This is a genomic window from Streptomyces sp. NPDC059003 (assembly GCF_042740445.1).
Classification (GTDB): domain Bacteria; phylum Actinomycetota; class Actinomycetes; order Streptomycetales; family Streptomycetaceae; genus Streptomyces.
Window position 1 is genome coordinate 1 of the sequence record NZ_JBHYJH010000022.1, and the last position, 53,748, is coordinate 53,748.

At 72.2% G+C, this 53,748-nt stretch carries 56 protein-coding genes (1 of these 56 only partly in view); 29 read left to right on the forward strand and 27 right to left on the reverse strand.

All coding sequences use genetic code 11. The annotated features are described in order from the left end of the window. Positions 1 to 76: 76 nt before the first annotated feature. Positions 77 to 373: a PLDc N-terminal domain-containing protein gene (locus ACFWZ5_RS11555; RefSeq protein WP_384795403.1), complete on the reverse strand. Its 297-nt coding sequence runs from the start codon at positions 371 to 373 to the stop codon at positions 77 to 79. 88 nt (positions 374 to 461) lie between these two features. Here ACFWZ5_RS11555 and ACFWZ5_RS11560 point away from each other — a divergent pair, with 88 nt between their 5' ends. The 3 genes from ACFWZ5_RS11560 to ACFWZ5_RS11570 are packed head-to-tail and all read left to right on the forward strand — an operon-like array spanning position 462 to position 3,524. Further along, positions 462 to 1,916, forward strand: coding sequence for a menaquinone biosynthesis decarboxylase (locus tag ACFWZ5_RS11560; protein ID WP_384795401.1), 1,455 nt, complete (start codon positions 462 to 464; stop codon positions 1,914 to 1,916). Then, positions 1,913 to 2,815 carry a menaquinone biosynthesis prenyltransferase MqnP gene (mqnP, locus tag ACFWZ5_RS11565; RefSeq protein WP_384795399.1) on the forward strand — a complete coding sequence of 301 codons (903 nt, stop codon included), beginning with the start codon at positions 1,913 to 1,915 and terminating at the stop codon, positions 2,813 to 2,815. Before ACFWZ5_RS11560 ends, mqnP begins: the two co-directional genes overlap by 4 nt. A gap of 34 nt (positions 2,816 to 2,849) precedes the next feature. Next, on the forward strand, positions 2,850 to 3,524 hold the full coding sequence (locus ACFWZ5_RS11570) for a UbiX family flavin prenyltransferase (protein ID WP_384795397.1): 675 nt from the start codon (positions 2,850 to 2,852) through the stop codon (positions 3,522 to 3,524). 103 nt (positions 3,525 to 3,627) lie between these two features. Here the strand turns inward: ACFWZ5_RS11570 and ACFWZ5_RS11575 are convergent, their stop codons facing one another. Next, positions 3,628 to 3,750 carry a hypothetical protein gene (locus ACFWZ5_RS11575; RefSeq protein ID WP_384795407.1) on the reverse strand — a complete coding sequence of 41 codons (123 nt, stop codon included), beginning with the start codon at positions 3,748 to 3,750 and terminating at the stop codon, positions 3,628 to 3,630. 139 nt (positions 3,751 to 3,889) lie between these two features. Between ACFWZ5_RS11575 and ACFWZ5_RS11580 the strand changes: the two genes are divergently transcribed. The 5 genes from ACFWZ5_RS11580 (at position 3,890) to ACFWZ5_RS11600 (ending at position 8,490) form a co-directional block, all read left to right on the forward strand. Beyond that, positions 3,890 to 4,345, forward strand: coding sequence for an Lrp/AsnC family transcriptional regulator (locus ACFWZ5_RS11580; RefSeq protein WP_384795395.1), 456 nt, complete (start codon positions 3,890 to 3,892; stop codon positions 4,343 to 4,345). Between the two features lie 98 nt (positions 4,346 to 4,443). Further along, positions 4,444 to 5,607 carry an aminofutalosine synthase MqnE gene (mqnE, locus tag ACFWZ5_RS11585; protein WP_384795393.1) on the forward strand — a complete coding sequence of 388 codons (1,164 nt, stop codon included), beginning with the start codon at positions 4,444 to 4,446 and terminating at the stop codon, positions 5,605 to 5,607. Between the two features lie 106 nt (positions 5,608 to 5,713). After that, the gene (locus ACFWZ5_RS11590; protein WP_384795391.1) at positions 5,714 to 6,007 is read left to right on the forward strand and encodes a DUF4229 domain-containing protein; all 294 of its coding nucleotides are present in this window, start codon (positions 5,714 to 5,716) and stop codon (positions 6,005 to 6,007) included. A 351-nt stretch (positions 6,008 to 6,358) separates the two neighbouring features. After that, positions 6,359 to 7,699, forward strand: coding sequence for a dicarboxylate/amino acid:cation symporter (locus ACFWZ5_RS11595; protein ID WP_384795389.1), 1,341 nt, complete (start codon positions 6,359 to 6,361; stop codon positions 7,697 to 7,699). A gap of 173 nt (positions 7,700 to 7,872) precedes the next feature. Beyond that, positions 7,873 to 8,490, forward strand: a complete 618-nt coding sequence (locus ACFWZ5_RS11600; RefSeq protein ID WP_384795405.1) for a TetR/AcrR family transcriptional regulator — start codon at positions 7,873 to 7,875, stop codon at positions 8,488 to 8,490. On the opposite strand, the gene ACFWZ5_RS11605 is transcribed toward ACFWZ5_RS11600, so the two are convergent. Both ACFWZ5_RS11605 and ACFWZ5_RS11610 read right to left on the reverse strand, forming a co-directional pair. Beyond that, positions 8,476 to 9,339, reverse strand: coding sequence for a MaoC family dehydratase (locus ACFWZ5_RS11605; protein WP_384890663.1), 864 nt, complete (start codon positions 9,337 to 9,339; stop codon positions 8,476 to 8,478). The two genes, ACFWZ5_RS11600 and ACFWZ5_RS11605, sit on opposite strands and share 15 nt — an antisense overlap. 144 nt (positions 9,340 to 9,483) lie before the next feature. Beyond that, positions 9,484 to 10,794 carry a 3-oxoacyl-ACP reductase gene (locus ACFWZ5_RS11610; RefSeq protein ID WP_384795385.1) on the reverse strand — a complete coding sequence of 437 codons (1,311 nt, stop codon included), beginning with the start codon at positions 10,792 to 10,794 and terminating at the stop codon, positions 9,484 to 9,486. 223 nt (positions 10,795 to 11,017) lie between these two features. Between ACFWZ5_RS11610 and ACFWZ5_RS11615 the strand changes: the two genes are divergently transcribed. Then, positions 11,018 to 12,544, forward strand: coding sequence for an alpha/beta hydrolase (locus ACFWZ5_RS11615; protein ID WP_384795383.1), 1,527 nt, complete (start codon positions 11,018 to 11,020; stop codon positions 12,542 to 12,544). A gap of 32 nt (positions 12,545 to 12,576) precedes the next feature. Here ACFWZ5_RS11615 and ACFWZ5_RS11620 read toward each other — a convergent pair whose 3' ends face one another. Next, positions 12,577 to 13,434: a helix-turn-helix domain-containing protein gene (locus ACFWZ5_RS11620; RefSeq protein ID WP_384795381.1), complete on the reverse strand. Its 858-nt coding sequence runs from the start codon at positions 13,432 to 13,434 to the stop codon at positions 12,577 to 12,579. Between the two features lie 130 nt (positions 13,435 to 13,564). Here ACFWZ5_RS11620 and ACFWZ5_RS11625 point away from each other — a divergent pair, with 130 nt between their 5' ends. Then, positions 13,565 to 14,977 carry an MFS transporter gene (locus ACFWZ5_RS11625; protein ID WP_384795379.1) on the forward strand — a complete coding sequence of 471 codons (1,413 nt, stop codon included), beginning with the start codon at positions 13,565 to 13,567 and terminating at the stop codon, positions 14,975 to 14,977. A 27-nt stretch (positions 14,978 to 15,004) separates the two neighbouring features. Here ACFWZ5_RS11625 and ACFWZ5_RS11630 read toward each other — a convergent pair whose 3' ends face one another. The 7 genes from ACFWZ5_RS11630 to ACFWZ5_RS11660 form a co-directional block, all read right to left on the reverse strand. Beyond that, on the reverse strand, positions 15,005 to 15,487 hold the full coding sequence (locus tag ACFWZ5_RS11630; RefSeq protein WP_384795377.1) for a cupin domain-containing protein: 483 nt from the start codon (positions 15,485 to 15,487) through the stop codon (positions 15,005 to 15,007). Positions 15,488 to 15,583: 96 nt separating this feature from the next. Then, positions 15,584 to 15,838, reverse strand: a complete 255-nt coding sequence (locus ACFWZ5_RS11635; RefSeq protein ID WP_384795375.1) for a hypothetical protein — start codon at positions 15,836 to 15,838, stop codon at positions 15,584 to 15,586. Positions 15,839 to 15,979: 141 nt separating this feature from the next. Beyond that, entirely contained in the window at positions 15,980 to 16,843 is an 864-nt protein-coding gene (locus ACFWZ5_RS11640; protein WP_384795373.1) for a peptidoglycan-binding protein, read from the reverse strand. 73 nt (positions 16,844 to 16,916) lie between these two features. Next, positions 16,917 to 19,415 (reverse strand): hypothetical protein, encoded by a 2,499-nt coding sequence (locus tag ACFWZ5_RS11645; RefSeq protein WP_384795371.1) that lies wholly within the window; start codon positions 19,413 to 19,415, stop codon positions 16,917 to 16,919. Next, positions 19,402 to 20,229, reverse strand: a complete 828-nt coding sequence (locus tag ACFWZ5_RS11650; protein WP_384795369.1) for a hypothetical protein — start codon at positions 20,227 to 20,229, stop codon at positions 19,402 to 19,404. Before ACFWZ5_RS11650 ends, ACFWZ5_RS11645 begins: the two co-directional genes overlap by 14 nt. A 5-nt stretch (positions 20,230 to 20,234) precedes the next feature. After that, positions 20,235 to 21,473 (reverse strand): hypothetical protein, encoded by a 1,239-nt coding sequence (locus ACFWZ5_RS11655; protein WP_384795367.1) that lies wholly within the window; start codon positions 21,471 to 21,473, stop codon positions 20,235 to 20,237. A gap of 29 nt (positions 21,474 to 21,502) precedes the next feature. Beyond that, a complete protein-coding gene (locus tag ACFWZ5_RS11660; protein ID WP_384795365.1) occupies positions 21,503 to 22,102 on the reverse strand; it encodes a hypothetical protein in 600 nt (199 codons plus the stop codon). Between the two features lie 40 nt (positions 22,103 to 22,142). Here ACFWZ5_RS11660 and ACFWZ5_RS11665 point away from each other — a divergent pair, with 40 nt between their 5' ends. Together ACFWZ5_RS11665 and ACFWZ5_RS11670 are read left to right on the forward strand one after the other, a co-directional pair. After that, a complete protein-coding gene (locus ACFWZ5_RS11665; RefSeq protein ID WP_384795363.1) occupies positions 22,143 to 22,787 on the forward strand; it encodes a hypothetical protein in 645 nt (214 codons plus the stop codon). Continuing rightward, a complete protein-coding gene (locus ACFWZ5_RS11670; RefSeq protein ID WP_384890666.1) occupies positions 22,772 to 23,173 on the forward strand; it encodes a hypothetical protein in 402 nt (133 codons plus the stop codon). Before ACFWZ5_RS11665 ends, ACFWZ5_RS11670 begins: the two co-directional genes overlap by 16 nt. A gap of 36 nt (positions 23,174 to 23,209) precedes the next feature. Here ACFWZ5_RS11670 and ACFWZ5_RS11675 read toward each other — a convergent pair whose 3' ends face one another. The 7 genes from ACFWZ5_RS11675 to ACFWZ5_RS11705 all read right to left on the reverse strand — a co-directional run bounded on the left by ACFWZ5_RS11675 (position 23,210) and on the right by ACFWZ5_RS11705 (position 26,463). Next, entirely contained in the window at positions 23,210 to 23,602 is a 393-nt protein-coding gene (locus ACFWZ5_RS11675) for a hypothetical protein (protein ID WP_384795359.1), read from the reverse strand. Positions 23,603 to 23,637: 35 nt separating this feature from the next. Next, positions 23,638 to 23,931 carry a hypothetical protein gene (locus ACFWZ5_RS11680; RefSeq protein ID WP_384795357.1) on the reverse strand — a complete coding sequence of 98 codons (294 nt, stop codon included), beginning with the start codon at positions 23,929 to 23,931 and terminating at the stop codon, positions 23,638 to 23,640. Between the two features lie 109 nt (positions 23,932 to 24,040). Next, complete coding sequence (locus ACFWZ5_RS11685; protein WP_384795355.1) at positions 24,041 to 24,679, reverse strand: phage tail protein; 639 nt, start codon at positions 24,677 to 24,679, stop codon at positions 24,041 to 24,043. A 53-nt stretch (positions 24,680 to 24,732) separates the two neighbouring features. Then, positions 24,733 to 25,134 (reverse strand): hypothetical protein, encoded by a 402-nt coding sequence (locus ACFWZ5_RS11690; protein ID WP_384795353.1) that lies wholly within the window; start codon positions 25,132 to 25,134, stop codon positions 24,733 to 24,735. Between the two features lie 269 nt (positions 25,135 to 25,403). Then, positions 25,404 to 25,598 carry a hypothetical protein gene (locus tag ACFWZ5_RS11695; protein WP_384795351.1) on the reverse strand — a complete coding sequence of 65 codons (195 nt, stop codon included), beginning with the start codon at positions 25,596 to 25,598 and terminating at the stop codon, positions 25,404 to 25,406. Beyond that, a complete protein-coding gene (locus ACFWZ5_RS11700) occupies positions 25,595 to 26,140 on the reverse strand; it encodes a hypothetical protein (protein ID WP_384795349.1) in 546 nt (181 codons plus the stop codon). The genes ACFWZ5_RS11695 and ACFWZ5_RS11700 overlap by 4 nt, the downstream gene beginning before the upstream one ends. After that, the gene (locus tag ACFWZ5_RS11705; RefSeq protein ID WP_384890669.1) at positions 26,137 to 26,463 is read right to left on the reverse strand and encodes a WhiB family transcriptional regulator; all 327 of its coding nucleotides are present in this window, start codon (positions 26,461 to 26,463) and stop codon (positions 26,137 to 26,139) included. The genes ACFWZ5_RS11700 and ACFWZ5_RS11705 overlap by 4 nt, the downstream gene beginning before the upstream one ends. Positions 26,464 to 26,704: 241 nt before the next feature. On the opposite strand from ACFWZ5_RS11705, the gene ACFWZ5_RS11710 reads away from it, so the two are divergent. Further along, positions 26,705 to 27,139 (forward strand): helix-turn-helix domain-containing protein, encoded by a 435-nt coding sequence (locus ACFWZ5_RS11710; RefSeq protein ID WP_384795345.1) that lies wholly within the window; start codon positions 26,705 to 26,707, stop codon positions 27,137 to 27,139. A gap of 35 nt (positions 27,140 to 27,174) precedes the next feature. Further along, positions 27,175 to 27,663, forward strand: a complete 489-nt coding sequence (locus tag ACFWZ5_RS11715) for a hypothetical protein (protein WP_384795343.1) — start codon at positions 27,175 to 27,177, stop codon at positions 27,661 to 27,663. 43 nt (positions 27,664 to 27,706) lie between these two features. On the opposite strand, the gene ACFWZ5_RS11720 is transcribed toward ACFWZ5_RS11715, so the two are convergent. Together ACFWZ5_RS11720 and ACFWZ5_RS11725 are read right to left on the reverse strand one after the other, a co-directional pair. Further along, positions 27,707 to 28,876: a lipase family protein gene (locus ACFWZ5_RS11720; RefSeq protein ID WP_384795341.1), complete on the reverse strand. Its 1,170-nt coding sequence runs from the start codon at positions 28,874 to 28,876 to the stop codon at positions 27,707 to 27,709. 91 nt (positions 28,877 to 28,967) lie between these two features. Continuing rightward, a complete protein-coding gene (locus tag ACFWZ5_RS11725; protein ID WP_384795339.1) occupies positions 28,968 to 30,038 on the reverse strand; it encodes an AraC family transcriptional regulator in 1,071 nt (356 codons plus the stop codon). 211 nt (positions 30,039 to 30,249) lie between these two features. Between ACFWZ5_RS11725 and ACFWZ5_RS11730 the strand changes: the two genes are divergently transcribed. Continuing rightward, positions 30,250 to 32,022 (forward strand): AMP-dependent synthetase/ligase, encoded by a 1,773-nt coding sequence (locus ACFWZ5_RS11730; protein ID WP_384795337.1) that lies wholly within the window; start codon positions 30,250 to 30,252, stop codon positions 32,020 to 32,022. Positions 32,023 to 32,066: 44 nt separating this feature from the next. On the opposite strand, the gene ACFWZ5_RS11735 is transcribed toward ACFWZ5_RS11730, so the two are convergent. Together ACFWZ5_RS11735 and ACFWZ5_RS11740 are read right to left on the reverse strand one after the other, a co-directional pair. Then, a complete protein-coding gene (locus ACFWZ5_RS11735; protein ID WP_384795335.1) occupies positions 32,067 to 32,381 on the reverse strand; it encodes an AzlD domain-containing protein in 315 nt (104 codons plus the stop codon). After that, on the reverse strand, positions 32,378 to 33,160 hold the full coding sequence (locus tag ACFWZ5_RS11740; RefSeq protein WP_384795333.1) for an AzlC family ABC transporter permease: 783 nt from the start codon (positions 33,158 to 33,160) through the stop codon (positions 32,378 to 32,380). The genes ACFWZ5_RS11735 and ACFWZ5_RS11740 overlap by 4 nt, the downstream gene beginning before the upstream one ends. Positions 33,161 to 33,249: 89 nt before the next feature. On the opposite strand from ACFWZ5_RS11740, the gene ACFWZ5_RS11745 reads away from it, so the two are divergent. Further along, complete coding sequence (locus ACFWZ5_RS11745) at positions 33,250 to 33,816, forward strand: helix-turn-helix domain-containing protein (RefSeq protein WP_384795331.1); 567 nt, start codon at positions 33,250 to 33,252, stop codon at positions 33,814 to 33,816. Positions 33,817 to 34,103: 287 nt separating this feature from the next. Here ACFWZ5_RS11745 and ACFWZ5_RS11750 read toward each other — a convergent pair whose 3' ends face one another. Next, positions 34,104 to 35,153 (reverse strand): MurR/RpiR family transcriptional regulator, encoded by a 1,050-nt coding sequence (locus tag ACFWZ5_RS11750; RefSeq protein WP_384804691.1) that lies wholly within the window; start codon positions 35,151 to 35,153, stop codon positions 34,104 to 34,106. A 92-nt stretch (positions 35,154 to 35,245) separates the two neighbouring features. Between ACFWZ5_RS11750 and ACFWZ5_RS11755 the strand changes: the two genes are divergently transcribed. Genes ACFWZ5_RS11755 through ACFWZ5_RS11780 form a run of 6 tightly spaced genes read left to right on the forward strand, consistent with a single transcriptional unit; the run spans position 35,246 to position 41,684 of the window. Then, positions 35,246 to 36,427 carry a C45 family autoproteolytic acyltransferase/hydolase gene (locus ACFWZ5_RS11755; protein WP_384804692.1) on the forward strand — a complete coding sequence of 394 codons (1,182 nt, stop codon included), beginning with the start codon at positions 35,246 to 35,248 and terminating at the stop codon, positions 36,425 to 36,427. A 5-nt stretch (positions 36,428 to 36,432) separates the two neighbouring features. Further along, positions 36,433 to 38,118, forward strand: a complete 1,686-nt coding sequence (locus ACFWZ5_RS11760) for an ABC transporter substrate-binding protein (RefSeq protein WP_384804703.1) — start codon at positions 36,433 to 36,435, stop codon at positions 38,116 to 38,118. A 5-nt stretch (positions 38,119 to 38,123) separates the two neighbouring features. Beyond that, a complete protein-coding gene (locus ACFWZ5_RS11765) occupies positions 38,124 to 39,095 on the forward strand; it encodes an ABC transporter permease (protein ID WP_384804693.1) in 972 nt (323 codons plus the stop codon). Further along, a complete protein-coding gene (locus ACFWZ5_RS11770) occupies positions 39,092 to 39,934 on the forward strand; it encodes an ABC transporter permease (protein ID WP_384804695.1) in 843 nt (280 codons plus the stop codon). The genes ACFWZ5_RS11765 and ACFWZ5_RS11770 overlap by 4 nt, the downstream gene beginning before the upstream one ends. After that, positions 39,934 to 40,869, forward strand: coding sequence for an ABC transporter ATP-binding protein (locus ACFWZ5_RS11775; protein ID WP_384804697.1), 936 nt, complete (start codon positions 39,934 to 39,936; stop codon positions 40,867 to 40,869). Before ACFWZ5_RS11770 ends, ACFWZ5_RS11775 begins: the two co-directional genes overlap by 1 nt. Beyond that, complete coding sequence (locus tag ACFWZ5_RS11780; protein ID WP_384804699.1) at positions 40,866 to 41,684, forward strand: ABC transporter ATP-binding protein; 819 nt, start codon at positions 40,866 to 40,868, stop codon at positions 41,682 to 41,684. Before ACFWZ5_RS11775 ends, ACFWZ5_RS11780 begins: the two co-directional genes overlap by 4 nt. 140 nt (positions 41,685 to 41,824) lie before the next feature. Here the strand turns inward: ACFWZ5_RS11780 and ACFWZ5_RS11785 are convergent, their stop codons facing one another. Continuing rightward, a complete protein-coding gene (locus ACFWZ5_RS11785) occupies positions 41,825 to 42,028 on the reverse strand; it encodes a cold-shock protein (RefSeq protein WP_016645643.1) in 204 nt (67 codons plus the stop codon). A gap of 325 nt (positions 42,029 to 42,353) precedes the next feature. On the opposite strand from ACFWZ5_RS11785, the gene ACFWZ5_RS11790 reads away from it, so the two are divergent. Then, positions 42,354 to 43,217, forward strand: a complete 864-nt coding sequence (locus tag ACFWZ5_RS11790) for a menaquinone biosynthetic enzyme MqnA/MqnD family protein (RefSeq protein ID WP_384890671.1) — start codon at positions 42,354 to 42,356, stop codon at positions 43,215 to 43,217. A gap of 24 nt (positions 43,218 to 43,241) precedes the next feature. On the opposite strand, the gene ACFWZ5_RS11795 is transcribed toward ACFWZ5_RS11790, so the two are convergent. Next, entirely contained in the window at positions 43,242 to 44,264 is a 1,023-nt protein-coding gene (locus ACFWZ5_RS11795) for an alpha/beta hydrolase (protein ID WP_384890674.1), read from the reverse strand. A gap of 205 nt (positions 44,265 to 44,469) precedes the next feature. Here ACFWZ5_RS11795 and ACFWZ5_RS11800 point away from each other — a divergent pair, with 205 nt between their 5' ends. Further along, entirely contained in the window at positions 44,470 to 46,158 is a 1,689-nt protein-coding gene (locus ACFWZ5_RS11800) for a protein kinase (RefSeq protein ID WP_384795409.1), read from the forward strand. A gap of 247 nt (positions 46,159 to 46,405) precedes the next feature. On the opposite strand, the gene ACFWZ5_RS11805 is transcribed toward ACFWZ5_RS11800, so the two are convergent. Beyond that, on the reverse strand, positions 46,406 to 47,293 hold the full coding sequence (locus tag ACFWZ5_RS11805) for a S1 family peptidase (RefSeq protein ID WP_384795411.1): 888 nt from the start codon (positions 47,291 to 47,293) through the stop codon (positions 46,406 to 46,408). 362 nt (positions 47,294 to 47,655) lie between these two features. Here ACFWZ5_RS11805 and ACFWZ5_RS11810 point away from each other — a divergent pair, with 362 nt between their 5' ends. From ACFWZ5_RS11810 to ACFWZ5_RS11830, 5 genes are all read left to right on the forward strand, one after another. Then, positions 47,656 to 48,378, forward strand: coding sequence for a prepilin peptidase (locus ACFWZ5_RS11810; protein ID WP_384795413.1), 723 nt, complete (start codon positions 47,656 to 47,658; stop codon positions 48,376 to 48,378). 183 nt (positions 48,379 to 48,561) lie between these two features. Next, on the forward strand, positions 48,562 to 49,761 hold the full coding sequence (mqnC, locus tag ACFWZ5_RS11815; protein WP_384795415.1) for a cyclic dehypoxanthinyl futalosine synthase: 1,200 nt from the start codon (positions 48,562 to 48,564) through the stop codon (positions 49,759 to 49,761). A gap of 6 nt (positions 49,762 to 49,767) precedes the next feature. Further along, on the forward strand, positions 49,768 to 50,307 hold the full coding sequence (locus ACFWZ5_RS11820) for a hypothetical protein (RefSeq protein ID WP_384890677.1): 540 nt from the start codon (positions 49,768 to 49,770) through the stop codon (positions 50,305 to 50,307). Positions 50,308 to 50,484: 177 nt separating this feature from the next. Further along, on the forward strand, positions 50,485 to 51,180 hold the full coding sequence (locus tag ACFWZ5_RS11825) for a demethylmenaquinone methyltransferase (protein WP_384795454.1): 696 nt from the start codon (positions 50,485 to 50,487) through the stop codon (positions 51,178 to 51,180). A gap of 151 nt (positions 51,181 to 51,331) precedes the next feature. After that, on the forward strand, positions 51,332 to 53,748 hold the 5' portion of the coding sequence (locus ACFWZ5_RS11830; protein ID WP_384795417.1) for a zinc-ribbon domain-containing protein. Its footprint extends 247 nt past the window's final position; 2,417 of the gene's 2,664 nt are visible here — the first part of the coding sequence; the start codon lies at positions 51,332 to 51,334; the stop codon falls past the right edge of the window.

Consider the following 53,748-nt stretch of genomic DNA (forward strand, 5'->3'; position numbering starts at 1 on the left):
GAGCGGGGGTCTGGGGGCGGAGCCCCCAGTTCGGGAAGGGGCGGGTCTGGGGCGCTCCCCGCGAGGGCCCCGCCCCCTACTTGTCCGTGTCCCGGTCCCGGTCCCGGTCCTTGTCCTTGTCCAGGCCCTTCAGGAACTCCGGGTTGTCGTCGGGGGCCACCCAGCCGCCGCCGCGGGCTCCGGCGGGGCGCCGCTTCTTGCCCGTCACGAACCACGCGATCGGACCGAGGAGAATCTCGCCGAAGAGCAGGACGATGATGATCCACACCACCTTCGGCAGGTGCCGGACCTCTTTTTCGGGGGTGTTCAGTACGTCGATGAACGCGTAGATCCACACGGCCAGGACCAGCAGGAACGGCAGATACCTGAGCATGTGTCGGAGATCCCCCAGGAAGCGGAGTACGGGCGCCGGGCGTACCCGGTGACCTGGCCAGGGTAGCCGGTGACCGATACTTGACCGCATGGCTTACGACGATCTCCGCTCTCTGCTGAGGGCACTGGAGCGCGAAGGCGATCTCAAGCGGATCAAGGCCGAGGTCGACCCCTATCTGGAGGTCGGCGAGATCGTCGACCGCGTGCAGAAGTCCGGCGGCCCGGCGCTCCTCTTCGAGAACGTCAAGGGCAGCGACATGCCGCTCGCGATGAACGTGTTCGGCACCGACCGCCGCCTGCTCAAGGCCCTCGGCCTGAAGTCGTACGGCGAGATCAGCGAGAAGATCGGCGGCCTGCTCAGGCCGGAGCTGCCGCACGGCTTCGTCGGGGTGCGCGAGGCATTCGGGAAGCTCGGCGCGATGGCGCACGTACCGCCGAAGAAGGTCAAGGACGCCCCGGTGCAGGAGGTCGTGCTCACCGGCGACGACGTCGACCTGGACCGGCTGCCCGCGCTGTTCACCTGGCCCAAGGACGGCGGGTCGTTCTTCAACCTGGGCCTGACCCACACCAAGGACCCCGACACCGGCATCCGCAACCTCGGGCTCTACCGCCTCCAGCGCCACGACAAGCGCACCATCGGCATGCACTGGCAGATCCACAAGGACAGCCGCAACCACTACCAAGTGGCGGCGCGCAGGGGCGAGAAGCTGCCGGTCGCCATCGCCTTCGGCTGCCCGCCCGCCGTCACGTACGCCTCGACGGCCCCGCTGCCCGGCGACATCGACGAGTACCTGTTCGCGGGCTTCCTCCAGGGCAAGCGGATCGAGATGGTCGACTGCAAGACGGTGCCGCTTCAGGTGCCCGCGCAGGCCGAGGTCGTCATCGAGGGCTGGCTGGAGCCCGGCGAGATGTTGCCGGAGGGCCCGTTCGGCGACCACACCGGCTTCTACACGCCGCAGGAGCCGTTCCCCGCCCTGACCATCGACTGCGTGACGATGCGGAAGCGGCCGCTGCTCCAGTCGATCGTCGTCGGCCGCCCGCCGACGGAGGACGGCCCCCTCGGCCGCGCGACCGAGCGGTTCTTCCTGCCGCTCCTCAAGATCATCGTGCCGGACATCGTGGACTACCACCTGCCCGAGGCCGGCGGCTTCCACAACTGCGCGATCGTCGCGATCGACAAGAAGTACCCGAAGCACGCCCAGAAGGTGATGCACGCGATCTGGGGCGCGCACATGATGTCCCTGACCAAGCTGATCGTCGTCGTCGACTCCGACTGCGATGTGCACGATCTTCACGAGGTGGCGTGGCGTGCGCTCGGGAACACGGACTACGCCCGTGACCTGACCGTCGTCGAGGGGCCCGTCGACCACCTCGACCATGCCTCGTACCAGCAGTTCTGGGGCGGCAAGGCGGGCATCGACGCGACCAGGAAGTGGCCCGAGGAGGGCTACACGCGCGACGGCGGCTGGCCGGACATGGTCGAGTCCGACCGGGAGACGGCGGCGAAGGTCGACCGCCGTTGGAAGGAGTACGGACTCTCGTGAGCTCTGCCTCAGCAGCACTCCCGCAGCCGGGGCGCACCCGGGCCTTCCTGCGCCTGGTCATGATCGAGCACTCGGTGTTCGCGCTGCCCTTCGCGTACATCGCCGCGCTGACCGCGATGTACGAGTGGGACGAGAACGTCCACTGGGGGCGGCTGCTCCTGGTCACCATCTGCATGGTGGGCCTGCGCACCTTCGCCATGGCCGTGAACCGGATCATCGACCGCGAGATCGACGCCCGCAATCCGCGCACCGCGCAGCGCGAGCTGGTCACCGGCGCCGTGACCGTGAAGTCCGCCTGGACCGGCGCGCTCGTCGCGGTCGTGGTCTTCCTCGGCTCGGCGGCGCTGCTCAATCCGCTGTGCCTGGCGCTCGCGCCGGTCGCCGTGATCCCGATGGTGGTCTATCCGTACGGCAAGCGGTTCACGAACTTCCCGCAGGCGATCCTCGGCGTCGCGCAGGCCATCGGGCCGATCGGCGCCTGGCTCGCGATCACCGGCGAGTGGTCGTGGACGGCGGTGATCCTGGGCCTCGCCGTGGGCGTGTGGATCGGCGGCTTCGACCTGATCTACGCCTGCCAGGACGTGGAGACCGACCGGGAGATCGGCGTCATGTCGGTGCCCGCGCGGTTCGGCATCCCGGCCGCGATCCGGGGCGCGCGCGCCTGCCACGCCGTCACCACGGCCCTGCTCGCCTGGTACGCCGTCGTCATCGGCGCGGGCGCGTTCTTCTGGCTCGGCCTGGTGATCGTCGCGGGTGCCTTCCTGTACGAGCACTCGATCGTCCGGCCGCACGACCTGTCCCGCCTCAACCGGGCGTTCTTCCAGGTCAACAGCTTCATCGGGATCGCCCTCTTCGCCTGCGCGCTGCTCGACCTGCTGGTGCGCGGGCTGACCGTCTGACCCGCCCGGTTTCCGCACGGATAGGCTTCACACTGTGAACGCAGGACATACACAGCGTAGGCCTTGGATCGTGGGGGTGTCGGGCGCGTCCGGCACGCCGTACGCCGCCTCGGTGCTGCGGGCGCTGCTCGACGCCGGGGAGAGCGTGGACCTGGTCGTGTCGCGGGCCTCGCGCCTGACGCTGCTCGACGAGACGGGCATCTCGTTCCGGGACGCGCACTGGCGCGACGACCTGGGGGAGTGGCTGGCGCGCGGGGCGGACGGCAAGCCCGGGACGTTCCGCGTCGACGTGGCCGACGTGCGGTACTGGGCGGCCGGCGACCTGGCCGCGGGGCCGTCGTCGGGCTCGTACGCGACGAAGGGGATGCTGATCGTGCCGGCGTCCACGGCGTGCGTGGCCGGGGTGGCGCTCGGACTCTCGAAGGACCTGCTGCAGCGGGCGGCGAGCGTGACGCTCAAGGAGGGCCGCAGGCTGGTGGTCTGCGTGCGGGAGACACCGCTCGCGGGGCAGACGCTGAAGCACCTGGTGAGCCTGGACGAGGCGGGCGCGATCGTGCTGCCCGCCTCTCCGGCGTTCTACGCGGGGGCGACGCACATCCAGGATCTGGTGGACTTCGTCGCGGGGCGGACGCTGGACGCGGCGGGAGTGCCGCACCGGCTGTACCGCAGGTGGGAAGGGGAGCTGGGAGGCGGCTCCCGTGAGGCTTGAGTGGGCGCGCCCCGACGGTGCGCGCCTCGAAGGGGCGCGGGGAACTGCGCGACCAGCCACGAACCACCCGCAGCCGGAGTCAGAACCGCACCCCCGCGGCGCGCTACCGCTTCTTGGCGACGGTGCGCTTCTTGGCCTTACGCGTCGTCGCAACGTTCGCACGCGAGCGGTTGGCCAGGTCCTGCAGCTCGCGCATACGGGCGTAGGCCATCTCGATCGTGTACACGGGGAACACTCCTGAAGGATTCGTAGGATCGTCGTTGATCGGCCGAGATTCCGAAAGATTCGCAGGGTCTCGACCCTGTTACGCCTTAGATTCTACACGTAGACTCGAGAAAACGCTAAATAATGAAAGGCTTAGACCTATGGACGCCGTGGACAGGCAGCTCATCCAGGCTCTGCGCGAGAACGGACGTGCCTCCTACGCCGAGCTCGGGCGCCTCGTCGGCCTCTCCGGCCCCAGCGTCACCGACCGCATCAACCGCCTGGAGGCGGCCGGCGTCATCACGGGCTACCGCGCGACGGTCGACTCCCCCTCGCTCGGCCTCGGCGTCACCGCGCTGATCGGCATCTCGCTGTCCGACGCCGCCGACCACGAGGACGTGGCGCGGCGCCTGCGCGACCTGCACGAGATCGAGGACTGCTGGTTCATCGCGGGCGACGACTCGTACATGCTCAAGGTGCGCGCCTCCGACGTGGACGGCCTGGAGCGGACCATCCGGCGGCTCAGCGGCACCAAGGGCGTCTCGCGGACGCGTACGACGATCGTGCTCTCCACCAAGTGGGAGAACCGGGTCGGGGAACTGCCTGAGGAGGTGTAGGCGCGGAGCGCCGAAAGGGGGCCCCTCCCGCCCGAAGGGTGGGGGAGTACGGTTGGTCGGGTCTGTCGCAGGTCGTCGGAGAAACAAGAGGTACGGCAATGGACGCAGGGCTCAAGCGCGACCTTGAGGAGAAGGTCCGCTCCGGGGAGCGGCTGTCCCGCGAGGACGGCATCGCCCTGTACGAGTCCGACGACCTGGCCTGGCTCGGCGGTCTCGCCCACGAGGTGCGCACGCGCAAGAACGGCGACGTCGTGCACTTCAACGTCAACCGGCACCTCAACATGACGAACGTGTGCACGGCGTCCTGCGCCTACTGCTCGTTCCAGCGCAAGCCGGGCGAGAAGGACGCGTACACGATGCGCATCGAGGAGGCCGTGAAGCTCGCCAAGGCGATGGAGGGCGAGAACCTCACCGAGCTGCACATCGTCAACGGCCTGCACCCGAACCTGCCGTGGCGCTACTACCCGCGCTCGCTGCGGGAGCTGAAGGCCGCGCTGCCGAACGTCTCCCTGAAGGCCTTCACGGCGACCGAGATCCACCACTTCGAGACCATCTCGGGCCTGTCCGCGTCGGAGATCCTCGACGAGCTGATCGACGCCGGTCTGGAGTCGCTGACCGGCGGCGGCGCCGAGATCTTCGACTGGGAGGTCCGGCAGCACATTGTGGACCACCGCACCCACTGGGAGGACTGGTCCCGCATCCACCGGCTCGCGCACGAGAAGGGTCTGAAGACCCCGTGCACGATGCTGTACGGCCACATCGAGGAGCCGCGCCACCGCGTGGACCACGTGCTGCGGCTGCGTGAGCTCCAGGACGAGACCGGCGGCTTCCAGGTCTTCATCCCGCTGCGCTACCAGCACGACTTCGTGGACATGCAGGACGGCAAGGTCCGCAACCGCCTCCAGGCCCGCACGAAGATGGCCTCCGGCATCGAGGCCCTGAAGACCTTCGCGGTCTCCCGGCTGCTCTTCGACAACGTGCCGCACGTGAAGGTCTTCTGGGTCATGCACGGCGTCGACACCGCGCAGCTCGCCCTCCAGCACGGCGCCGACGACATGGACGGCTCCGTCGTCGAGTACAAGATCACGCACGACGCGGACAACTTCGGCACGCCGAACAAGCTGACCCGGGACGACCTGCTCGACCTCATCCGTGAGGCCGGCTTCCGCCCGGTGGAGCGGAACACGCGCTACGAGATCATCCGCGAATACGAGGGCCCCAACCGCGAGCTGCGGGAGTCGCCGCAGCCGATGCGGCTCTGACCCGCCTCCTGCGTGGGCTCCTCCGCATGCTTCACTGGAGGGGCTCGTCCAGCTCGGGCTGATTCGGGATGCTCGGGCCTATGTCGGAACGGAAGAGTGGATTGACATGCTCCGCTACACGCTGATGCGCCTCGGGGTCTTCGCGGGCTGCTTCTTGGTCGTCTGGGGCCTCGTCTACTCCGGCATCGTGCCGCGCGGCCTCGGCGGCTCCAACCTGCTGTGGGTGGCCCTGCTCTCCCTCGTGGTGTCCGCGCCGATCAGCTTCGTCGTGCTGCGCAAGGAGCGCGACCGGGCGTCGGAGAAGGTCGTCGCCAAGGTCGACAACGTCAAGGCCAGCCTGGAGCGCAACCGCAGCCAGGAGGACGGCGCCGACGACGCCGCCCGCACCGCGCAGTCGTAGGGCGCGCACTCGTAAGGTTCGTCACACACGCAGAGAACCCCGGTACCGGAGCTTGCCGCTCCGCTACCGGGGTTCCGCCGTTTCTGGGACCCTTGGGCCCCTCCTACCTCAAACAAGACCTTTGATGTACTCAAAGTTCAAGTGTTAACGTGTTCGACATGGAGACAGCAGCAGCGCACCGCAACGCCATGAGCGTCCCGCTCGTGGCGCGCCTGCATGTCGACCTCTGCCGCTGCGTGTCCGCGGCCTGTCGCGTCATCTGAACGACTACGGCATCTGCACTGCAGCGGCGCCCGTGACCCCTTCGCGGTCGCCGCTCCTCACGTCCCCGTCATTACCCGGAGTGTGTCCGTGTCCGCGAATTCCGCGACCCCCACCGGTGAGCCGAAGCCCGGCTTCCGGATACCGAAGTTCCTCAAGGTGCCCTTCTGGGCCCAGATCCTCGGCGGTCTCGTCCTCGGCGTCCTGCTCGGCTGGCTCGCCCGCAGCCAGGACATCGGCTGGCTCGTCACCACCCTCTCCAAGGTCGGCGACACCTTCATCGGCCTGCTGAAGCTGGCCGTCGCCCCGCTGGTGTTCTTCGCCATCCTGATCTCGATCACCAACCTGCGGAAGGTCAACAACGCCGCCCGGCTCGCGACCCGCACGCTCCTCTGGTTCATGATCACGTCGCTGATCGCGGTCGTCATCGGCCTCGTCATCGGCCTGGTCACCAACCCCGGCGCGGGCACGGGCCTGACCCCGAAGGACGGCGCGAAGCCGGAGCACGAGGGCTCCTGGATCGACTTCCTGACCGGGATCATCCCGACCGACGTCATCACGCCCTTCACCCAGCTGAACGTCCTCCAGATCGTCTTCATGGCCGCCGTCGCGGGCATCGCCATCCTCAAGATCGGCGACGAGAAGGCCAAGCCCCTCCTGGACCTCAGCGAGTCCGTCCTCGCGCTGCTCCAGAAGGCCCTGTGGTGGGTCATCAAGCTCTCCCCGATCGGCACCATCGGCCTCATCGGCTTCGCCATCGCCGACTACGGCTGGAACCTGATCAGCAAGTACGCGACGTTCACCGCGGACATCTACATCGGCTGCGCCCTGGTGATGTTCGGCGTCTACCCGCTGCTGCTCGCGTTCGTCGCCAAGGTCAACCCGCTCCAGTTCTTCAAGGGCGCCTGGCCCGCCATCCAGCTGGCCTTCGTCTCGCGCTCCTCGGTCGGCACCATGCCGGTCACGCAGAAGGTCACCGAGCGCCTCGGCGTACCGAAGGAGTACACGTCCTTCGCGGTGCCGTTCGGCGCCACCACGAAGATGGACGGCTGCGCCGCGATCTACCCGGCGATCGCCGCGATCTTCGTCGCGCAGATCTTCGACGTGAACATGGGCATCAAGGAGTACCTGCTGATCGCCTTCGTGTCGGTCGTGGGCTCCGCCGCGACGGCCGGTCTCACGGGCGCCACGGTCATGCTGACCCTGACCCTGTCCACCCTCGGCCTCCCCATGGAGGGCGTCGGCCTGCTGCTCGCCATCGACCCGGTGCTCGACATGATGCGCACCGCGACGAACGTCGCAGGCCAGGCCCTGGTCCCGGTCGTGGTCGCGGCCAGGGAGAACATCCTGGACCGGGAGGCGTACGAGAGCGCGTCGGCGTCGCCGCTCGACGAGCCGCTGGACGAGGGTCCGCTGCCCGCCACGGCGTGACGCGGAACTGAGCGCCTGCCCCGCACCGGTTCGCCCGGTGCGGGGCACATGTGTTCCCGGGGCGGGGGGCGTTCGGGGGCGCCGTACGCTGATCTGTGGACGGTTGGTGCCGAAGACGGACGGTCGGGGTGGGACAGGTGAAGACCGGGGGCAAACCGGTGCGGCAGAAGCGGATGCCGCGGGCCGTGCGGGAGCAGCAGATGCTCGACGCGGCGGTGCGGACGTTCGGCCAGCGCGGGTACCGGGCCGCGTCCATGGACGAGATCGCGGAGCTCGCCGGGGTGTCCAAGCCGCTCGTGTACCTGTACCTGAACTCCAAGGAGGAGCTCTTCACCGCCTGCATCCGGCGCGAGGCCGCCGCGCTGACCGCGGCGGTGCGCGGCGCGGTCAGGCTCGCGGACCCCGCCGACCTGCAGCTCTGGGACGGGCTGCGGGCCTTCTTCGAGCACACCGCGCGCCACCCCGACGCGTGGGCGGTCCTGCACAGCCAGGCGCGCACGGTCGGTGAGCCGTTCGCCGCCGAGGTGAACGTGCTGCGCGCGGAGATCGTCGCCTTCGTGACGGCGCTGATAGCGGCCGCGGCGCGGGAGGCGCACCGCAATCCCGCGCTCCCCGACCGGGAGGTCGCGGGTCTCGCGCAGGCCCTGGTCGGCGCCGCCGAGTCGCTTGCGGGCTGGGCCAACGGCGATCCGACGGTGACGGCCCGGGAGGCCGCGGCGACGCTCATGAACTTCGCGTGGGCCGGGCTCGGCGACCTCATGGAGGACCGCCGCTGGTCACCGCCCCGGTAGCCCGGGGCACACCGTTCCCCACAGGTGGCGCCGCCCCTTCTGCCCGCGCAGCTCGAAGGCCCGGCCCTTGGCCGCGTACGTGACGGTGCCGGGCAGCGGTACCGGCGCCCTGAACTCGGCGGACAGGGAGAGGGGTTCGTCCGGCTCGTCCGCGTACGCGTGGCCGCGGCCGTGTTCCGCGACGCAGCGCGCGATCGTCCACATGCCGTGGGCTATCGGTCGGTCGAAGCCGAACACTCGGGCCGTGAGGGGGTGCAGGTGGATGGGGTTCCGGTCGCCGGACGCGGCGGCGTAGCGGCGGCCCAGGTCTTCGGGCAGGTGCCATTCGGCGTGGGTGGGGAGGGGTGCGGCTCCGCTGTCGTGCGGGTGTGTGCTGGGCTCGCGGGTCGCGGGGGCCTTGTGCCGGGCCAGGTACGTGCTGCGTGACTCCCATGTCGTCTCGCCGCCGACCACGGACACGCGGGTCGCGATCGTCACTTCGGTGCCGCGTCGGTGGGGCGCCAACTTCTCCGCGTACGTGGTGAGTTCGAGCTCTTCGGAGGGGCGCAGGGCGCGGTGCTGGACGATGTCGAGGGACGTGTGCACCAGGCCCAGGAGCGGCAGCGGGAAGCCTCGGGCCGCCATGAGGCGCAGGGCGGCGGGGAACGCGAGGACGTGGGGGTAGGTGAGGGGGAGCGGCTCGTCCGGGCCGCGCTCGGTGGCGAAGCCGCAGATGCGTTCGTACGCGACGAGGTGGGGGACGTCGACGCGGGTCCGCGTCGACTGGGGCGTGCCGGGGAGGGGGGCGTCGGGGCGGGGGCGCTTCAGGGGGGAGAGGGCGGCGGCCTTGAGGAGGGTGAGGGTGGACATGGGGGCCTTCCGGGAGGGGGCGGCGCGTCGGGTCCGGGTGCGGGCCGGTGGGTGGTTTTGTTTCCCACCCGCCCGCCCGTTTCCGGTCGGACAGGGGTGGGCGCCCCCGGTGGGGGCTGGCCGCCGTCGGCGGGTGCGGCTCCGTCAGGGGCCCAGGAGGCTTTGGCCGCAGACTCGGATGACCTGGCCGTTCACCGGGCCCGTGGTCAGCCATGACACCGCTTCGGCCACGTCGACGGGGAGGCCTCCCTGGGCCAGGGAGTTCAGGCGGCGGCCGGCCTCGCGGATGAGCAGGGGCACCGCCGCCGTCATCCGGGTCTCGATGAAGCCGGGGGCGACGGCGTTGACGCTCACGCCCTGCTCGGCGAGCGCCCGCGGTGCCAGCGAGCGGACGAGGCCCACGACGCCCGCCTTGCTCGCGGCGTAGTTGGTCTGGCCCGCGTTGCCCGCGAGGCCCGCGACGGACGCGGTGGTCACGATGGCGCCGCCGCGGCGCACGGTGCCGGTCTTCAGGAGGAAGTCGGTGGTGCGCAGGACGCTCGCGAGGTTCACCTCGAGGACCGCACTCCAGCGGTCGGCCGCCATGGTGGCGAACCGTCGGTCACGAGTGACGCCCGCGTTGTGCACGAGTGCGTGCAGGCCGTCGGGCAGCGCGGCCGCGATGCGCTCGCCCGCGTCGTCGGCGGTGATGTCGAGGGGCAGGGCGCTGCCGCCGACGCGCTCGGCGACGCGCAGGAGTTCCGGCTGGGCGGCGGGCACGTCAAGGGCGACGACATGGGCGCCGTCGCGCGCGAGGACGTGCGCGACCGCCTCGCCTATGCCGCGCGCGGCGCCGGTGACGAGCGCCGTGCGGCCCGCCAACGGCCGCTCCAGGTCCGGGAGTTCGCCGGGAACTTCGTCCATGGCCTCGATGACCTGCCCGCTCACGTACGCCGACTTCGGCGAGAGCAAAAAGCGCAGGGTCGGCTCGGCGGCGGTGGCCGAGACCGTGCGGACGAGCGTCGCGGTCCTGCCCCGGCCCAGCTCCTTGGCGAGGGAGCGGGTGAAGCCCTCCAGGGCCTGCTGCGCCGCCGCCTGATGGTGGTCGGAGGGGGACAGCGGCTCGCCGAGGACGACCACGCGGCCGCAGTCCTCGATCGACCGGACCACCGGGTGCAGCGTGGCGTGCACGTCCGCGAGGCCCGTGACCGTCGTGACGCCGGTCGCGTCCAGGACCACGGCGGCCGGGCGCTTCGTGCCGAACGGGCCGGTGTGGGGCGGCAGTCCGGCGCGGGTCAGCGCCTCGTACAGGCCGGGCAGGGGGATGTCGCCCGCCGTCAGGTGCAGCAACGGGCCCGTGAGCGCGGGGTGTTCGGGGGACCAGCGGCGCAGCGGTGCGGGCTGCGGGAGACCGAGTCTGCGGGTGAGGAAGCGGCCGGGCGCCGTGCGGGTGAACGTCAGATAGCGGTCGGCCATGGTGCAGCTCCCGGCTCGGTCTCGAATCCTGAATCCACTGCCTTGAATTTACTTTTCAGTAAGGTTACTGAAGGGTCAGGAGCTGGTCGAGAAACTGGCCGCAAAACCTTCGGCAGTGGTAGCGCGCCGGTTCCGCGTGCGCCCCACGGCCTTGAACGGGCGGGGCGGGGCGGTGGCGCCTAGGGTTGCCGGAGGGGGAACCGCACCTCTGGGAGGTCGCCCCGTGCGCAGCACCACGGCGCTCACCGGCGCCACAGCCCTCGCCCTGGCCCTCACGGCCCTCCCCGCGGCGGCGGCCCCGACGGCGTCCCCGACGGCGGACGCCCAGCCGGACCTCACCCGCTTCTACGCGCAGAAGGCCAGCTGGTCCGCGTGCGATCCGGAGGCGCAGCACCTCCCCGAGACCGTCACCGAGGACAAGGACGTCACCTGCGGCAAGGTCACCGTCCCCCTGACCTACGCCGACCCCGGCCGCGGCACCGTCGACCTCGCCCTGATGCGGATCAAGGCGAGCGGCAAGAAGCGCGGCTCGCTGCTCGTGAACTTCGGCGGCCCCGGCGGCGCCGGTGTCTCCGGCCTCGCCGACGCCAAGAAGGACTTCGGCTACCTGGGCAAGGGCTACGACGTCGTCGGCTTCGACCCGCGCGGCGTCGGCCTGAGCGAGCCCGTCACCTGCGGCGGCGAACCGGAGGAGGACGAGGTGTCCCCGGAGGACGCCGCCGCCGTCCTGAACAGCCTGCGGCAGACCGCCGAGCGGTGCGCCGAGGAGTCCGGCCCCGTCCTGCCGTACATAGGAACCGAGAACGTCTCCCGCGACATGGACGTCATGCGCCAGGTCCTCGGCGACAAGAAGCTCAACTACCTCGGCTTCTCCTACGGCACCCGGCTCGGCGCGGTGTACGCGGCGCAGTTCCCGAAGAAGGTCGGCCGCATGGTCCTCGACGGCGTCGACACGCTGACGGAACCCGTCGACGAACAGGCGCTCGTGGGCGCCGAAGGGCGGCAGACCGCCCTCGACAACTTCCTGCTGTGGTGCACCAAGAACCCCGGCTGCGTCTTCGGCGAGGACTCGCGGAACGCCCGGCACGCCATGGTCCGGCTGATCGACGACCTCGACGCGATGCCGCTCAGGTCCGCGGAGGGCGAGGAGTTCACCGGGCAGGACGTCGTGGGCGTCCTCGGTACCGCCCTCTACAGCAGGCAGGCCTGGCCCGCCCTGTCGCAGGCGCTCGGCGCGCTGCTCGCCGACGGCGACCCGCGGGCGCTGCTGCGCATGGGCGGCGTGGTGGGGCAGGCGCGCGCCGAGATTCCCGAGGACAACGAGGCGGCGGCGCTGATGGCCGTGAACTGCGCCGACGACCCCGACCGGCCCGACGCCAAGGGCGTGGAGAAGGAGATCGGGCGGCTCCAGGCCGAGTTCGACGAGGCCTCGCCCGTCTTCGGCAAGTCGATGCTGATGCCCGTCCTGCTCTGCTTCGGACGGCCCGCCGGCACCTCGTACATCCGCGACGAGGTGCGCGACGTACGCACCCCGAAGCTGCTGCTCGTCGGCACGCGCGGCGACCCCGCGACGCCGTACCGCTGGACCGAGGAGACCGCGAAGCGCCTCGGCTCGTCGGCGGTCGTGCTCGACAACAAGGGCGACGGGCACACCGGCTACTTCGGCTCGAAGTGCGTGCAGGCGAAGGTCGACGCGTTCCTGCTGTACAAGCAGCTGCCGAGCAACGGCAGTTCGTGCGCCGCCGAGTGAGCCCGCCGAGCCCCGGCGCGGGGCCCGGGGCCCTAGCGCGGGGCCGTGCGGGCCGCGTCGTCCAGACCCAGCATCGCCCGCTCGTCGGCGCTGCCCGGCTCCGCCTGGTAGGTGATGAGCCGCTGGCCGCCCGTGCGGGCCAGCTTCATGACCTCGTACGTGAGCGTCATCAGGCCCACCTTGGGGTGGTCGTAGGTCTTCGTGCCGCCGCTGCGCTCGCACACCTCGTACCGGTCCCACAGGCGGGCGAAGTCCGGTGACTTCAGCATCAGCTCGCCCACGAGCGCGCGCAGGCGCGGGGAGTCCGGGTCGCGGCCGCCGACCGCGCGCAGGTGCGCGAGGGACCGCGCGACGGTGTCCTCCCACGGCACGTACAGCTCGCGGCCTATGGGGTGCAGGAAGACATAGCGGGTGATGTTCCGCTCCTCGGCGGGCCAGTCCCACAGGCCCGCCATCAGCTCCCTGGCCGGGACGTTCGCGGCCAGCACGTCGCTGTACGGGCCGACCACGTACGCGGGCAGCGGGCGCAGCGCCTCCATCATGCGCAGGACGGAGTCGCGCACGGTGTCCTCCGTGGTGGGGTGCGGCTCCGTGAGCCGTCCCGACGCGATCTCCGCCAGCTCGCGCACCCGCTCGTGGGCGTCGCCCGACAGGTGCAGGGCGCGCGCGAGGGCGTCGATCACGGCCGGTGACGGGTTGGTCTCGCGGCCGCGCTCCAGGCGCGTGTAGTAGTCCACGCTCACGCCCGCGAGGATCGCCAGTTCCTCGCGGCGCAGGCCCGGTGTGCGGCGCAGTCCGGCCCCGGCGGGCAGGCCCGCGTCCTCGGGGCGGATCTGGGCGCGGCGCGCACGGAGGTAGCGGCCGAGCTCGGTACCGGCGTTCGTCTTCATGCGTCCATTGTCCGTGGTCGGAGGCGTTTCTGGGGGGCTGTGCCACGGCCAGGAACGTCACGGTCTGCCGGGGGCGTGCGGGCCGGGGGAGCGTGGTCGCACCGCAGCTTCCCCACCGGAAAGGGCCACCATGTCCGCCACCCTCGCCCCGTCCCCGCCGGCCACCGCGCAGGCGGGGCACGACCAGGCGCGGCGCCCGGCCCGCGCCGGCCTCGCCCTCCTCGCCTCCCTGCTCGGCTTCACCGTCATCACCATCGACGTGTCCGCCGTGAACATCGCCCTGTCGGACATCCGCGACTCGCTGCACGGGGGCATGACGGGCCTGCAGTGGGTCCTCGACTCGTACACGCTGATGTTCGCCGCGCTGATGATCTCCGCGGGGGCCCTCGCCGACCGGGCGGGCGCGCGCCGCGCCTACGCCTGGGGCGTCGGTCTCTTCACGCTCGCCTCGCTGGCCTGCGCCCTCGCCCCCTCCATCGGCGCGCTGATCGCGGCCCGCGTCGGCCAGGGCGCGGCCGCCGCCGTGGTGATGCCCGCCTCGCTGGCGCTGATCCGCCAGGCGTACGACGACGCCAGGGCCCGCGCCCGGGCCATCGCGCTGTGGACCGTGGGCGGTTCGGCCGCGATGGCGGGCGGCCCGGTGCTCGGCGGCGTCCTGACCCAGACCGTGGGCTGGCGCGCGGTGTTCCTCCTGAACCTGCCGGTGGGCGCCCTGATCCTGGCCCTGCTCGTCCGCGTCGCGCCGTCCCCGCGCCGCCCCGCACCGCTCGACGTCCCCGGCCAGCTCACCGCGGTCCTCGGCCTCGCAGGACTCGCCTACGCCGTCATCGAGGGCGGCCACGCCGGCTGGACCGACCCGCTGGTCCTCGGCTCCATCGCGTTCGCCGTGCTCGCCGGGTTCGGCTTCCGCGCCGCCGAGAAGCGGCACCGCGCGCCGATGGTGCCGCTGCCCCTGCTGCGCCAGCGCGAGGTCGGCGTCTCGCTGGCGGTCGGCTTCGCGGTGAACGCGGGCTTCTACGGCGTGGTGTTCCTGCTCGGCCTGTACCTCCAGCAGATGCTCGGCATGTCGGCCGTGGCCGCGGGCTTCATGTTCGTGCCGCTCGGCATCCTCATCACGACGTCGAACCTCGTCTCGGCCCGCGTCGCCGAGCGCGCGGGGCGCCGCCCGGTGATCGTGACGGGGCAGATCATCCTGGCCGTCGCCATGTTCGCGCTGCTTCCGCTGGGCGCGGGTACGCCGGTGTGGCTGGTGCTCCTGCTGCTCGTACCGACCGGCATCGGCGGCGCGCTCGCCGTCCCCGCGCTCACGGCCCTGCTGATGGACTCCGTCCCCGCCCACCGCGCGGGCACCGCGTCCGGCCTGCTCAACTCCCTGCGCCAGACCGGCGGCGCGCTGTCGGTGGCCCTGTTCGGCTCGCTCATCGGCGCCGACGGCGGCTTCTCGGTGACGGGGATGCGGGAGGGGCTCGTGGTCGTGGGCGCGGTGCTCGTGGTCACGGCGGCGCTGTCGGCGTGGCTGCTGCCGCGGGGCGGCAGGCGCTGAGCACCCGCCGCCCCGGCCTTGCCCGTCCTACTGGTCCACGAAGAAGCTGTCGTGCTCCACGAGGAACTGCCCGAACTCCTCGCCCCCTCGCCGGGCCGCCTCCGCGACGTTCTCGAAGTACGCCTCGCGCGGGGCGCCCGGCGAGAACAGCATCAGCATCGACATGGGCTCGTCGGACACGTTCTTGAAGGCGTGCAGCCCGCCGACCGGCACGTAGAGGAAGTCACCGGGGCCGCCGGTGAACCACTTCTCGCCGTTGTAGAGCTCCAGTTCGCCGGAGAGGATGTAGAAGGACTCCGAGATCCCCCTGTGGAAGTGGGTGCTCGGCCCGCCCGCCCGCGGCCCCATATCGATCTTGTAGAGGCCGAACTCGCCTTGCGTGGACAGGGTGGTGGCGAGGTAGTGGTAGTCCTGCGCCGGAGTGGTGTGGTCGGGCGGGGTGCCGGCAGGGCGGTAGACGGCGTTGATCTCGCCCTCGTCCCCGAAGTAGCGGGGGTCCGGGTACGACATGGTCGGCTCCTCGTGTGGTGGACCGTCGGTGGACCGAGGGCGATATCTTAACGGCGTACGAAAATTGCGCGAGGGTATTTCTGCCCGGGAGTCGGCTCAGCGCCCCGAGCCCTGCCACAGCGTGAGTGCCAGGGCCGTGCAGGACGTCACGGCCGCCAGGGACGGCAGCGGCCAGCGGGTGCGCTCCAGGGCGTCGAGGCGCTCCTCGTGCTCGCCGAGCGCCTTGTCGGTCTGGTCGGCGCGCTGGAGCAGCAGCGCCAAGTCGCCCCGCGTGGTGGCGAATCCCACGTCGACGGAACGGTGCAGACGCTCCAGCTCCAGGGCGATGCCGTCAGTGCCGGGGCTGTTCATGGGCGGCCCCCTCGTCGGTCTCGTCGGTCGTGGGCGGCCTCCCCGCTCGGCTCCGGCCGGTCGTGGCCGCGCGGCGCGCGGCGGTCGGCCTGGGACATGGCGGTGCCTCCTCCGTGTACGCGGTGATATACGGCTGCGCGGTCACGCGCGCGGCACGCGCAGCCGGTCCCAGCTGGTGCGGCCCGGGACGCCGTCGGCGTCGGGGCCCGCATAGCCGAGCTTGTGCTGCCAGGCCGCGTACGACCGCGCGTCGGCCTCGGTCCACTCGGGGCCGGGGCCGACCGCGTACCACCCGCAGCCCTCGGCGACCAGGCGCCGGCCGACCGCGGCGATCAGCGGGCTGCGGCGGCCGGGCACGAAGAACGCGGCGCCGGGGAACGCCGCGTACGGGGAGTCCGGGCCGTCCGGCTTGCCCGGCGGCCGGGTGCCGAGCCGCCGCGCGATCCGCGCCCGCACGGCCGTCATCGAGAACGACGGGTCGATCTTGCGCCGGGTCCACTCCTTGTGCGCGATGACGCTCGCCGCGGACCAGCCGTGCGCACGGCACAGGGCCGCCGCGAGCCGTTCCACCGCGTCGAGTTGGGCGGCCGGGTACGGGTCGCGGCCGTTGCCGAGGTTCTCGATCTCGAAGCCGTAGAACCGGGCGTTGCCGTCCACGGCGTCCGGGCCGGGACGGGCGGGAAGCTCCGCCTCGGCCCGCACGGCCGCGAGCACGGCGGCCGAGCCGGGGCCCGCGTGGTTGGTCCTGCCGTACCCGAGGAGATGGACCGTCCCGTCCTTGGCGATCAGGCCGACGCAGAGGGGCCCCGGCAGATCGGGCAGTCCGTGCCGGCAGGCGGAGAGGCTGTTGGTCCCGGCGGTGTGATGCAGCATCACTCCGTGCACCGGGCCCCAGGGGCCTTTGTGGTTGCGGTTGTGGGTGCGCCAGTCGGGGTGCTCCTGGGTGGGGGCGCCCTCGCGGCGGAGGGCGCGGACGAAGGCGGTGGGGGTGAGGGGTGTGGCCATGGGTCCTCCTTGGCTCACGGGGGTGTGGCGGGGGTGCGCGGGCGGGGGCGCGGGCGGGGCGTGGGGCCGGGGCTCACTCCTCCGAGGGCGGCGGGAGCGTGCGGTCGGGGTCCATGCCGTCGTCTCCGGCGCGCGCGGCGGGGTCGTCGATGGGCACGGGGGTGACGGGGCGGGGGCCGGGCGAGGGCTCCGGTGTCGTGACCCCGGGCGGCGGATCGTGCGGCGCCGGGTCCTGGGGCGGGGTGCCCAGTGGCACGAGGCCCTGCGGCGCCGGGCCCTGGGGCGGGTGCGGCTGTGGCTGTAGCTGTGGCTGCGGCACCGCGCTCGGGTCGATGGGCCCGTCGGGGAAGAGGTACGCGTCGGCGGGGACGCCGTTGTACGCGGTGCCGCGCAGGGTGAGGGTCTGCTGCGGCACGGAACCGGCCGTGTGCGTGGTGCGCAGCCCCACGACCCAGGCCAGCGTGTTGAGTTCGGCGCCCGCGGTGTCCACGACGCGGACGACGTCACCGAGCTGGATGCGCGGGTCGTACAGGACCTCCACCTCGTCGAGCAGGGGCACCGGGTAGCGCCCGGCGTTCAGCAGGGTGTCGGCGAGGGCGCGGGCGGTCGTCGCGTTCTGCACCCAGGGGGACTCCGGGGCGACGTACTGCTGCTTGCCGTAGTGCTGCTGGCTCGGCTTGCTCCACCGTGCCCAGCTGCGCTTCCTCGGCTCGGCGCTGGGCTTGATCGGGACGATGCGCACGGACGGCTTGCCGTCCTTGGTGACCGTCCACACCGGATTCCTGCCGTGGTTGGCGAACCGCACGATGTACGCCGGGCCCTCGCGCCAACTGCTCACGGTCACCTGGCCCTTCACCGACCGGCCACCGGCCCTGTCGTCGCCGAAGCGGACCTGGTGCCCCGTCCTCGGGTCGGCGTCGTCGACGACCATGGGCGGGCCGATGTCGTTCTCCTCCTCGGCCACCGCGTAGCTGACCTGGACGGGGGTGCTCGGCCAGATCTCCCGGATCTCGGTGTCCACCACGGCCTCGCCGGTCGTGAACCGGATGCCGGTCCAGTCCTCGTACGGCTGCTCGCAGTGGTTGCGGCAGGCGTCGATCTCCTCGGTGACGGTGAGCGCGGCGATGCTCCTGCGGGTGGTGACCGTCAGGGCCGGCTGGGCGGGCGCCTTCGCGAACCGGGCGGGCCCGCGCCAGCGGAAGACGCCGCGCTCGTCGAACTCGGCCGTGGACATGCTGACCCGGGCGATCTCCGAGATGACGTCCCACTGCGAGCCCGACACCTTCGGCACGTCGTACAGCGGCAGTTCGGCGTCGTCGAGGACCGCGCCCTTGACCCAGGCGCCGCGCTGCTCCCATGTCTCCCGGGGGAGGGCGGCGGCACTCTCCGCGACGCGGTCGGTGACCTGCACGCACTCGACGGCCATGTCGGTGGTCAAGTCGATCTGGCGGAGTTCGGAGAGCTGCTGGTAGGCGGCCTGGCCGGTGAACTGGTGCGCGGGGCTCTCGTGGTACGAGCCGTCGGGGCCGGTCAGGCGCGCCTGCACGGTGGGGCGCGGCCCCGACGGCGTGGTCTCGACCAGGAGGCCCAGATGCCAGCGCCCCTTGAGCGTCTGCAGGGCGGTGAAGGCCACCGGCTTGCTCTCGGAGGTGCCCGCCACCGTCCCCGACGCCATGGTCACCTGGCCGGTCGCGGTGTCGAAGACGGCCCCGACGGAGCCGAGCTGTCCGCCGACGCGGTCGAAGACGGCCGTCAGCGTGACCTTGGGCCCCTTGGCGGCAGCCGTGTTCACCCAGCACTCCATCAGAAACACGCTGCCGGGCATGACCACGCGCGAGCGCGGCATCCAGGACAGGAGGAGGCCCGGCTCGTTCGGCAGGAGCGCCATCTCGAACGGCGCGCCGTCGCGCGTCCAGGTGTACGTGGTGGACCTGGGCACCTCCTCCGGCTGGCCGTAGGAGGAGTTGAGGCCGCCGTGCAGGGAGGCGTACAGGAGCGTGAAGGGCGCCCGGCCGAGTTCGTCCGCTTCGGGGGCGCGCGGCGGCGGGCAGGTGTGGATGCCGCCCTGGCGCAGGAGTTCGTCGACGCACCAGGTGGCCGTGGCGACCAGCCGCCCCAGGCGGTAGCCCTGGTACGGGCGCGGCAGCGACGCGGGGCCGCGCAGGCGTTCCGCGCCGTCCAGGGCCTGCACGGTGACGGTGTCGCCGCCGGACGCGGCCGAGCGGGAGCGGATGGTGCCGCGGAACGCGGGCAGCGTGCGGCCGCCGGCGCCCGCCGCGTGCACGACGGACTGTCCCGGCCGCGCGACGTCGCCCGTGAGCCGGTCCGCCCACGCCGAGTACAGGCGCGGCGCGGGCACCCCGCCGTGGCCGCCGAGCTGCACCTCCAGCTGGGCCGACGCACTGCCCGAGAAGGCCCGCATGGCCTCCGGCAGGTCGGTGGCGTAGGCCCGCTCGACCTTCCAGGACTGCACGTCGGGGCCGAGCTCCTTGCCGCCGAGGCGGGTGGCGTGGGCCGGGCGGCGCTCGGGGGCCGCGAGCGCCGCGTCGAGCGCCGGGTCAGACGGTTGCACGGGTCACCTCCACGAGGTCGATGCCGACGTTGCGGTACGGGAGCCGGGCCGCCGGCACGTCGGAGTAGCCGGTGACGGACATCGCGGGGCAGCCGTCGCCGACGGCGAAGGCCACCGGCGGCTCGCCGATGGACAGGCAGGCGCCGCCGAGCGGGATGATGCCGGGGCTGTTCAGCTGGCCCTGCGGGGTGACGAAGGCGGCGTCCCTGGGGGCGGTGCCGGTGACGGAGACGGCGGAGCCGCTCGTCTCGCGCAGGGGTTCGCCGTCGGCGTCCTTCCAGGCGAGGCGCGCGACGGCGTCCGTGCCCCACGAGGGCGGAAGGAGCCAGGACACGCGCATGCCGGGCGCCACGGGCCAGCCCGGCCAGGTGCCGTGCACCCAGCCGACGACCGCGGGCGTCTTCCCGCCCACCGTCCACCCCTCGCGGACGAACCGGCTGAAGGTCGGCTCGCCGCTCACCGCGAACCACTGGTCGAGGCCGTCCTCACGGCCGCTCTGGCCCGCGGCCTGCGAGGGGCCGAGCAGGTTGACGGACACCGGGTCGAGTACCGCCACCGGGCCGGCCGCCCGCGCCGTCACCCCGTCGGACGCGCGCCGTGCGAGGCGCACCAAGTGCTGGGCGTCGTCGGGCTCCAGGCCCTCGAAGGAGAACTTCAGCCTGCGTACGGTGTGGAACGGCGCGAAGGTCGTGACCTGGCCTTCGAGTGCCTTGAACTCGCTGACGTTCAGATCGGCGCTGCGGTCCCAGCTCTTGGCGGCCTGGGGTATCTCCCGGAGCAGTCCGGGGGTGCCGATCCACAGGTTCCTGGCCATGCGGCTCACCTCCGTGCGAGCTTGCGCTGTCCGGCGAAGACGGCGCGGGCGATGGTCTGGGCGTCGACGTCCACGTGCACGGGGCGGTCGGCGAGGCGCTCGATGGCGGCGGCGAGGCGGTGCAGGGCGGCGGTTCCGGCCGGCCTTTCGCCGAGCATCCGCTCCAGCCTGCCGAGCGGGATCACGGCCTCGCTCTCGCCGCGCTCCGCGACGAGGGCGAGCGTGCCGCCCGGGCGGGCCCGCACCACGCCGCCTTCGGCGAGGTGCGGCACCGGAATCCGTGGCAGGTCGAACCCGAACCCCTTGCCGCCGAGCCCCGGCACCCAGCCCGGCACCTTGAACTTGATCCGGTTCATCGCCCCGATGAGGACGTTGAGGCCGCGCACCAGCTGTACGACGGGTGACCGGAAGGCGCTGACGACGCCCTGGAGCAGGGGCTTCAGGAACCGCGATGCGGACGACGAGGCACCGCGGATGCCCTCCCAGGCGGCGCTGACGCCGCGGCGCAGCAGCTTGGCGACCTTGTCCATGTTCACGAACTGGGTGATGAGCGGCGTCAGAAGCGTCATCACCAGGCCGAACGGGTTGGCGCGCATGGCGACGTTCAGCCCCCGCTGCGCGAGCGACGCCCCCTTGAGCCCCTTGCCGAGGTTCCCCATGGACTTCCCGCCCCGGTCGGCGTTCTTCCCCGCCTTCCCCACGGACCGCTCGACGGCGTCGGCCTGCCGCCGCACGTCCCGCAGCGCACCCTCGGCCTTGTTCGCGGCCCCGCGCAGCCGGTCGAGCGACGACTTGAACGTGTCGGAGCCGCCCTTGGCCCGGTCGAGCGCACCATCCGCCCCCCGAAGCCCGGACCGCAGCTTGCGCACGGCACCGTCCCCGCGGTCCGCGGCCGAGCGGAGCTTGCCGAGGGAGGTGTGGGCGCGGTCGGTGCTGCCGCGGAGCTTTCCCATCGACGTATGAGCACGGTCGGAGCCCTCACGGAGCTTGCCGAGGGCGGACCTCAGCCTGTCACTCGCCCCTTTGGCGGTGCCGAACTCGCCGTGGGAGGACGTGAGGGCGCGGCGCAGGCGACCGACGGCGGAGGCCGAGTCGCCCGCATGGGACTTGAAGCGTGACAGGGGCGTCGTGGCCTCGCGTGCGCCTCTTTGGAGGCTGTCCATACCGCGCGCGGTGGAGCGGAGCCCTCCGCGCAGCCCGCCGAGGCCCGAGGCGACCTGGCCCACTGCCTGTTTGAGGTTCATGACCTTTTCTCCCTTTCTCCTTACGAAGGTCAGGCGAAGGCGTCGGTCAGCGCGGTGACCGCGCTGCGCAGGACCCTGACGTCACTCGTCACGCCCCGGACGATCGGGCGGGTGGCGTCTATGCCGCGATCGGTGCGGTTCCTGGGGTCGGCCTGCAACCGGTCCCGCTCCCGCTCGGCGGCCAGCGCCGCGCGGCGGAGCCCGTCCTTGATACGCCGGACGTCGGCTTCCGTCTCATTGAGGCGCTCTATGTGGCTCTCTCTCCGTTTGAGAAGGCTCTTGTAGCGCTCGTCCTGCTCCCGTGATTGCCGCTGCTCCCTCGATTCGATTTTCTCCTGGAGTTTGTCGATCTTCTTCTTCCAGGGGAACTCTCGTGTGGCACCGAGAATGGTGATGCCTTTCTCGTCCACCTTGAAAAGAGAAAGGCCGACGGTGAGGGCGGCCACGCTGGCACTCGCGGCAGTTGCTGTGTGGCTCGACCAGGCCAGGGTGTTCGAGATCCCGCTCTGTGTCGTGCGCAGCCCCTTGAAGCTCTGCTTCAGCTTCTTGACGTCGTCCGACGTGTCCTGGATCTGGTCTTTCAGGTCGGCCGCTGAAGGGCCGATGAACGGTGGGACGGGTGTTCCCATCTCCCCCTCCTCGCAGGTGTGTTGATGCTACGGTGGCGCCATGACTCCGACTGGCGTGCGGGTTTTCCTTGTGGTTCCTGTTACCTGGCACTGGTATTTCGAAGCGCGCAGGAAATACTCCATCGCCTGGTATGCGAAGCGCGCCTTGGATGTTGCCGATGCGTTTTCGCCCGGAGCTGGCGTGGACGTCTTTCTGTACGGGAAGAAGGACGGCGAGGACCACACCTCGGTGCTTCGTACGGAATTGAAGCCCGCCGGGTTGGAATCATGGGTCAAGGACTGGGCTGTGCGCCCCAACGGGGATCCGGGTCCCCTTGACGATCTGAGGCCGACGAACCCGCAGGAGGACTTCTTCGGAACGAAGAAGGAGCGCTCCTACCCGGGACCGGTCGCCGCGGTGGAAGAGGTGCTCAAATGGACCGAGCAACTAACCGGAGACAAACTCATCATCTTCTGGCTGGACTCGAACATCGAGAAAGAGGAGTTGGTGCGAACCATTGCGCGTGCGGACAGGTCCGACATCTTCTGGCAGTTCTTCGGAGACGGTGATAAATTGTCCTACTCGTTCTGGCGCAAGGACGGCCTCGAACGGGGAGGTCTGGTGCCCAACATATGGACGAGGCGGGACAGAAGCTGGAGCCGTCGGTCCATAACCCGCGGATTCAGGAAATGGAGAAATCGGTGATCGGCCCTGCATTCGTTATATCCGTGTTCGCCGCCATCGCTCTTTTTCTCTCTGGAAAGATATATGCCAGAGGAAAGGCGTTAAGAGTGCGCGGTGTGCGCGCCTCCGTCTTGTGCGTCAATGAGTCCAGAAATGGAAACGGCCAGGTATTCCTCCTGGCTCGCCATGTTCTTGATGGAGGGGCGGAACTGCAGCTGGATGTCGGCCCCTTCAGGTATCCGCCCGCGAGAATCGGCGGAACGTTCGATGTCGTATACGACCCCAATGACCCGCGGACCGTGGAGACTCCGGAAAAGGTGCCGGACGGGCGTGCCGCGCTGATCTCCATCGGCGTGTGCGCACTTGTTCTCCTGTTGGGCCTCGTGCTTATTGCGCTCAGTGTGTGAAGCCCTTTTCTTCGCCCGGTGAAGCCCGCTGCTAGGTCAGCCGAAGAACAGCGCGAGCCGGGCCGCGTCCGGGCCCTCGGGCGGCGGTGCCTCGGGCGGCGGTGCCTCGGACGGGGGTGCTTCGGATGGCTCCGGCGGGCTGGGTGGGGTGTCCGGGCGGGGGATCGGCTCCGGGTGGGGGAGCGGATCCGCCTCCTCGTCGCGGTTGACCGCGGCGAACATCCAATTGGACTCGGCCAGTTGGTCCACCGCGTGGGCCAGCAAGTAGTCCGTGACCGACCACTGGGCCGCCTCGCCGTGCAGTTCGCGGTGGAGGGCGCTGTCGCGGGGCAGATGCCGGATCAGGACCGCGAGGCGGCGGGAGGAGAGGCGGCCGCGGTGCCAGTCCAGGAGGTCGACTCCGTAGTGCCGGAGCAGATCCGCTTCCAAGGCCTCGGCGTGTTCGTCGACGAGCTCGCCGAGGCTCAGTCTTCCCCCAGGCCGAGCCCCGTCTCCTTGCCGTAGGCGTCGAGGATCGCGGCGACGTCCTGCATCGTCGTCTCGTGCCGGGTGAAGCGTGCGAACTGGCCCTCCCCGAGAAGGAGTGCGAGCAGGCCGTCGACGTCGTTGTCGTCGAGGGCACGGAGTTGGCGCGCGGTCGCTCGGGTCAGCTCCGTGGGGAGCTCGAAGGTGTCGCCGTCGAGCTCGAACGACCACGTGCGGCCCAGCGCTTCGAGGCGCTGGGCGCGGGCGGCGTTGACGTTGAAGGCGGAAGGCATGGGGGCTCCAAGGGGTCGGGAGGGAGCAAGGGGGAGGGGGAGGGGGCGCGGTGGCCGCCGACCGGGGTGTCGGGGGCGGCCACCGGCCGTCGTGCGGACCGCGTCAGCGCTACGCGTACGCCTTGTCCTTCGTGATCCACTTGGCCAGCTCGCCGCTCGGTCCCTCGAGGGCCGTGAAGGTCACGCCGAGCTTCACCGCCCCGGTCCGGGTGAGCCCCAGCTCCTCCGTCTCGGTGACCTGGCCGCGCGGGATGATGAAGCGGTACGTGATGTCCGCGCCGTCCTTGAACTCGATGCCGAGGGCCCGCTCGTCCTTCTGCGGATTGCTCGGCAGCTGGAACTCGTACGTCCCGTCGACATCCTTGGGCGGGCTGTCCGCGGTCGTCGTCTGCTTGATCGCCGACGTCGGAATGCCCATGAAGAACGCGAGCGTCTGCTTGTTCATCTGGAGCAGCTGGAACTTCACCGTGAGGTCGCGGTCGGAGTAGATGAACCGGGCCGGGGTCGCCGACTGCCAGGTGTCGACCGGGTCGATCTTCTCCTTTTTGTTGAACTTGATCCCGTCCGTCGTGGTGAAGCCCAGGTCCTGCCAGTGCGCCGTCGGCCAGTCGTCGGCGGTCGTACGGGGGACCGGAACCGGAAGCGGGTCGCCGGCCCCGGCGGGCGGGACGGTGACCGGCGCGACCAGGATGCGGCCGGTACCGGCGACGCGGATCTGGCCGCCGTTGTTCGGGTTGACAGCAGGCATGGGTGAACTCCTCGCGTGATTAGGGGAAAGGAAGGTGGGGAGGAATGAGGCGCTCAGGCCAGACGCAGGCTCAGGCGGACCGTCGCCAGGTAGCGGTTGCCGTTCGGGCGGTTGAAGTCCGGGAGCCAGCGGGGTCCGTCCGCCTCCGTGACGTCCGTGACGACGGCGGCGCCGTACGCCGTGCCGGGCAGTTCGAGGATGCAGGCCCGCGCGGCGAGGGCCACGCCGTGGGCGGTCGTCTTGTCGGGGCCGTACGCCTCCAGGTCGAGCAGCGCCTGGTCCAGGTGCTGGTCGTCGGCCCACGCGCCACCGACGCGGGAGACGAGGACGGCCTTCTGGGTGCCGTCGAAGCCGGCGGGCGGGCGGTTGTCGACCGTGGTGCCGGTCAGTTCGGGGCGGTTCTTGAGGAAGTCGACGATCAGCCGCTCCGCGTCGGGGAAATTCAGGACGCTCACATGGACGCTCCCTTCAGCCTGTTTCCGGTCAGCCTTTTGTCCGGGCAGCAAAAAGCGGCAGGTCCGCCGCCCCGGCCGGGGGCGCAGCTCTGCCGCTGCTTCAAGTGTGAGCGAGGGGTCCAGATCTCGCAACTCGCGCTTGACGGAGGTGAATTGGGGTCATGGGGGATACGGCAAAGGGCGGCCCCTATCGGTACTCGTACGCGGACCCGCGCTCATGCGCGTACGCGTACTCGTACCGATAAGGACCGCCCCGGATTCGCGTACCGCTATGCGGCTCGCCGCCCCCGCACCGCCCGCTCCGCCGCGAACACGTCCTCCAAGCGGTACAGATGCCGCCGCCCCTGCCGCCCCGCCGCCGTCAGATGCCCGAGCTGGACCCACTTGCGGATGGTCGCGGGCGCCACCCCCGCCTCGGCCGCGGCCAGCTCCCCCGTGATGAGCGCGCCACCGCGAGCCGTCATTCGGGAACCACCTCCTCGCCTTCGAGCACGTGCCCGCACGCCGGATTCACGCACCGCACCACCGCCCGCTCCGGGAACGCCCGCAGCGACACGGAGTCGCAGGCGGGGCAGCGGCCCGCGACGCGGACGAGCTGCTCGGGATCGCCGAGGGCCCGCGCGCAGCGGTGCGTCATGCGGCGCGCCTCGTCGGCCACGTGCGCGGCCAGGTCGGGGTGGTCCGCGACCCGGTCGAGCAGGCCCGCGATGCGCCGCAGGCGTACGGGTACGGGCGCGGGTGCCACCCGGCGCAGGCCGAGCCGTTCGCGTACCGCCTCCTCCAACTCCACGACGCCGTCGGTGATGTCGCGGATCGCGTCGGAGACATAGAGCCGCACGGGGGCGGAGGTGCCGCCGACGCGGGGGGCGCCGGGGCGTTCGCGCAGGGCGCCGCCCGGGGAGGGAGTGAGCTCGTCGACGAGGTCGGGGAAGCGGCGGGCGAGGGCGCCGAGCCACACGGCCGGGCCGTCGCTCGGTGCGGTGGACGCGGGCAGGTGAGGGCTCATGCGGTCGCCGCCGCACGGTCCGCCCCTGCCGTGCGACCGGCCGCCACCTCACGGCCGTTGCGCCATAACCGGCCGCCGCTCACGCCGTCGAACCACGTGTGCGCGGGGTCCACCACGGCTTCGCACTCTTTGCGAATGGGGCAGTGATTGCAGGCGCGCAATACCTCGGCCGCTTCGGAGGGGACGCGCGTGAACACGGAGCGTTGGGGGAGGTGGGCGCAGGCGGCGGACCTGCGCCAGTCGGGCCGCTCGTCCATGGGTGCCGAGTTGGGGGAGTCGTGCCAGGTCAGGGTGGGTTGCTGAGGCCTCGTCCGAGCAGGCATGTGTAAGCCCTCCCAAGATGTGGGAACATTCGTTCGAGTGTGGCGAACGAGCTCTCAGAGTTGCATGGTGCGTGTGCGCACGCAAGCGGCCACGGTTCGGGCGGAAGAGGCAAGGCCGTCCGTCAACTCGCAGCTGAGGGGTGGGCGTTGACAGAATCTCCACGAATGCGTGCGAGCGCGCACACACTACGGTGCGTGCGCGCTCGGTACGCTGCCCCCGCGACGAGGGGAGAGCGATCACATGCGTTCGAGCGTGGGGGAACGGGCCGATGGGCTCGACGAGTTCGCCGGCTGGATCGAGGGCCTGATGCGCCACCGCGGTTACGACATCGAGAGGCCGCGCGGCGGCGGCAGGTCGAAGCTCGCGGACGACGCCGGGGTGCACCGCGCCGCCGTCAGCCGCCTGTTGCAGCGGCAGAGCATGCCGGATCTGGAGACCATGCGCCGCCTCGCCGCCGTCCTCGGCGTGCCGCTGCGGGACATGCTCATCCGGTCGGGGCGGCTCACGGAGGACGACCTGCCCCTGTCCGGAAACCGCCGGGCCGAGGGCGTCGGGGCCGCGGCCCGGATGACCCCCGAGGAGGCGGCCCGGAGAATGGAAGTCCCGCTGGAGTTGCGGGAGTTGTTCGTGCGAGTGGTGGAGCAGTTCCTGCCGGGGGATGACGGTGGTACGTAGGGCCGGATGCCCTCGGGGGCGTTGAGGAGGGGTGGATGGGGAACGCGGGGGAGGGCCCGGCGGGACCGGGCGGCGCGTCGCGGGAGCACGGGCAGCGGCTCGTGGTCGATCTGCTTGCCGAGCTCAGCCGCAAGGTGTCCGAGGCGGGCGCTGAGCACGTGCGCGTCGTCACCGACGAGGAGGTCGAGCGCGAGCGCCTGCGCTGGTTCCGGGCGGGCTGGCTGGAGCGCGCCCGGGAGCGGCCGGAGGACACGGGCCCCGCCCGGATCGAGCCGACCGGGCCCGCCAGGGGCTCCGGGCACGTCGATGCGGCCGGGCGCTCCGATACGAGGACGGCCGGTCACCGCGACACCAGAGACACCGGTCACCGCGACACCGGCCACCCCGACAGCAGAGGCACCGGCCACCCCGACACCGAAGGGACGCTCGGGCCGCCCGTCCGCGTCCCGGGGATTCCGGGCGGACCGCCCGAACGAGGCCGCCCGGCCCGGGTGTTGCGCTTTCCGGACGCGGGCCGCGACTGACCACGGGCGGGGGCCCGGCCCGTGGTCGGTCGGGATCCGGGGTTCAGCAATTGCTCCGCGCCGGCTTGCCCTCGAAGCGGTCCGCGAGCCACTGGGCCGCGAGGGGGGACTGCGTGATGACGCCGCTGACGTGTTCGCCGAGCGGGACCGTGTGCCACTCCACGTTCGCGTCCCGCGCGCACCAGTCCGCGCGGACCTGCTTGCCGACGCCGTACGGGATGAGCTCGTCGGCGAGCGCGTGGTAGAGGTACACCGGCGCGTCGGGGGCGCGCGTGCCGACCCGGGACTCGCGCAGGCGCTGCTGCCAGTCCGCCTGGTCCAGGGGGTTCTTCGTGGTCACGTCGTCGATCCGCTTGAAGGCGCCGAGGGCCGCGCCGTCCGCCACGCAGCTGTTGCGCACCGCGCCGATCAGGGACTTCCCCACCGGGTTCAGATACGACTCCAGGTTCAGCTCCGGGTACGCCGCGTTCTGGCCGATCGCGGCCATGAAGATCAGGCCCGCGCCGTACGAGCCGTCGTTGAACGCGGCCACCTTCATCAGGTCGCCCGGCACACCGCCCGTCGCCGTGCCCTTCACGCGCAGCTCCGGCGCGTACGAGCCGTGCAGTTCGGCGGCCCACGACGAGGCCTGGCCGCCCTGCGAGTAGCCCATGATGCCCACCGGCGACTCCTTCGACAGGCCCGCCTCGGGCAGCCGGATCGCGGCGCGCGCGGCGTCGAGGACCGCGTGGCCCTCGGCCCGGCCCACGGTGTACGTGTGGTCGCCGGGGGTGCCGAGGCCCTCGTAGTCCGTGACGACGACCGCCCAGCCGCGCAGCGTGAGCTGCTGGATGAGGTTGGCTTCGAGGGTGGTGCCCTTGGGGAAGCCCGCGCTGGGCGCGCAGTGGTCGCCGACGCCGACCGTGCCGACGGCGTAGGTGATCAGCGGCCGCGGGCCCGTGCGCCCGTCCTGCGGGACGATGACGGTGCCGGAGACCGTGTTCGGCGCGCCCTTCGCCGTCGTCGAGCGGTAGTGGATCTTCCAGGCCTTGGTGCCGGTGGGCTGGCCGGGCAGCGGGTGGAAGGCGCTCGGCTCGGAGCTGACGACGTCCCCGGGGGCGGCGGCCGCCTTCGGGGCGTCCTGTGCCTGCGTGGTCGTGGTGGTGAGGGTCGCGGCCGACAGACCCGCGGCGGCCGTCACCGCCAGCCGTCTGACGTACGTCCGTAGGTGCATGGGGGCTCTCCCAACTGCTCGTGGGGGCTGGGGTGTCCAGGCCTGGTCGACCGTAGTGACTCACGAGTAAGAAACGGTCTGACGGGAACGCTCAGCTTCGTTGACCGCGCGGGCCAACGGGGGCGGCGCCCCGCCGGACGACGGCACCCTCGTCAGCCGGGTACGGGCCTTGCGCCCGGTACGCGCCGGGCGTCGTCCCCGTCCACCGCCGGAACGCCCGGTGGAACGCCGTGTCCTCCGAGAACCCGAGCCGCGCCGCGAGCTCCGCGATCGCCTCGCGCCCCTCGGCGAGCCCCGCGATCGCCGCGTCCCGCCGCACCGCGTCCTTCAGCTCCTGGTACGACGTGGACTCCCGCGCGAGCCTGCGGCGCAGCGTCGACGGGCTGAGCGCGAGGCGTGCCGCCACCTCGCCGAGCGAGGGGAGCCGGGGCGAGGTCCGCAGGGCCGTGGCGAGCGCCCGCCGCACCTGCTCGGCGACCGTCGTCCCGTACTCGCGCCGCGAGAGCAGGTCGAACGGCGCGCGGCGCAGCATCGCCGCCAGGGCGCTCTCGTCGCGGATGAGCGGCGCGTCGAGCCAGCGCGGGTCGAGCCCGGCGCCGGTGCGCTCGGCGCCGAAGCGGACCGGGCAGCCGAAGAGCCGCTCGTAGTCGTCCTTGTGCGGGGGCGGCGGATGGCCGAAGTCCGCCCAGTGCAGCGGGATGTGGTGGCCGATCAGCCAGCTGCACAGCCGGTGCCAGATCATGACGAGGCACTCGGCTAGGAAGAAGTCCTGGTCGAGGTCGTTGCGTACGGTGAAGACGGCGGTGTCGTCCGTGCGCGTGAGCGCCAGGTCGGGGCCGCAGGGGAACAGGCCGTAGAAGGTGACGCCGCGCTCCATCGCCGCGCCCAGGTCGCGGCAGCCGAGCGCCGCGTAGCACATCATCGCGAACGTGCCGGGCCTGCTCGGCGATGAGCCGAGGCCGAGGAACTCGTCCTGCGTGGCCCGGTACAACTCCCGGAACAGGCGGGCGAACTGGGCCGCCGTGACGCGCGCCCGGTCGTCGCCGAGGAGCAGCGGCGGTATCTGCGCGGCCTGGAGCAGCGGCACGGTGTCGATGCCGTGCCGCTCGGCGCCGCGCAGCACGGCCCGCACATGGTGCACCGTGATCGTCGGCCTGGCCATGACCATGACGTTAGCCGCGGCGTCGCTGCTCAAGAAGGCGCCGGGCGCGGGCGGTTGTGGTGTTGGCCGAGAATGCGCCGGTGAACGCGCCGGTGAACGCGCTGGTGCCGCGCGCCCCCTTCGTCGTATACGGGATGTGAGCGCGCGGGTCAGCCTCGGTGACGTTTCGCGTCATGCCGCCCGGCCGGTGCGCGTCCCTAGCGTCGTACGCATGACGCAACCGCCTCCGGTCGCACGGCCGCGCACCCTGTCCGTCCTCGCCGAGTGGGCGGCGGACCGCCACGGCGAGCTGCCCGCGCTGCGGTGCCTGCGCGACGACGCCCCGGGTGCGGTGTCGTACGAGGAACTGCGGGCCGCGGCACGGGAGGTGGGCCGGGCCCTGCTGGCCCTCGGTGTCGCGCCCGGCGACCGCGTGGCGATCCTCGCCGAGACCCGCCCGGAGTGGACCTGCGCCCACCTCGGCGCGCTCGCGGCGGGCGCGGTCGTGGTGCCCGTGTACCCGACGGCGGGCGACGACGAGGTGGCGTGGGTGCTCGGCGACTCGGGCGCGTCCGTGGCGCTCTGCGAGGACGCGGCGCAGGCGGCCAAGGTGGAGCGGCTGCGCGGCAAGCTGCCGGGGCTTCGGCGGCTCGTCATGATGACCGGGGCGGACGCGTACGCCGACGCGTACGCCGATGGGGCGCGCGCCACCGTCGACGAGCTGCGCGCACGCGCCGGCGCCCGCACCCCCGATGACCTCGCGACCATCATCTACACCTCGGGCACCACGGGCCCGCCCAAGGGCTGCCGCCTCACGCACGGCAACCTCGGCGCCGTGCAGGACGCGTCGCTGCCGCTCATCGAGGGCGGCCCCGGCGACGCGACGTACCTCTACCTCCCACTGGCGCATCTGCTCGCGCAGCTCATCCAGTTCACGACGCTCATCGAGGGCGGCACGCTCGTGTACTTCGGCGGCCGCGTCGAGAACGTCGTCGCCGAGCTCGCCGCGGCCGCGCCGACGCATCTGCCGTCCGTGCCCCGGCTCTTCGAGAAGGTGCACTCGGTGGTCCTCTCGCTCGCGGAGTCCGAGGAGGGCGGGCGCGAGCGGTTCGACGAGGCGGTGCGCATCGGGGTGCTCGCGGCGGACGGGGCACTCCCGCCCGAGCTGCGGGACGCGCACGCGGCCGCCGACAAGGCGCTGTACGGGCCCGTACGGCAGGCGCTCGGCGGCCGCGTGCGGTGGGCGCTCACCGGTGGCGCGCCGATCGCCCCGCACGTCCTGGACTTCCTGCGGGCCTGCGGCATCCGCGTCTTCGAGGGGTACGGGATGACCGAGTCCGGCGGCCTGATCAGCCTCAACCATCCCGGCGCCGTCAAGTACGGGACGGTGGGGCGGCCCGTGCGCGGCTGCGAGGTGCGCGTCGCGGACGACGGCGAGGTGCTCGCGCGCGGGGCCAACGTCTTTCCCGGGTACTGGGGCGACGAGGCCGCGACGCGCGCCGTGCTCGACGCCGACGGCTGGCTGCACACCGGCGACCTGGGCGTCCTGGACGACGACGGCTATCTGACCATCACCGGCCGCAAGAAGGACCTCATCATCACGTCCGGCGGCAAGAACCTGACCCCCTCGCTCACCGAACTCGCCATCCAGGCATCGCGGTTCGTGTCCCGTGCCGTGATGCTCGGCGACCGGCGGCCCTACCCGGTGGCGCTGATCACGCTCGACGCGGAGGAGGTCAGGGGGTGGGCCGCGCGGGCGGAGCTCACCCTGACCGAGCCGCTCTCCGCCGACCCGCGGGTCCGCGCGCTCGTCCAGGAGGCGGTCGACGCGGCGAACGCCCAGGTGTCACGGCCCGCCCGCATCCGCGCCTTCGCCGTCCTCGACGAGGACTTCACGGTGGAGTCGGGCCTCCTCACGCCGAGCCTGAAGGTGCGGAGGCGGGCGGTGGGGGAGCGGTACGGGGTGGTGGTGGAGGGGTTGTACGCGAGCCCGGACGCGACCTAGGGCAGCCGTGACCTAGGACAGCCACAACCTAGGACAACCACGACCTAAGACAGCCCGGCGAGGCGCAGCAGGGCGGTGGCCCCGGCCGCCCCCATCACCACCATCACGAACGGCGCGCGCCGCCAGGCGAGCACCCCGCCGACGAGCACCCCGGCCGGGCGCGACAAGCCCGCGAACTCCTGGCCCTCGGCGACCGCGCCGGTCACCAGGAGCGCCACGAGGATCACGGTGGCGCCGGTGGTGAGCAACTCCTGGAAGCGGGCGGGCAGTTCCACGCGGCCGTGCAGCAGCGGCCCGGCGAGCCGGAAGGCGTAGGTCCCGGCGGCGAGGACCAGGACGCAGACGAGCTGGGCGTTCACGAGGGGCTCCCGGCGGACGTGGACGTGGGCGGGGACGGGGACGGGGACGCGGACTCGGCGTCGGGGCGGCGGCCCGCGGCGAGCAGGCCGAGGAGCGCGAGCAGGACCGGGAGTCCTGCGGGCAGCACCGGCGTCGCGGCCACCGCGACCACCGCACCGAGCGCGGCGGCGCGCCGCGCGCCCCCGTCGGCGTCCCGCAGCACCGGCAGGACCAGGGCGACGAGCATCGCGGGGAACGTGGCGTCGAGCCCGAACCGCCCGGTGTCGCCGAGCGCGGACCCGGCGAGGGCGCCCACGAACACGCTGACGTTCCACGCGGCGAACAGGCCGAGCCCCGATATCCAGAACGCGGCCCTGCGCCGCGCCGGGTCCGGCTGGGCCAGGACGAACGCCGCCGTCTCGTCGGTGACCAGGTGCGCGCCGACGAGCCGCGCGGGCCAGGACCGGCCGAGGCTGTCGGCGATGGCGAGGCTGAAGGCGGCGGTGCGGGTGTTGAGGACCAGGCCGGTCGCGGCGGCGGCCGCCGCGCCGCCCCCGGAGGCGAGGATGGCGACCGCGCTGAACTGGGCGGAGCCCGCGTACACGAGCAGCGACATGACGACCGGCACCCACACCGGCAGCCCGCCGGCGACGGCGATCGCGCCGAAGGAGATCCCGACCACGGTGTCGGCGAGCAGGACGAGGCCGATGTCGCGCAGGACGCCGGAGGGCAGGTCGGAGAGGCGGACGAGCCCGCGTGTTCGCTCTACGGGGTCATCCGTTCGGTGTGGCGAACGCATGCGTCGTAGAATGGGCAGATCGTGTCCCGTTCGTCAAGCCGAACGAGTGACCCGACGTACCGAACGATGAGCGCCAGGGAGCGCATGACATGACGACGACCGACGGCGCAGGCGCGCCCCGCGAATGGATTGCGGCCGCCCTGCGGCGGGAGCGCGCGCGGGCCGGGCTCTCCCTCTCCGAGCTGGCCAAACGCGCCGGAATCGCCAAGTCCACGCTGTCCCAGCTGGAGGCGGCGACCGGGAACCCGGGGATCGAGACGGTGTGGGCGCTCGCCGTGGCGCTCGGCGTGCCGTTCAGCGCGCTCGCCGAGTCGCCCGCGCCTGCGGTGACCGTGATCCGGGCGGGGGAGGGGCCGACGTTGCGCGCCGAGCGTGCGTCGTACGCGGGGACGCTGCTGTCCGCGTGTCCGTCCGGGGTGCGGCGCGACATCTACCACGGGGCCATGGAGCCGGGGGCCGCGCGGGAGTCCGACGCGCACAATCCGGGGACGGTGGAGCATCTGGTGGTCAGTACGGGGCGGTTGCTCGCGGGGCCGCGGGGGGAGGCGGTGGAGCTGTTGCCCGGGGACTACATGTCGTACCGGGGGGACGTCCCCCACGCGTACGAGGCGTTGGCGGCGGGGACGACGTTCGTGCTGGTGATGCAGCACGTGTAAGGGGCCTTCGCGGGGCGCCCCAGTCCCGCCCCTTTCCCGAAACCAGGGGCTGCCGCCCCTGGCACCCCGCTCAATCGGCGCTGCGCGCCTCGCCCTCAAACGCCGGGCGGGCTGAATTTTCTCGCCGGTGCAGCAAGGTTTCCGCCCGCCCGCCTTTCTCTCCCCGCCCTGTTTCTTCGCAGTCTCAGCCGCTTCTTCCCCCACCCGCCCCGCGGCTATTCAGCCCGTCCGGCGTTTGAGGACGAGGCGCGCAGCGCCGGATAGAAGGGGTCCTAGGGGCGGAGCCCCTAGTTTCGGGAAGGGGTGGGCCTGGGGCGCCCCGCGACGGCCCCACCCTTCAGCAACTGCTCCCGCAGCGCAGTCAGTTGGTGGGACGTGTCCACGGCGCGGGCCTCGTCGAGGGTGGTGAGGGCCAGGAGGAGGGCGTCGGCCACGACGAGGGCCGTGAGGGCCTCCGTCGTGATCCCCGTAGGCGTATGCGGCGCCGTCAACACCGCGTCGACCCGCCCCCCGTACAGCTCGGCCAGCTCATCCGTCACCAGAAGAACCCGCGCCCCGACCGCCCGCGCCCGCTCGATGAGCACCGCGAGCTCGGGCAGCGCCCGCCCCGGCTGGAAGATGACGACGGCGTCGCCCTGCCGCAGGGCGAGCAGATCGTCGGCGAGCGCGAACCCCGTGGCGCCCACATACCGCGCACGCCGCCCGATCCGCCCGAGCGTCAACGCCAGGTGCCGCGCCGCCAGTTCGGACGCCGCGACCCCGTAGGCGTGGATCTCGCCCGCGTCCGCGAGGACGCCGACCGCCGTGCGCAGCGCGTCGTCGGGGGTGAGGCGGCGCGCGTGCTCGATGCGCTCCGACGCCTCGTCGAAGACCTCGTCCCAGATGCCGCCGAGGTCCCGGCCGACGTGCGCGATGCGCTTGGCGAGCCGCACCTCGGGCGCGACCGACGACGTGAAGTCCGTGGCGAGGTCGCGCTTGAGGGCGGGCAGGCCCGCGTAGCCGAGGCGCTGGAGGGCGCGGACGACCGTGGCGTTGCTGGTGCCGCTGGCCGTGCCGAGCTCCTGCGCGGAGGCGAAGAGCAGCGATTCGGCGGGCGCGCTCGCCATGTACTGGGCGACGGCGCGCTCGGACGCGGACAGCGTCTCCCACTGGTCGCGCACGGTGGCGCGCAGCCGGGCCAGGCCCCCCTCGGCGCCGTCCGCCTCGCCGGGCGACGGGTCGGCCTTGCCGGCCTTGCCGGACGGGTCAGGCAGGCCGGACGGGTCAGTCGGGTCAGACGGGTCAGTCGGGTCAGAAGGATCAGCGGCGGGGCCAGGCGGCGGCTCTGAAATCTTCATTACAGGTGTTGACTCCCGTGTGACGGACGTTACTCTCCTGAGAAGCGCGTTCCAGTCGGAGCGCGTTTCGTAATCGACGTTACAGGAGAAGAATGGCGCCGCGCACCACCTCAGAACGATCCGTTTCGGCCCTCCCTGTCGTCGAGATCTCCGGTACGCCGACGGAGCGCGGCCGCCAGTACGGCGAGGCGGTCCGCCCCCAACTGCGCGCCGCGCTCGCGTACTACGAGGCCGCGTTCGGCCAGTCGGCGGGCCTGACCTGGGACCAGGTGACGGCGCGCGCCGCCCGCTGGCTGACCCCCGTGCGCGACTACGCGCCCCATCTCGTGGAGGAGATGGAGGGCATCGCGCAGGGCGCGGGCGTCACCCTCCTCGACGTCCTCGCCCTGAACGCCCGCGGCGAGGTGATCTACGACCGCTCCTTCAAGGACCTGACCCCGGACGACCAGGGCGAGGGCGAGGCCTCCGACGGCTGCACCTCCTTCGCCGCGTACGGCCCCGCGAGCGGCGACGGCCACGTCTACGCCGGGCAGAACTGGGACTGGCGCGCCGGGGTCGCCGACACGGTCGTGATGCTGCGGATCGTGCAGCCCCCGAAGCCGACCCTGATCATGCAGGTCGAGGCGGGCCAGGTCGGCCGCCAGGGTGCCAACTCCGCGGGCATCGCGCTGAACGCGAACGGGCTCGGCGGCCGGTTCAGCGACACCGTGGGCCTGCCGCAGACAGTCGTGCGCCGCAGCGTGCTCGACCAGCACGCCATCACCGACGCCGTGCACGTGCTGTGCCGCACCCGCGCCCACATCGCGTCGAACGCGCTGCTCACCTGCCGCGAGGGCTTCGCCGTCGACCTGGAGACCACCCCCGCCGGACACGGCTGGATGTACCCGACCGACGGGCTGCTCGTGCACGGCAACCACTACCAGGCCGGGGTCCCCGCCGCCCTCGCCCCCGACTACCGCCCCCTGTCCCCGGACTCCCTGGTCCGCGTCCCGCGCGCGGAGGAGGGGCTGCGGGCCCTGCGCGCCTCCACCGGACCCGACGAGTCCGTAAAGATCATCAAGCAGGCCCTCTCCGACCACCTGGGCCACCCCGAGTCCCTGTGCACCCACCCCGACCCGCGCCGCCCCGAAATCAGGCGCTGGGCCACGCTCGTCTCCTCCTGCGTGGACCTGACGACCGGCGACTACCGCGTCACCGCGGGCACCCCCTGCGACCACGACTACCAGCACCTGCCCTGGAACCTCTACGACGGCCCGTACGGAGACGCCGGATGACCCCGATGAAGCGCAGGGCCGACACGGGCTGGGGCCGCAGGTCCGGCACGGCCCGGAGCCGGGCCGCCGCGGCCGGGCTCGTCACCGTCTGCCTGCTCGCCGCCGGGGGCTGCGCGGGCGCCGACATGAACGCCCTGGGCGGCTCGCCCGCCGACGCCGCCAAGCTGAAGCTGCGCCCCACGACGCCGCCCGCGCGCGGCGACCTCGACCGGGCGGACTGGCTCCTGGAGGACGAGCCCGACTCGCTCGACCTGGACCGGCAGGGCAGCAGCGCGGGCCGCGTCGTCCTCACCAACGTGTGCGAGCGCCTCTACCAGCTGCAGCCCGACATGAGCGTCGAGCCGTTCCTCGCCACCAAGGCCCGCACCCCCGACGACCGGACGCTCGTCCTGACCGTCCGCGACGGCGTCACGTTCCACGACGGCTCGAAGCTCACCGCCGACGACGTCCTGTGGAGCCTCAAGCGCCACGCCCAGAAGGACATGGAGCAGTCCGACGAGTTCGAGAACGTCGCCTCCCTGCGCAAGACCGGCGCCCGCGAGATCACCATCCGCTTCAAGGAGCCCGACGCGCTGTTCACCAAGGCCCTCGCCGGGGACGCGGGCATCGTCTGGAATCCCCGCCAAGTGAGCAAGGCGGGCAAGGAGTTCGGCACCCCGGGGCAGGGTGACGCGTGCTCGGGCCCGTACCGCCTGGGGGGCTGGAAGTCCGGCGACTCCCTCACCATCGAGGCGTACGACGACTACTGGGGCAAGCAGCCGCTGACCCGGCGCGTCACCTTCCGCTGGGCCTCCGACAGCGCCCTGGTCAACGCCCTGAAGACGGGCGCGGCCGACGGCGCGTACGCCGAGTCGCCCAACACGGCGGCCGCGCTGCGCCGCGCCAAGGGCCTCAAGCAGTACTACGGCCCGTCCACCGCGTCCCTCGTCCTCATCCCCACCGCGCGCGGCGGCCTGAAGGACCCGGCGATCCGCCGCGCCCTGTCCCTCGCCCTCGACCGCAAGGGCATCGCCAACTCCGGCTACGGCGGCCTCGTCCAGCCGTGGGCGGCACCCGTCGGCGCCGGATCGTGGGGGTACGAGAGGTCCCGCTTCGCCGCCGCGCAGCGGAAGCTGGCGGCCACCGCCCCCGTGACGCCGGACGCCGACGACCTCGCCGAGGCGAAGCGGCTCGTCAAGGAGGCGGGCGCCCCCGACGACCCCGTGGTCATCGGCACCGACAGCAGCCAGGGCCGCACCGTCGTCGCCAACGCCACCCGCGCCGCGCTCCAGCGCATCGGCGTCAAGGCGCAGATCAAGACGGTGCCGCCCGCGCAGTTCGAGGAGTTCTACAGCGACCCCGGCGCCCGCGCCGACATCGACGTCCTCGTGGCCGACTGGTACATCTCCAAGTCCGACCCCCTGGGCGTCTACGACAACGGCCTGTCCGGCTCGTCCAACAACTGGGTCGGCTTCAAGGACCCCGCGTACGACCGCCTGGTGCGCCGCGCCCTCGCGACGCTCGACGACAGGAAGCGGGCGCGCCTCGTCACCGACGTGCAGCGGCGGTTCGTGACCGCAGCGGTGTGGATCCCCGTGGCGCAGGTGCCGACGGCCCTCGTCCTCAGCGACCGCCTGACGGGACCGCCCTCCTCGCAGTCGTACCTCTACTACCCCTGGGCCGCGCGGCTCGGGCTCAGAAAGGCCGGGTGAGGGCGGTGGCAGTACGAGTGCTGCGGCCGGTGGCCGTACGCGCACTGCGGCGCCTCGCGGGCGTGCTCGCGACGCTCTTCGCCGCGTCGTTCGTCATCTTCGCCGCCGTGTACGCCGCTCCGGGCGACCCCGCGGTGTTCCTCGCGGGCGGCCGCGACAAGCTGACCCCGGAGCGCCTCGCCCAGGTGCGGGCCGAGTACCACCTGGACGAGCCGCTGTTCGCCCAGTACGGGCGCTGGCTGTGGGACTGCCTCCACCTCGACCTCGGCCGGTCCTTCAAGTACAGCGACCAGGTGTCCGACCTGGTGGCCGCCCGCTTCCCGACCACCCTCCAACTCGTCCTGTACGCCACGGTCCTGTTCGTCGTCCTCGGCGTCGGCGCCGGGGTCCTGGCCGCCGTGAAGCGGTCCACGTGGGTCGACTCGGCGGTGGTGGGCGCGACGACGCTCGCCGCGTCGGTGCCGTCGTTCGTCGCGGCCATCGCGCTCGTGTCGTTCTTCGGGGTGCGGCTCGGCTGGTTCCCCGTGACCGGCAGCGGATCCGGGTTCCTCGGCACCGTGCGCCATCTGACGCTGCCCGCCCTGTCGCTGGCGCTCGGCGCGCTCGCCCTGGTCAGCCGGGTGACCCGGCAGGCGATGGTGGACGCGGCGGCCGCCGACCACGTGGAGGCGGCCCGCGCGTCCGGCGTCCCGGAGCGGGAGATCGTCCGCCGCCACGTCCTGCGCAACGCGCTCGGCCCCATCGTCACCATGTGCGGCCTGGTCATGGCCGGGATGCTCGCCGGGACCGTCGTCGTCGAGACCGCCTTCGGCCTCAGCGGCATCGGCTCCCTGCTCGTCGGCGCCATCAACACCCATGACTTCCCGGTCGCGCAGGCCGTCCTGCTGCTCATGGTGACCGGATACATCGCGGTGACGACGCTCGTCGACGCCGTCCACCCGCTGCTCGACCCCCGCGTCAAGGAGGTGCGCCCATGACGGCGACCGCTGTCGGCCCGCTCGTGCCGGTACGGGGACGGCGCCCCGTCGGCGTCACCATCGCCGCCGGCGTCCTCGCCCTGGTGGTCGCCGCCGCCGTGCTCGCGCCGCTCCTCGCCCCCTACGCCCCCGACCGGATCGACCTCTCCGCGTCCCTCGTCGGCACGGGCCGCGACCACCTCCTCGGCACCGACTCCTCGGGCCAGGACCTCCTGTCCCGAGCCCTGTACGGCGCCCGGAGCAGCCTCATCGCACCCCTTCTCCTCCTCGCCGTCGCGGGTGCGCTCGGCGTCACGCTCGGCGTGCTCGCGGCCTGGCGCGGCGGCTGGGTGGACGGCCTGGTCTCCCGGCTCACGGACGTGATGTACGCCTTCCCCGGCCTGCTCTTCACCGTCCTGATCATCGCGGTGTTCGGCACCGGCATGACGACGTCGGTCCTCGCCCTCGGCCTCGCCTTCACGCCGACCATCGCCAAGTACACCCGCTCCCTCGCCCTCGCCGAGGCCCGCAAGCCGTACGTGGACGCCTACCGCGTCCAGGGCATGGGCGGCCTGCGCATCTGCGCCCGCCACCTCGTGCCGAACCTGGGCCGGGCCGTCATCGGCTACCTGGTCGTGCTCTTCGGCGAGGCCCTGATGTCCCTCGCCACCCTGTCCTACCTGGGCTTCGGCGCACAGCCGCCCGCGTCCGACTGGGGCCTGATGGTGCAGGAGGGCCAGGCCGCGATCGTGCAGGGCGCGATGCTTCCCGCCCTCGTGCCCGGCACCGCCATCGCCCTGGTGGTGGTCTGTTTCAACGTCGTCGGCGTCTGGGCCGCCGACCGCCTGGGGAGGCAGTGATGGCCCTGTTGGAGATGGAAGACCTGACCCTGCGCGTGCCGGGCGCCGCCCGCCCGCTGCTCGCGTCCGTGTCCCTGACCGTCGCGCCCGGCGAAGTCGTGGCGCTCGTGGGCGAGTCGGGCTCGGGCAAGTCGACGACGGCGAAGGCCGCGCTCGGCCTGCTCCCGGCCGGGTCCGAGGTCTCGGGCTCGGTACGGTTCGACGGCACCGACGTGTTGTCCCTCACCGGCGAACGCCTGCGCGCCCACCGCGCCGGGTCGGTCGCGATGGTCCACCAGGACCCGCGCGCCGCCCTCAACCCGGTGCGCCGCGTCGGCGACTTCCTCACCGAACGCGGCGCGAGCCGCGCCGAGGCCGTCGAACTCCTCGCCGCCGTCGGCCTGTCAGAACCGGCCCGGCGCGTGCGCCAGCGCCCGCACGAGATGTCCGGCGGCATGCTCCAGCGCGTCGTCATCGCCGGCGCGCTCGCCGCCCGCCCCCGCCTCCTGCTCGCCGACGAGGCCACCAGCGCCCTGGACGTCACCACCCAGGCCGACATCCTCGCCCTCCTCCGCACCCTGCGCGCCGAGCACGACCTGGGCCTGCTCTTCATCACGCACGACCTGCACCTGGCGGCGGCGTACTGCGACCGCGTGTACGTGATGTACGCGGGCCACGTCGTCGAACAGCGCACGGCCGACGCCCTGTTCAAGACCCCCGCCCACCCCTACACCCGAGGCCTCCTGTCCTGCTCCCCGGCCCTGGACACCACCCCCCTCACCCTCACCCCGATCCCCGGCCGCCCCCCGTCCCTGTCGGACACGTTCGAGGGCTGCCCGTTCGTGGAGAGGTGCACGGAGGCGGAGGAGGCGTGCGGGACGTGGCTGCCGGTGCCCGGGCCCGTCCCGGGCGGAGGCACGGCGGCCTGCCTGAAGGAGAGCGTGACTCAGCCATGACGACGCACCTGCTGGAGGCGACGGGCCTCACGAAGACGTACCCGTTGCCGGGCGGCGGCACCCACAAGGCCGCGGCCGACGTGACCTTCACGGTCCCCCAGGGCGGAGCCCTCGGCATCGTCGGCGAATCGGGCTCGGGCAAGACGACGGTGGCCAGAATGCTGGTGGGCCTGGTCCCCCCGGACCAGGGCAGCATCACCGTCGAGGGCCGCCCCCGCGCACCCCGCACGCCCCGCGGGAAGACGGCCCGCCTGGCCAGGGCGAGGGAGATCCAGATGGTCTTCCAGGACCCGTACGTCTCCCTGGACCCCCGCCTCACGGCGACCCAGTGTCTGCGTACGGCGCTGCGCCTGCACGGCAGGGACGAGGCACTGTCCCGGGACCTCCTGGACCAGGTGGGGCTCGGCGCGCGGGAGGCGGACGCCCGGCCGCGGGACCTGTCCGGCGGCCAGCGCCAGCGCCTGGCGATCGCGCGCGCCCTCGCCGTCGACCCGAGGATCCTGGTCCTGGACGAGGCGGTCGCCGCGCTCGACGTGTCGATCCAGGCCCAGATTCTCCAACTGCTCGCAGAGATCCGCCGGGAGACGGGCGTGGCCCTGGTCTTCGTCAGCCACGACCTGGCGGTGGTCCAACACGTCACGGACGAGGTCCTGGTGATGCGCGGAGGCACGGTGGTCGAACAGGGCCCGACGCCCAGCGTCCTGACATCCCCGGACCACCCGTACACCCGCCTGCTCCTGGCCTCGGTCCCCAGAGAGGGCTGGGACCCGGGAAAAGCCCGTCCGGCGCTTGAGGACGAGCGCGCAGCGCGATAACCCCCCCCGCCCAAGGCCCAGGGGCCAGAAAAAGGCAGGAGCCCCGTAGCCTCCACTCAAGTGGAAGCTCGGGGCTCCTTGGGTACTGCTTCAGTTCCGGATCAGACGGCCCTGGATGGGACCGACTGGATCAAGCCGCCTTAGGCAGGGGTGACGTTCTCCGCCTGCGGGCCCTTCGGGCCCTGCGTGACGTCGAAGGTGACCGCCTGGTTCTCCTCGAGGGAGCGGAACCCGGAGGCGTTGATCGCGGAGTAGTGAACGAAGACGTCGGGGCCGCCGCCTTCCTGGGCGATGAAGCCAAAGCCCTTTTCGGCGTTGAACCACTTCACGGTTCCGGTAGCCATAAGCCCTCCTTGGGCCAAAGGGTTGCCCTGCTCCAGAACCTGCGATTGTTTAAACAACTGCAAAAGTCTGAAAACGACGAGAGCCCGCGGGTCACATGCTCCGCAGGCTCTGTACTGCAAGGGAAACCAAACTGCAACTTGCGGCGAGCTTAGCACGCAGGCACCCGGAAGCAATAGGGATCAAGATCACGTCACCCAGAGGTTTGACGCGACCTTAAGGGGGGTTGACGCGACCCCCGCTGCGACCCCTGCTGCGCCCCCGCCGAGGGCCCCGCCCCGGGCCCCGGCGCCCGCACCGTACCCCACGAGGGCTAGCCTCACCGATGTGGACAATTCTCCCAGCTCCCACCGCACCGCACGGCCGCGCGTCGGTCACATCCAGTTCCTGAACTGCCTGCCCTTGTACTGGGGCCTCGCGCGGACCGGCACGCTCCTCGACTTCGAGCTCACCAAGGACACCCCGGAGAAGCTCAGCGAGCAGCTGGTGCGCGGCGAGCTCGACGTCGCGCCCGTGACCCTGGTCGAGTTCCTGCGGAACGCCGACGAGCTCGTCGCCTTCCCCGACCTGGCCGTGGGCTGCGACGGCCCGGTCATGTCCTGCGTCATCGTGTCGCAGGTGCCCCTCGACCGGCTCGACGGGGCGCGCGTGGCGCTCGGGTCGACCTCGCGCACCTCCGTGCGCCTCGCGCAGCTGCTGCTCGCCGAGCGCCACGGCGTGCGGCCCGACTACTACACGTGTCCGCCCGACCTCGGACTGATGATGCAGGAGGCGGACGCCGCCGTGCTCATCGGGGACGCGGCGCTGCGCGCGAACCTGATCGACGCGCCCCGGCTCGGCCTGGAGGTCCACGACCTCGGCCAGATGTGGAAGGACTGGACGGGCCTGCCGTTCGTCTTCGCGGTGTGGGCGGCCCGGCGCGAGTACCTGGCGCGCGAGCCGGAGGTCGTGCGCGAGGTGCACAAGGCGTTCCTGGCCTCGCGCGACCTGTCCCTGGAGGAGGTCACGAAGGTCTCCGAGCAGGCGGCGCGCTGGGAGACCTTCGACGCCGGCGTCCTGGAGCGGTACTTCACGACGCTCGACTTCCGCTTCGGCGGCCCGCAGCTTAAGGGCGTCGCGGAGTTCGCGCGCCGGGTCGGGCCGACCACCGGCTTCCCCGCCGACGTACGGGTGGAGCTGCTCCCGTCGTGAGGCGCGGCGCCGGTGCCGCGCCGCTCAGGCGCCCGGCACCGGCGCCTTCATGTGCTTGCTGATCCACTGGATGGGGCCTTCGGCCATGGCGGGCACGTACGAGCGCGCGTTGTGCCCGCCGCCCGGGATGACGTGGAGCCGGGTCTTGACCGGCCCCTTGCCGTACTTCTTCATGAACGCCCGCAGATTCGGCTGACCGGACTCCTTCGTTCCGATCTGGAAGGCGATATCGACCTCCGGGCCCTTCCGGTCGATCAGGCGCTGCGCGAGCCGTCCCGGGTCGTTGGCGAGCCGCTCGGTCTCGTGGCCGCGCCACAGTGGTGAGTCGGGGACGGTGTCAGGCCCGGACGCGATGACCGCCCGGAACTTCTCCGGGTGCTTCAGGACCGACTTCAGGCCCACGAATCCGCCCGACGACGACCCCATGAACGCCCACCCGTCGCGGGACGTGAACGTCCGGAAATTCGCCTTGACGAAATCCGGCACGTCGTCGGTCATCCACGTGCCCATTTTCGGCTGTCCCGGTATGTCACTGCCGTCGTAATAGAACTTGTCGTCCGGGTTGAGCACCGGCATCACGACAATGAACGGCAGGCTCTTTCCCTGCTTCGACCACCGGGCGATGGAGCTCTCCAGCTTCAGGTCGGTGCCCATCCAGTAGTTATTGGGATAGCCGGGTCCGCCGGGCAGGGCGATAAGCACGGGGAAGCCGCTGTGCGCGTACTTCGGGTCGAAGTACTGCTTCGGCGCCCAGACCCAGACTTTCCCGGTGAACCCCGACTTCTTGCCGCGCAGCGTCGTCACGCCGATCCTGGTGCCGTCGTCGAGGGTGCTCTCGGTGGTGAAGGCGGCCTTCGGCCCGGTCGGCATCCGTGACCCGGAGTCCTTGCTCTCCTTGCTTTCCTTGCCCCGGTCCTGCCGGGTCGGCGCCTTCGGATCGTCGAAGCTCATGGGCTTGCCGTGGTCGGAGGAGCAGCCGGCGAGAGCGAGGGTCGCGGCGAGCGCGGCCGCGAAGCTGCTGATGAGGGTGGCAGAGCGGCGTTTCATGGGAACCTCGATGGACAAGGCGAACAAGGCGAACAAGGCGAACAAGGCGAACAAGGCGAACAAGACGGGCAATACGGCCTATTACTCCTCTCTAGAGGGAGAAACCGGGCCGCGGGTTCCCGGAGCCGTACGCTGACTCGTGCACCGGTCCGCGCAGGGCAGCCGGACCGGTCCGCGTCGGGCACTCCTGGGGGAGGCTTTCGCCATGCACCCGCTCGCACCGGACGAGCCCACGGCCATCGGGCCCTACCGGCTGCTCGGCCGCCTCGGCGCCGGCGGCATGGGCCGGGTCTACGTCGGCCGCAGCGCGGGCGGCCGCACCGTCGCCGTCAAGATCGTCCACCCGCACTTCGCGCTCGACGACGAGTTCCGCGCCCGCTTCCGGCGCGAGGTCGACGCGGCCCGGCGGGTCGGCGGCGACTGGACCGCGCCGGTCCTCGACGCCGACCCGGAGGCGGCCGTGCCCTGGGTGGCGACGGGCTACGCGGCGGGCCCCTCGCTCGCCGACGCGGTGCGGGACACCGGGCCCCTGCCCGAGCACTCGGTCCGGGTCCTCGCCGCCGGACTCGCGGAGGCCCTCGCCCACGTGGGCGGCCTCGGCCTGGTCCACCGCGACGTGAAGCCGTCCAACGTCATGCTGACCATGGACGGCCCCCGCCTCATCGACTTCGGCATCGCGCGGGCCACGGACGGCACCGCGTCCCTCACCTCCTCCGGCGTCTCCATCGGCTCGCCCGGCTACATGGCGCCGGAGCAGATCCTCGGCAAGGACGTCACGGCCGCCGCCGACGTCTTCTCCCTCGGTGCGGTCCTTGTGTACGCGGCCACCGGCGCCACCCCCTTCCCCGGCGACTCGTCCGCCGCCCTGCTCTACAAGGTCGTCCACGAGGACCCCGAACTCGGCTCCCTGACCGGCGAGTTGCGCGACATCGCGGCGGCCTGCCTGGCCAAGGAGGCGAAGGCGCGCCCCACTCCCCAGGAGCTCGCCCACCGCCTCGCCCCCGACGGCGCCGCCCCGCTCGTGGCCGCGGGCTGGCTCCCGGGCCCCGTGGTGGAACGGGTGAGCCGCAGCGCGGTCCGGCTCCTCGACCTGGACACGGGCGCGGGCCCCGAGCCGGTGCCCGCGTCGGGCCCGGTGCCGTTCACGGGGGCCGCGGCCGGGGTGTTCGGGCCGCCGGACACCTCGTACGCGGCGCAGGCCCCCGAGTCCGCGCACGCGGAGAAGTACTCGTACGCGGAGAAGTCCTCGTACGCGTCCGGGGCGGCGGCCCGCGTGCCCGAGCCGCGGGACGCGCCCACCGCACCGCCGCCCGGCAAGGTCTCGCTCTCCGTCGCCGCGGACACCGCCCCGGCCGGGCCCGAAGGGCGTGGCCGCAGGGTCAGTTGCACTGTCGCGCTCGCGGTGGCCGGAGCCCTCGCCGCGGTCACCGTGGGGTCGGTGTTCGTCTTCAACCTGCTGCCGGGCGACGACGACGGCTCCAAGGACTCCGCGAACCGTCCGCCGAGCGCGACGGGCGACGGGTCGGAGCGCGTGGGCCTCGTACCCGTCGGCTATCTCGGCAAGTGGAGCGGCGAGGCCCACCAGGCGAGCCGGGTCCCCATCGGCACGTTCGACGTCATCGTCCGCCAGGCCAAGAAGCCCGGCGACCATGTCGGCACGGTGACGCAGACGGACCTCGTCGGGGGCAAGTGCGTGGACGTCCTCACGCTCAAGTCGGTCACGAAGAAGGGAATCGTCGCGACCGGCGTGGGCGCCGAGTCCAACCCCGGCACGTGCTCCCAGGCCTCCCACACGGTCCGCCTGCTCATGGTCACCCGGGATCAGCTTCAGTACACGTCACAGGACCCGGGGGCGGGGAACCCGGAGGCACTCATGGGGCGTGTCGAGGGCTAGGGCCCTTCTGATGGATCTCCGCGGCGTCGCGACGCCCGGCACGCACTCTCGCCGCACCGCGTGAAAGCCCAAGTAGCTCCGCTACGAGGACTTCCGCGCGGCACGCCGAGAGCACGCACCGAACGCCGCTCCTTCTCCCACGGAGATCCATCAGAAGGGCCCTAGTGGACATACCGAACGCGTAGGGGCGCGTCGCCCGGGGTGGGGAGCGCGTGGCCCGCGCGGCGTCACGCGGGCCACGCCGCCGTCACCGGCGCAGGGCCCGCTTCACCCGCTTCGCCTGTGCCGTGTCGCCCAGCGTGTTCCACAGCTTCGCCGAGCTCACCGACGTGTAGACGCCGGGCGCGCCCTGGTCGCCGCAGCCGTCGCCGTAGCTGACCACGCCGATCTGGATGGGGGCCTCGCGGCCGGGCACCGTGCGGAAGATGGGGCCGCCGCTGTCGCCCTGGCAGGAGTCCTTGCCCTCGACGCCCGCGCAGAAGTTGACCTTCGCGTCGTACTCGCCGTAGGTCGTCCTGCACTCGGCGTGGGACAGGATCGGGACGCGCACCTTGCGGAGGCGGTCGGGGGTGTGGGTCAGCTCCGTGTCCGTGTTGCCCCAGCCCGTCACCGTGGCCTTCTGGCCGGGGCGGAGCAGGGAGTCGGTGCCCTGCGTGGGGAGCTTGATGGGGCTGATGCCCGTCACCGGCTTGCTGAGGTTGATGAACGCCACGTCGTACGCTTCCTGGCCCTTGAGGTAGCGCGGGTGGACCAGGATGCCGCCCTTGGCGACATTGCGTATCTTGCCCTGCTTGGTGTTGGAAAGGACGGTACGGCCCACGGCCGTCTGGACGTCCTTCGGCTTCAGCGGCTTGCCCGCGTCGTCGACCAGGCAGTGCGCCGCCGTCATCACCGTGTCCGGGGTGACGAGGCTGCCGCCACAGAACTGGCGGTCCTTGACGCTGCCGGGGCCCTTCTCCAGGACGGCCACCATGAACGGATGGGCGTCGTTGGGGACTTCGGTGCCGCCGATGATGGCGTTGGCGGCGGGGGCGCCGGTGGCCACCAGGGCGAGCGCGGTCACGGCCGTGGCGGACGCGAGCGCGACGCGGCGGGAGGCGCGGCGGGACGTGCGGGAGGGAAAGGAAAGTCTCATGGGGGTCGATTTTCTCTTTCGATGTACGAATTGCTCTGCTTTATGCGGTGAGTTGTGACGCGCGCCCGGTGATCGCTGCGCGCGTCGGCCTGTCAGAGGGCCGCAGGTGGGGGCGGGTTCACTCCCGGGAATCACTTCCGGCCCTGGAGCAACGGCCGTTCCGACAAACCGGATCGAACCGGCACCGGTCGAACTGGTCGAGGCCGCGGTGCGCCGGAGTTATCCACAGGCTCTGCGTGATCTGTCGCACCTTCCGTACGATCGTCTGAGCAGCAGCCACAGGCCGTCGACGCACCCCCGCATCCCCGCATCCAGCAACTTCACGCACCCGAACCACAGGACCAGGAACCAGGAATCCCGCCATGCTCTTGATCCTGATCATCGTGGGCGCCCTCTGGGGCGCCGCCGCGGGCCTGCTCCTGCCCCGCGCCGCGTACCGCCTGTCCGTACCGCCCGAGGAGCCCTGGGCCACCCGCTGCCCGGGCGGCGACCACGAGGTCAGGGGCTGGCTCGGCCGCACCGAGTGCGCGGACGGCGAGCGCTACGGCCCCCGGCCCGTCACCCTCGCCCTCGTGACGGCCGCGGCCTGCGCGGCGCTCGCGGCGGCCACGGGAGCTCGGCCCGAGCTCGCCGCGTGGCTGGTCCTCGCGCCGCCCGGCATCCTGCTCGCCGTCGTCGACTTCGCCGTGATGCGGCTTCCGGACGTGGTGACGCTGCCGCTCGCGGCGGTCGCGCTCGCGCTGCTCGGGGTGGCCGCGGCGCTGCCGGAGCACGGCGGCACGTGGCCGGGGGCAATCCTCGGCGCGATCACGCTGAGCGCCGGGTTCTTCGTGCTCTTCCTGATCAATCCGAACGGGATGGCGTTCGGCGACGTCAAGCTGGCGCTCGCGCTCGGCGCGGCGATGGGCTGGTACGGCTGGGGGGTGGTGCTGCTCGGCACGTTCGCCGGTTTCGTGTTCGCCGCGCTGTACGGCGGCTGGCTGGTGGTGGTCCGCAGAGCGGGCCGCAGGACGGCGATCGCGTTCGGTCCGTTCCTGCTGGGAGGGGCGCTGGCCGGGGTGCTCCTCGGGGCGTACACCGCTTGAGGGTCGCCGCAGGGCGAGCCGCCGGGGACGACGGATACGGGTGGGCGGGTGGCAGCAGCCCGCCGCGCGGCGGCGGCGACCGGCCGCCGCCCACCCGCAGTGGGCCCAGGGGCCTGACGTAGGCTGGCGCGGTACGTCGAAAAGTGGGTCAGTACGTCCACACCCCTTACGAAAGGGACCCCGGTGACCGAGAAGGCCGACCTGCAGTCCGTGCTCGACCGAGCCGCCGAGGGCGGGCGGATCACCGCTGAGGAAGCCCTCGACCTGTACCGCGACGCGCCGCTGCACGCGCTCGGCCGGGCCGCCGACGCCATCCGCCGCCGCCGGTACGCGGGCGTCGAGCACATCGCGACGTACATCATCGAGCGGAACATCAACTACACGAACGTCTGTGTGACGGCGTGCAAGTTCTGTGCCTTCTACGCGGCCCCGAAGGACACCAAGAAGGGCTGGACCCGCGACCTCGACGACATCCTGCGCCGCTGCGCGGAGACGGTCGAGCTCGGCGGCACGCAGATCATGTTCCAGGGCGGGCACCACCCGGACTTCGGCGTGGAGTACTACGAGAAGCACTTCGCGGCCATCAAGAAGGACTTCCCGCAGCTGGTCATCCACTCCCTCGGCGCGTCCGAGGTCGAGCACATGGCCCGCATCTCCAAGGTGTCCGTGGAGGAGGCCATCCAGCGGATCAACGCCGCGGGCCTCGACTCCTTCGCGGGCGCGGGCGCTGAGCTGCTCCCCGAGCGCCCCCGCAAGGCGATCGCCCCCCTCAAGGAGTCCGGCGAGCGCTGGCTGGAGATCATGGAGACCGCCCACAACCTGGGCGTGGAGTCCACCTCCACGATGCTCATGGGCACGGGCGAGACGAACGCCGAGCGCATCGAGCACCTGCGGATGATCCGCGACGTACAGGACCGGACGGGCGGCTTCCGGGCCTTCATCCCGTACACGTACCAGCCCGAGAACAACCACCTCAAGGGCCGCACGCAGGCCTCCCTCTTCGAGTACCTGCGGATGATCGCGATCGCGCGGATCTTCCTGGACAACGTCGCCCACATCCAGGGCTCCTGGCTGACCACCGGCAAGGAGGCGGGCCAGATGACGCTGCACTACGGCGCGGACGACCTGGGCTCGGTGATGCTGGAGGAGAACGTGGTCTCGTCGGCGGGAGCCAAGCACCGCTCCAACCTGCGCGAGATGATCGACATGATCCGCACCGCGGACCGCGTCCCGGCCCAGCGCGCCACGACGTACGAGCACCTCGTCGTGCACGACGACCCGGCGAACGACCCGGTCGACGAGCGCGTCGCCTCGCACATCTCGTCCACGGCGATCGAGGGCGGCACGGCCCACCCGGAGCTGAAGCTCCTCGCCTCCAACTGAGCCCCCGTGCTGACGCTGCACCGGGTGAGCGGGGTCACGGCCCCCGACGGCCGGACCGTCCCCGGCCACGCCGTGGTCGTGGACGGCACGCGTTTCGCGGCGGTCGGCCCGTACGAGGAGCTGCTCGCGGAGTACGGCGGCAGGGCCCGGGTCCGCGAGTGGGCCGGCGTCCTGACTCCGGGCCGGTACGAGCCCGACGCCGTGGCCCTCCTGGAGTCCACGTACTGGCCCGACCCGCGCGAGGCCGACGACCTGGGCACGGCTCCACTGACCGGCGCCGACCTCGACCGGCTGGCCATGACGGACACCCGCTGGGCCGCCAGCGCCAGACGCGGCGTACAGCGCCTCCTGTCAACCGGCACGACGGCCCTGGCGGGCCCCTTCACCCGCCCACCGGTCCGCACGGCCGTAGCCCGCTCGGGCCTGCGCGTCTCTCCGGTGGCACCCCCGGCGACGGGAGCGGACGCCGACTTCGCCGTCCTCACACCCGACGGCACCTGCCTGACGACGGTGATCGCAGGCCGCCTCCTCTTCCGCCGCAGATAGCCGACGACGAGGGGGGGAGGGGTCGCGCCCCGAAGGGGCGCGGGGAACTGCGCGAGCAACCACATCCCAGCCGCACCCGCCAAGAAAGCGAAGAGGGCAGACGCCCCCGCGGGAATGCCCGCCGCAGGCGAAAGGCCCACCGCCGAGGTAGAAGACCGGCCTGACACAATAGGCCGGGTGACCCGCGCATCTCTGGACAAGCAGCCGCACGAAGTCGCCTCGATGTTCGACGACGTCGCGGAACGGTACGACCTGACCAACGACGTGATCTCGCTCGGCCAGGCCCGCCGGTGGCGCAAGGAGGTCGCGCGGGCCGTGGACGCCCGCCCCGCGCAGAAGATCCTCGACCTCGCCGCCGGCACGGCGACCTCGTCCCAACCGTTCGCCCAAGCGGGAGCGTACGTCGTGCCGTGCGACTTCTCGCTCGGCATGCTGCGGGTCGGCAAGGCGCGGCACCCCTGGATGCCGTTCACGGCCGGCGACGCGATGAAGCTGCCGTTCAAGGACGACACGTTCGACGCCGTCACGATCTCCTTCGGCCTGCGCAACGTCCAGGACACCGACGCCGCGCTCCGCGAGATGCTGCGCGTGACCCGGCCCGGCGGCCGCGTCGTGATCTGCGAGTTCTCGCAGCCGACCTGGGGCCCGTTCCGCACGGTGTACGTGGAGTACCTGATGCGCGCGCTGCCGCCGGTGGCCCGCACGGTCTGCACGAACCCGGACGCGTACGTCTATCTCGCCGAGTCCATCACCACCTGGCCGACCCAGCCGCAGCTCGCGGCCCGGCTGCAGGACGCGGGCTGGTCGCAGGTCGCGTACCGGAACCTGACGGGCGGCGTCGTGGCGCTGCACCGGGGGTTCAAGAAGGCCTGAACGGTCTTCTCGGACGCACCGGTTGACGGGAACCGCACGCCAGGGAAGATGTGTCAGTTGATACATCCCGGCCACCGTGCGTGGCCGGGGTGCAACGGTCGGCGCTCACCGACCCGTCCCCTGACGTTCTCCCCGAAGACGGAGCGTTTCGATGGCTTCCTACTGCCCGCACTGCGGGGCCCCATCGCCGGACGAGGCCCGTTTCTGCATGAAGTGCGGGCGCGAACGGCTCCCGGAGCCGGGCACCGCCGACGCGCCGGCGGCCGGCCCCGCGGAAGCGGAAGACGCCTCAACTCCCCATGAGGCCACGGTCGTCGACGACAACCCGGCACCGCCCGCGAGCCCACCCGCTCCACCCGCACCACCCACCCCGGCGAGCCCACCCGCTCCGACGGGCCCGCCCGCGGCTCCGGCAAGCCCGCCCCCGCCCCTCCGCACTCCCCCTCCCGCCCCCACCGCCCCCTCTCCCGCAGGCGCCTTCCTCGGCCGCACGGTGCGCGGCGACTGGGCCGGGTCCGTGCAGGCGGCCCTGTGGCCGCTGGTGACGCTGCTCGCCGTGGCGGTGGCGTGCGCGATCCCGTCGTACGGCCAGGACGACGTGGACGTCGTCGGCTTCGGCGACCGGCTGCGGCTCGCGTTCGCCGTCGTGCTGCAAGCGGTCGGCGGAAGCCTGGAGTTCACGGGCCAGGACGAGCGCGACAGCCTCGGCTCGTCGTCGTCGGACCCGGCGATCGAGGGCAGCGCGTCGCTGCACCTGATCCCGCTGACCGTGACGGCGCTGTTCATCGGGGCGCTCGTCATCGGCGCCCGCGTCCTCAGGAACCGGCAGCGGGCGCGCGCCGCCGCGGTGCCCGGCGCCGCCGGGACGACCGCAGGGCTCGAAGCGGCCGTCCGCGTCGGCGTCCTGACCGCCGCGGGCGTGCTGGTGCTCGCCCTGTTCGGGCAGCCGGAGATCGAGGACGTCGAGCTGTCGTCGGGGCCGTTCCTGGCCATGCTCGGCGCGTTCGTGCTCGCCCTCGCCGTCTCGGCCGCCGTGCTCCAGCGCGACGAACTGGCGCACCGCCTGGCCACGCGCCCCGGCGCGCAGGCATTCGTACGCGCCACCGGCACCGCGATGCGCGCCCTCGTCATCGTGCTCGCGCTGTGCTCCGTGACCGCGTATCTGAGCCTCACCCAGATCGACGACCTCGCCGAGACCGCCGACCTGCGCGACTCCGGCGTCTCGCCGTACGTCGTCGCGCTGCTGCTGCTCCCGAACCTGGGCGTGGCGGCGCTCGGCCTCGGCTGGGGCGCGCCCCTGGAGGCGGAGGCGAGCAGGGACGCTCCGGCGTACGGCGGCCAGGACGAGACCGGGACCTTCGACCTGTCCAAGCTCGGTGACGTGCTGAACTCGGGCGCGGTCGTCGGGGCGTTGGCGCTCGGCCTGGTCGCGGCGCTCGTGGTCGGCGTCCTGGCCGCGCGCCGGTGCGCGGGCCGCGGCGAGCAGATCCTCTCCGCGGGCGTCTTCTTCGCGGTGTATCTGCTGCTCGCGGCGTTCGGCGGCCTCACCTTCGAGACGACGGCGAGCGAGGCCGGGTTCGGCGGGCGCACGGCGAGCAGTTCGATCGAGGCGGGCGTGAGCGTGCCGGACGTGCTGCTCTTCGGGCTGCTGTGGGTGGCCGGTGCGGTGGTCGTCGCGCCGTTCCTGGTGCGGATGGCGGGGCAGGGGGCGTTCGTGGGCGCGCCGCCGCTGCCGCCGACGGCATCGGGCGCGACCGCTGCGGCGTATGCGGCTGCTACGTCCCCGACGTTCGCGGCACCGACGGTGTCCCCGACGCCAGGGTCACCCGCGGCGTCCCCCACACCCGGGGCGTCCCCGGCGCCCCCCACGGCCCCGGCGTCCCCCGCACTCCCGGCATCCCCCACGGCGTCGGCAGCCGCCCCGACCCAGACCGCGACCCCCACACCCGCCGCCACGCCGACACCCCCGCCCGCCCCCACGCCCACACCCCCGCCCGCCCTCGCGCCCACCCCAACCCCAGCCCCGACTCCCGCCCCCACCCCGTACGCCGCCTACCCGCCAGGCCCCCCGCAGCCCGCCACCGCGAACTCGCGCGGCCGGACCGGGATCTGGGCGGCCACCCTCGCCGGCGCCCTGGTCATCGGCGGCGGCACCGCGGCGGGCGTCCTGCTCTGGCAGGAGAACGGCGACGACACGTCGGACGAGGCGGGCAAGAACGGTTCCCCGTCCGTCAGCCGCTCCGACCAGCCGCGTCGGGACCCCAAGGGCACGCAGGACCCGACGGACCCGGCCACGCCGGACGACACCACGGGAGCCGGGGACGGCGGCACCGAGGGCGGCGTCGACGACGCGTCCGTGCCCGCCGGTTCGCAGCGCGTGACCGACGACAAGGGCTTCTCCTTCGCCGTGCCCGACGGCTGGCGGCGGCAGACCAGCGACAACCCGACACAGATCACGTACGCGGGACCGCAAGGGCCGGAGAACTTCCAGGTCGGCGTCATCCGGAACGCCGACTACACCTCGTACGAGAACCTCGACAACATGGAGGTCCACGCCAAGAAGGACCC

Excerpts from the sequence above, each read along its gene's own strand:
- ACFWZ5_RS11760 (WP_384804703.1), top strand. The coding sequence starts at position 36,433 with ATGAAGCGCAGGGCCGACACGGGCTGGGGCCGCAGGTCCGGCACGGCC.
- ACFWZ5_RS11640 (WP_384795373.1), bottom strand. The coding sequence starts at position 16,843 with ATGGCCACACCCCTCACCCCCACCGCCTTCGTCCGCGCCCTCCGCCGC.
- ACFWZ5_RS11665 (WP_384795363.1), top strand. The coding sequence starts at position 22,143 with ATGACTCCGACTGGCGTGCGGGTTTTCCTTGTGGTTCCTGTTACCTGG.
- ACFWZ5_RS11625 (WP_384795379.1), top strand. The coding sequence starts at position 13,565 with ATGTCCGCCACCCTCGCCCCGTCCCCGCCGGCCACCGCGCAGGCGGGG.
- ACFWZ5_RS11605 (WP_384890663.1), bottom strand. The coding sequence starts at position 9,339 with ATGTCCACCCTCACCCTCCTCAAGGCCGCCGCCCTCTCCCCCCTGAAG.
- ACFWZ5_RS11750 (WP_384804691.1), bottom strand. The coding sequence starts at position 35,153 with ATGAAGATTTCAGAGCCGCCGCCTGGCCCCGCCGCTGATCCTTCTGAC.
- ACFWZ5_RS11740 (WP_384795333.1), bottom strand. The coding sequence starts at position 33,160 with ATGCGTTCGCCACACCGAACGGATGACCCCGTAGAGCGAACACGCGGG.
- ACFWZ5_RS11680 (WP_384795357.1), bottom strand. The coding sequence starts at position 23,931 with ATGCCTTCCGCCTTCAACGTCAACGCCGCCCGCGCCCAGCGCCTCGAA.
- ACFWZ5_RS11725 (WP_384795339.1), bottom strand. The coding sequence starts at position 30,038 with ATGGCCAGGCCGACGATCACGGTGCACCATGTGCGGGCCGTGCTGCGC.
- ACFWZ5_RS11785 (WP_016645643.1), bottom strand. The coding sequence starts at position 42,028 with ATGGCTACCGGAACCGTGAAGTGGTTCAACGCCGAAAAGGGCTTTGGC.
- ACFWZ5_RS11730 (WP_384795337.1), top strand. The coding sequence starts at position 30,250 with ATGACGCAACCGCCTCCGGTCGCACGGCCGCGCACCCTGTCCGTCCTC.
- ACFWZ5_RS11805 (WP_384795411.1), bottom strand. The coding sequence starts at position 47,293 with ATGAGACTTTCCTTTCCCTCCCGCACGTCCCGCCGCGCCTCCCGCCGC.
- mqnE (WP_384795393.1), top strand. The coding sequence starts at position 4,444 with ATGGACGCAGGGCTCAAGCGCGACCTTGAGGAGAAGGTCCGCTCCGGG.
- ACFWZ5_RS11600 (WP_384795405.1), top strand. The coding sequence starts at position 7,873 with ATGCCGCGGGCCGTGCGGGAGCAGCAGATGCTCGACGCGGCGGTGCGG.
- ACFWZ5_RS11745 (WP_384795331.1), top strand. The coding sequence starts at position 33,250 with ATGACGACGACCGACGGCGCAGGCGCGCCCCGCGAATGGATTGCGGCC.
- ACFWZ5_RS11650 (WP_384795369.1), bottom strand. The coding sequence starts at position 20,229 with ATGGCCAGGAACCTGTGGATCGGCACCCCCGGACTGCTCCGGGAGATA.
- ACFWZ5_RS11555 (WP_384795403.1), bottom strand. The coding sequence starts at position 373 with ATGCTCAGGTATCTGCCGTTCCTGCTGGTCCTGGCCGTGTGGATCTAC.
- ACFWZ5_RS11630 (WP_384795377.1), bottom strand. The coding sequence starts at position 15,487 with ATGTCGTACCCGGACCCCCGCTACTTCGGGGACGAGGGCGAGATCAAC.
- ACFWZ5_RS11720 (WP_384795341.1), bottom strand. The coding sequence starts at position 28,876 with ATGCACCTACGGACGTACGTCAGACGGCTGGCGGTGACGGCCGCCGCG.
- ACFWZ5_RS11635 (WP_384795375.1), bottom strand. The coding sequence starts at position 15,838 with ATGAACAGCCCCGGCACTGACGGCATCGCCCTGGAGCTGGAGCGTCTG.
- ACFWZ5_RS11590 (WP_384795391.1), top strand. The coding sequence starts at position 5,714 with ATGCTCCGCTACACGCTGATGCGCCTCGGGGTCTTCGCGGGCTGCTTC.
- ACFWZ5_RS11705 (WP_384890669.1), bottom strand. The coding sequence starts at position 26,463 with ATGCCTGCTCGGACGAGGCCTCAGCAACCCACCCTGACCTGGCACGAC.
- ACFWZ5_RS11715 (WP_384795343.1), top strand. The coding sequence starts at position 27,175 with ATGGGGAACGCGGGGGAGGGCCCGGCGGGACCGGGCGGCGCGTCGCGG.
- ACFWZ5_RS11775 (WP_384804697.1), top strand. The coding sequence starts at position 39,934 with ATGGCCCTGTTGGAGATGGAAGACCTGACCCTGCGCGTGCCGGGCGCC.
- ACFWZ5_RS11610 (WP_384795385.1), bottom strand. The coding sequence starts at position 10,794 with ATGGCCGACCGCTATCTGACGTTCACCCGCACGGCGCCCGGCCGCTTC.
- ACFWZ5_RS11670 (WP_384890666.1), top strand. The coding sequence starts at position 22,772 with ATGGAGAAATCGGTGATCGGCCCTGCATTCGTTATATCCGTGTTCGCC.
- ACFWZ5_RS11580 (WP_384795395.1), top strand. The coding sequence starts at position 3,890 with ATGGACGCCGTGGACAGGCAGCTCATCCAGGCTCTGCGCGAGAACGGA.
- ACFWZ5_RS11620 (WP_384795381.1), bottom strand. The coding sequence starts at position 13,434 with ATGAAGACGAACGCCGGTACCGAGCTCGGCCGCTACCTCCGTGCGCGC.
- ACFWZ5_RS11655 (WP_384795367.1), bottom strand. The coding sequence starts at position 21,473 with ATGAACCTCAAACAGGCAGTGGGCCAGGTCGCCTCGGGCCTCGGCGGG.
- ACFWZ5_RS11755 (WP_384804692.1), top strand. The coding sequence starts at position 35,246 with ATGGCGCCGCGCACCACCTCAGAACGATCCGTTTCGGCCCTCCCTGTC.
- ACFWZ5_RS11780 (WP_384804699.1), top strand. The coding sequence starts at position 40,866 with ATGACGACGCACCTGCTGGAGGCGACGGGCCTCACGAAGACGTACCCG.
- ACFWZ5_RS11660 (WP_384795365.1), bottom strand. The coding sequence starts at position 22,102 with ATGGGAACACCCGTCCCACCGTTCATCGGCCCTTCAGCGGCCGACCTG.
- ACFWZ5_RS11800 (WP_384795409.1), top strand. The coding sequence starts at position 44,470 with ATGCACCCGCTCGCACCGGACGAGCCCACGGCCATCGGGCCCTACCGG.
- ACFWZ5_RS11795 (WP_384890674.1), bottom strand. The coding sequence starts at position 44,264 with ATGAAACGCCGCTCTGCCACCCTCATCAGCAGCTTCGCGGCCGCGCTC.
- ACFWZ5_RS11710 (WP_384795345.1), top strand. The coding sequence starts at position 26,705 with ATGCGTTCGAGCGTGGGGGAACGGGCCGATGGGCTCGACGAGTTCGCC.
- ACFWZ5_RS11700 (WP_384795349.1), bottom strand. The coding sequence starts at position 26,140 with ATGAGCCCTCACCTGCCCGCGTCCACCGCACCGAGCGACGGCCCGGCC.
- ACFWZ5_RS11560 (WP_384795401.1), top strand. The coding sequence starts at position 462 with ATGGCTTACGACGATCTCCGCTCTCTGCTGAGGGCACTGGAGCGCGAA.
- ACFWZ5_RS11695 (WP_384795351.1), bottom strand. The coding sequence starts at position 25,598 with ATGACGGCTCGCGGTGGCGCGCTCATCACGGGGGAGCTGGCCGCGGCC.
- ACFWZ5_RS11685 (WP_384795355.1), bottom strand. The coding sequence starts at position 24,679 with ATGCCTGCTGTCAACCCGAACAACGGCGGCCAGATCCGCGTCGCCGGT.
- ACFWZ5_RS11810 (WP_384795413.1), top strand. The coding sequence starts at position 47,656 with ATGCTCTTGATCCTGATCATCGTGGGCGCCCTCTGGGGCGCCGCCGCG.
- ACFWZ5_RS11770 (WP_384804695.1), top strand. The coding sequence starts at position 39,092 with ATGACGGCGACCGCTGTCGGCCCGCTCGTGCCGGTACGGGGACGGCGC.